The following is a 55,477-nucleotide window of genomic DNA, read 5'->3' as shown; positions in this document are numbered from 1 at the left end:
TTCTCCGAGGCGGGCGTGCCCAACGTGGCGGTCTGCATCCTTCCGGGCACCGAGCTCGCCTTCGACCATGACGTCGAGTGCGATCACGCCCTCGGCTTCTTCCCCGCCCGCAAGCTGCGCGAGCGGGTCGCCCGCTTCCGGCAGATCAACATGGACAACCCCTACGAGCACCATGACGCGCTCGAGTTCCCGAGCGGCCAGGTCGTCCTGCTGACCCGCCTGTGCGAGGGCCAGATCGCCACCGTGCTGCAGCTCCCGGCCGGCGTCACCGGGTCCGAGCAGGAGCACCACCACGACCATCCGGCGGCCACGGCCGCCCCGCCGACCGCGCCGTCGGCCGAGACGCCGACCACGCCGATCACGTCGGACCGCGCCGTGGTCTGACGCGCAGACGCCGAAGCACGTTTTACGAGACGGGGCGCCGGGATACACCGGACGCCCCGTCTTTGTTGCAACGCAAGCGAACCATCTCGGCCCTCCGACGTTTATCTCGGGAGCGTGCCGAATGCCCGGTTTTCAGTCCTTTCCTCCGTCTTCCCCTTCGACTTTCGATCAAGCGCCTCTGGCACAAGGTGGAAAAAAATTCGCGACTGCGAAAATGACTTTGCGCGTCTGCGAAACTGTGGTGTGCTGATGACCATTCCCAGCGCGGCGGCGAGCGAGCCCTCCATGTTCGTACGAGAGCATCAATTGCATGGACACGACGAGATCGTCCGCTTTCTGGAGACGATCAAGAAGAAGGGCCTCATTTCCGAGTATCTGGTGAGCTGGAACGGCCGCGACGGCCGGCTGACCCCGAAAGTGACGGTGTGGCGCCAGGACGGCACGCTGCCGGTCCATCGGGTAAAGGGGGCGATCGCCCGCAAGCTCTTCGGTCTGATTCCGGCCGAGCGCATCAACATCATCGCCGAGCATCCGCAGGTCTGATCACGACCCCTCGGTTCGGCTCGCCTTCGCGTCCGCGACGCTGCGACCGCGCGGAACCGCACCTCACACCGCCGACGCAGCAGAATCCCTTCAGGGTCGACGCGAGCCGCTCGACGAAGGTCGTACGCGCATTTCCGAATGTGAGAGCGACACGCGCGGCGGCCCGAGCAGGTCGCACCCACCGCGTTCGGCGCGCGACCCGCGCCGCGCGCGGCAGCGAGCGGTTCGTCAGCTCGCCATGCCGACCAGCACCTGGGCGACGATCTGCTCACGTCGCGCCGCCGTGCGGCACTGCTTCATGGTCGCCGAGAAGCCCTCCAGCACGCCGGTCTCGAAGGCCGTCACGACGGTCTCGTGGACGTAGCTCTTTCGGCAGATCGCCGGCGTGTTGGCGAGGCTGTCGGCGGCGGCACGGACCGCCTCCAGCACCTGCTTGCGGCGGCCGCGCGCGCTCGCGGCCGGCACCGTGCGGGCGAGCGTCTCCAGCACCATGGCAGAAGCGCAGAGCGTGCGGAAATCCTTCACCGAGATCTTCGCCCCCGCGACCTCCTGCAGGAACGCGTTGATGTCCTGACGGCGCACGATGTGGATCGCGTCGGCCGCGCCGCGATACTGGAACAGCCGGCGCCCCGGCAGCGTCAGAAGCGTGCGCAGCGCCGCGGCGAGACGCGCCGAGGTCACCGCCTTGCTCACCGCCTTGCCGCCCTTCGCCTTGAACGACAGCGCGACCGTGTCGCCCTCGATCCGGACATTGGACTTGAGGAGCGTCGCCGCCCCGCGCGTGCCGCGCTGCCTGGCATAGGCCTCGTCCCCGGCCCGGATCGCCGTGCAGGCGATCAGCTCGATCGCGCAGGCGAGCGCGAAGGCCCGGTTCGGCGTCTGCGCCGAAAGATGCCGGGTCACGGCGCGCCGCACCACCGGCAGACGTTGCACGAGACGCAGCAGCCGCTGCGCCTTGCGGCGCTCGCGCACCTTCACCCAGTCGGGATGGTAGCGGTACTGGGTCCGGCCCGCGTCGTCGCGCCCGATCGCCTGGATGTGGGCGCGCGGGTCGGCCGCGAAGCGCACGTCGGCGTAAGCGGGTGGCACGGCGAGCGAGGCGAACCGCGCGAGCGTCTCCGGATCGCGTACCGGCGTGCCGTCGGCGTCCACATAGGACCAGCCGCGACCCCGCTTCATCCGCCGAATCGACAACGACTCGGCCTCCACCAGCACGAGCCCGATCCGCCGGGTGAGACGGTCGGCACGCCGACCGCCCGGCCCGCAGGGCTTTCCGCCGGCGCACGGAGCCGGTTCAGCATCCCGACCGGGTGTCGGCGACGGCGCGGCGGAGGATTTCGGCATCGGGGATGACCTGGTTGTTGTTCTTAGCGAAAAATCAATTCCGGCCGATCCATGCTGGTTCCGGGCGACAATGCCCTCCCCGCCACGCTGCGCCCCACCCGACGGCGCGGCTCACCGCCGCGCATCCTGGAAATCCCGCGCAGGAATGCCTAGATTGAGGCATTGTGAATCGTCCCGCGCCTTCATCCTCACCGCTTGTCAGGTGACCAATGCAAGTTCCCGTCGACATCGCTTTCCACAACATCGACTCCTCGGACTGGGCGGAGACCATGATCCGCAACCGGGTCGCGGACCTCGAGCGTCTGTTCGAGCGGATCACGTCGTGCCGGGTCCGGGTCGATCAGCGTGCCAAGTCGAACGGCTCCTCGATCCCGCCCGTGGTGCGGATCGAGATCGGGATCCCGGGCCGCGCCGATCTGGTCGTCAGCCACGAGCCCGAGCATCTGCAGCGCAAGTATCAGCGGCCCGATCTGCAGAAGGCGATCAACGAGGCGTTCCGCATCGCCGAGCGCCAGCTCGTCGGCCTCAAGGAGCAGCGGCAGGGCAAGACCAAGGCGATCTACAGCGACATCCAGAACCAGAAGCTCGGGCAGGTCGCCGAGGTGCAGTCGGAGCAGGACTTCGGCTATCTCGTCACGTCGGAGGGCAGCCTGCTCTACTTCCACCGCAACAGCGTCCTGGCCGGCGACTTCGACGCGCTCGGACGCGGCGACGAACTTTACTACGTCGAGGGTGTTGGCGACACGGGTCCGGTCGCCACCAAGGTGCGGGTGAAGTCCGCCGAGTAGCCGGCGCAGGTCCTCGCACCGGCGGCAGGCCCCGGCGCGCGATCCCGTGCGCCGGTCGTCAGCCTCGGGCTTGGTCTCGAGACCGCGGTCTCGAGACCGGGCCCCTCCCCGTCGAGGACACCGCCGTGACCGAGAACATCCACCGTCCAGTCGAGAACGATCCTAAAACGGATCCCAAGACCCGCGACAAGAGTGGCCAGCAGGGCACCCACGAGCCGTGGAAGGAGCCGGGCCAGCGCTCGCAGCAGACCGGCCATCAGGACCAGGTCGCCCCGACCGGACGCCGACCGGCCGGCGGGACGAACGACTGAGCCGCCGACTGAAACCGGGCCTCCGCGGCCGGTGCGCCCATCGAAACGGCTTTTCGGCCGCGCGGTCGCACCCGCGTCGGCCGCGGGGTCGTGCATCACCGGGCCGCGCGGTGCTGCGCTGACAGACCTTCGATATCGTGATATTTGAAACAATGGCTGGGCCGCGAGAGCGGCGGCAGCCGGCGTCTCGGCCCGGGCTCGCGCACCACTGAGAACGACACCACTGAGAACGACACCTCCGCGAACGACACCGTCGCGACCGACACATTAGACCGTCGCGATATCGAACACTCGAAACCGAGCACTCGATACCGAACACCCGGTATCGAGCATCCAAGTCGAACGACGACCATCGAGACCGACACACAGGGCCACCCGAGACAGGACCACGCATGAACCTTCAGACCCCCGTCGCCCGCCGCACGCGGACGTCCTCCGCCGGCAGCGCGGTCGATCTCGGCACCATGCGGGCCAATGCCCGCGAGGCGAGCGAATTCCTGAAAGCCCTGTCGCACGAGGCCCGCCTGGTCATCCTCTGCATGCTGACCGAGGGCGAGAAGTCGGTCAGCGAGATCGAGCAGACCGTGAAGCTCCGCCAGCCGGCCGTGTCGCAGCAGCTCGCGCGACTGCGCGCCGACGACCTCGTCGAGACGCGCCGCGACGGCAAGAACGTCTACTACTCGCTGGCCCGTCCCGAGGTCCGCGAGATCATCGCGGCGCTCCACAGGTCGTTCTGCAAGCCGGCCCGTCGCGGTCGCTGATCCCGCTCCCGGTCGCGGCGTTGCCGCGCGTCGTGGCGGTCCGCCCGGGCCGGGCGGCCGCAGGTTCAGGCGAAGCGTTTCGAGACAGGAGCACGCGGTGACGCGCAAGACCATCGCGGTCGTGGGTGGCGGCCTGATGGGCCACGGCATCGCCTTCCTGTTCGCCGCCGCCGGCCATCCGGTGCGCATCTTCGAACCGACCGAGGCGGTGCGGGCGGGCCTGCCGGACCGGCTCGCCGGGCTCTGTGATCTGCTCGGGCGCGACCGCGCCGTCGTCGAAGCGATCGCGATTCACGACCGCCTGGCCCCGGCCGCCGTCGGCAGCGACGTGGTGTTCGAGGCGGCCCCCGAGAAGCTCGCGCTCAAGCGCGACCTGTTCGCCGAGCTCGAGGACCTCGTCGCGCCCGAGACGATCCTGGCGAGCAACTCCTCGGCGATCCCGAGCACCGAGATCGGTCGTCACCTGACCCATCGCGGCCGCGTCGTCGGCACCCATTTCTGGAACCCGCCGCATCTCGTCCCGCTGGTCGAGGTGATCCAGACCGAATGGACCACCGACGCGACGATCGCCGCGACCATGGATCTGCTGCGCGCCGCCGGGAAGGCGCCCGTGCATGTGCGGCGCGACATACCCGGCTTCATCGGCAACCGGCTCCAGCATGCGCTCAAGCGCGAGGCGATCGCCCTGCTCGCCGCCGGCGTCGCCGACGCCGCCACGATCGACACCGTCGTGAAGACCGGCTTCGGGGCGCGGCTCGCCGTGCTCGGGCCGCTCGAGCAATGCGACCTTGTCGGCCTCGACCTCACGCTCGACATCCAGGAGACGCTGGTCCCGCAGCTCGACCGCTCGGCCGAGCCGACCGACTTCCTCCGTGCCAAGGTGGCCGAAGGCAAGCTCGGAATGAAGACCGGCGAGGGCTTCCGCCGCTGGACGCGCGAGGAGGCCGACGCCGTGCGCGAGCGGCTGAACCGCACGCTCACGGCCCGGCGCGACGGCTAGAGTCTCACGCGGCCGGATCGTCGCGGCCGTTCCCCAGCGCACCGCCGCGGGTCGACCGGCGCGCGCCGTTGGTCGGGCGGGTCAGCGCCTCGTCGTCGTCCGCATCCGCGGTCGCGTCGAACGCCACCCCGGCTGCCGCCGACCGCTCGTCCTCGGTGATCGCGCCACCGGCGTCCAGCAGCTGCGCCCGCATCGTGCGGATGTGACGGCGGGCGGCCGCCTCGGCGGCGTCGGGATCGCGGGCCGCGATGGCGGCGACGACCGCCGCATGCTCCTCCGCGGCGCGCGCCTTGCGCGCATGATGGTCGGCCGGAATCGCCCGCACCATCCGGAACAGGTTGAGCGAGCCGCGCAGCATGGCCTGCAGGGCGGGATTGTGCGCCGCCTGCGCCAGCGCCTCGTGGAAGTCCACCAGCGCGAGGCCAGACTGCTCGTCGGTGCCGGCCGGAGCGGCGATGCAGGCCTCGAGCCGGGCGATGTCCTCGGACTCGGCCCGCTCGGCGGCGAGCCGCGCCGCCATCCCTTCCAGGGCCTCGCGGATCGCCAGCATGTCGGAGATGTCGCGCTCGTTCGGCGCCTTCACGGAGGCACCGCGACGCGGCTCGATCACCACCAGCCCGACCTGCTCCAGCCGCCGCAGCGCCTCGCGCACCGGCGAACGGCTGGTGCGGAATCGCTTGGCGATGTCGGGCTCCGACAGGCGTTGCCCACTCTTGAGCGCGCCCTGCACGATGAGGCGCTCGAGATGCATCTCGATCTGACGCGACAGCGACACCAGCGCCGGCACGTCGAAGGACAATTCTGAATCGGTCATGGCACGACCCGGCCTGGTCGACCGCCGCCACGAGGCTCGGCCCGGCGCATGCGAAGCATGGCCAGTCGCCGGCCTCGGCCGCGCGCGGTCTTTTCGGTACGACGCCCGGAAACAGTCTCGCTTTCGCCGACCACGTTTCGCCGACCACGATCTTGCCGACCAAAGTGGCGCATATGCACCCGGGCCCCCTGCAGACGCGTCCACGCCCGCTCGGCCCACGATAAAGACACCTAATTCCTCGCCTGCGCCATTAGTCCTATCACGGGGGTAGTAGAAAACCGTGGTGGAACCCAAAAACTCGTCCATCCGGGTAGGTTGGCGCGCCTGGAACCCGCCCGAACGGAGCGACGGGGCGCGATTCGGCCGATCCCGATTTGTGCTATAGGCGTCCTCGGCTCGAAAATGACCGCGCCGCATCGTGGCGGCGACGCAGTTGCGCAGACCAGGACAGCATCTCCGACATGACCTCGCCGATCGACACCGTCGTGCGTTCTCCGTCCCAGGCGTCCGGCGCCACGCGCGCCGATGCGACGCCCGTTCGCCTCGCCCACGGCCTCGCCTTCGCCGACCTCTACGACCGCGACGGCCTGGTGCGGCTCGACGCCGCTTTCGTCGCTTGGCTCGCGACGGCCGACCAGTCCCTGCACGATCGCCTGATGGTCGCCCGGGCGACGCCGGACGGCCTCGCGGCCAAGGACGAGTCCGAGCTGCTGATCGCGCTCGCCCCGCATGTCGAGGATTTCCTCGCCGACCTGTTCGGCATCGGCGCCGAGGTGCGCGCCCTGCAGGCCCGCCACCACGCGCTCGCCCCGCTCTACACCGTGAAGCGCCTGTTCGTGCAGCGCCGCGCCGCCAAGAAGTATGGCCCGGCCGCGGCCGCCGCCTTCGACGGCGACGCCCTCGCCGCGCAGGTGACGAAGGTGCTGGGCGGACCGCTCGACGAGCTCGCCTTCGCGACCTTCGTGGCGCCGATCTTCGAGACCGAGGCCGAGCACGCCGAGGTGCTGGACCTCTTCGCCCGCTACGCCGCCTGGGCGACCCACACGGCCGACGGCCAGCACCGCCATCACGGCGGCGTGCTGTTCAAGGCGCCCGGCAAGATCGACCCGATGCGGCTCGTCCCGATCGAGACCGAGGTGGTCGAGGGCGTGACGATGTTCAAGCTCTCCGACGACCACCGCCGCTTCCGCGAGGGCTTCGCCCTCACCGACTGCGGCACCGATCTGACCGGTGCGCTCGACCACGCCAACTACTGCATCTGGTGCCACAACCAGGGCAAGGATTCGTGCTCGCGCGGCCTCAAGGAGAAGGCCGGCGGCTTCCGCCGCAACGAGTTCGGGGTGCCGCTCGCCGGCTGCCCGCTCGAGGAGAAGATCTCCGAGATGAATCTCGTCAAGGCCGGCGGCCACACGGTCGGGGCGTTGGCGATCGTGACGATCGACAATCCGATGTGCGCGGCGACCGGCCACCGCATCTGCAACGACTGCATGAAGTCGTGCATCTATCAGAAGCAGGACCCGGTCGACATCCCGCAGGTCGAGACCCGCGCCCTGAAGGACGTGTTGGCGCTGCCGTGGGGCTTCGAGATCTACTCGCTCTTGACCCGCTGGAACCCGCTGAACCTGCGCCGCCCGCTGCCCAAGCCCGACACCGGCCGCAGCGTGCTGGTCGTCGGCCTCGGCCCGGCCGGCTTCACGCTGTCGCATCACCTGATGAACGACGGCCACGGCGTCGTCGCGGTCGACGGCCTCAAGATCGAGCCGCTCGACCCGTCGATCTCCGGCACCGAGATGTCGGGCGCGCGCGTGCCGTTCCGGCCGATCCGCGACCTCGCCGAACTGGAGGAGAATCTCGGCACCCGCGTGATGGCCGGCTTCGGCGGCGTCGCCGAGTACGGCATCACGGTGCGGTGGAACAAGAACTACCTCAAGCTGATCCGGCTGCTGCTGGAGCGCCGGGCGCAGTTCAAGATGTTCGGCGGCATCAGGTTCGGCGGAACGCTGACGATCGACGAGGCGTTCGGGCTCGGCTTCGATCACGTCGCGCTGTGCACGGGCGCCGGCAAGCCGACCGTCGTCGACATGAAGAACGGGCTCGCCACCGGCGTGCGTCAGGCCTCCGACTTCCTGATGGCGCTGCAGCTCACCGGCGCGGCGAAGCCGGACAGTATCGCCAACCTGCAGATCCGCCTGCCCGTCGTCGTCATCGGCGGCGGTCTGACCGCGATCGACACGGCGACCGAGGCGCTCGCCTATTACCCGCTGCAGGTCGAGAAGTTCCTGGTCCGCTACGAGGCGCTCGCGGCCGAGCGCAGCGAGGCGCAGGTGCGCGCCGCCTGGAGCGAGGCCGAGACGCTGATCGCCGACGAGTTCATCGACCACGCGCGACAGATCAGGGCGGAGCGCGAGGCCGCGGCCCGCGAGAACCGGTCGCCGCGGCTCGCCGCGCTGGTCAAGGGCTGGGGCGGTGTCACGGTCGCCTATCGCCGCCGCATGGTCGAGGCGCCGAGCTACACGCTCAATCACGAAGAGATCGCCAAAGCGATGGAGGAAGGCATCTGGTTCGCCGAGCGCCTCTCGCCGACCGAGGTGGTGCTCGACAATTACGGCCACGCGCGCGCGCTGAAGCTCGCCCGCCAGGGCGAGGTGCCGGGCGAGGCCGAGGTGACGCTGCCGGCCCGCACCATCGTGGTCGCGGCCGGCACCCAGCCCAACACGACGCTGGCCCGCGAGGACGCCGCCATGACGCTCGACGGCAAGTATTTTCGCGCCCGCGACGAGAGCGGCGCGACGGTCGCGCCGGAGCGGATCGCCAAGCCCTCCGTCACCCATGTGCTGACCGACATCCGGGCGGATGGGCGCGCCGTCAGCTTCTTCGGCGATCTCCATCCCTCTTTCGCCGGCAATGTCGTGAAGGCGATGGCCAGCGCCAAGCAGGGCTTCCCGGTCGTCGCCCGGCTGCTCGCGACGCTCGACACCGCGCCGCCGGACCGCACCGCGCTCTACCAGAAGCTCGACCGCGAACTGCGGGCCACCATTCACGCCGTCAACCGGCTCACCCCGACCATCGTCGAGGTGGTGGTGAAGGCGCCGGCGGCGGCGCGCGCCTTCGAGCCCGGCCAGTTCTACCGGCTGCAGAACTACGAGACCTTCGCGACCCGGGTCGACGGCACCGCGCTCGCCATGGAGGGCCTCGCCCTCACCGGCGCCTGGACGGACCGCGACGAAGGCCTGCTCGCGACCATCGTGCTGGAGATGGGCGGCTCGTCGGATCTGTGCGCCACGCTGCGGCCCGGCGAGCCCGTCATCCTGATGGGGCCGACCGGCGCACCGACCGAGATCGAGCCGGGCGAAACCGTGCTGCTGATCGGCGGCGGTCTCGGCAACGCCGTGCTGTTCTCGATCGGCGAGGCCGCGCGCGCCCGCGGCGGCAAGGTGCTCTACTTCGCCGGCTACAAGCAGATCCGCGACCGCTACAAGGTCGCCGAGATCGAGCGCGCCGCCGACGCGATCGTGTGGTGCTGCGACGAGGCGCCCGGCTTTTCGGCCGACCGGCCACAGGACAAGACCTTCGTCGGCAACATGGTGGCGGCGTTGGAGGCCTACGCGACCGGGGCGCTCGGCGATCAGCCGATCGACCTCGGCGACGTCGACCGCGTCGTCGCCATCGGCTCCGACGGCATGATGGCCGCGGTCGCGCGTGCCCGCCACGGCATGCTGGCCGCCCATCTCAAGCCCGGCCACAAGGCGATCGGCTCGATTAACTCGCCGATGCAGTGCATGATGAAGGAGATCTGCGCCCAGTGCCTGCAGGTCCACAAGGACCCGGCGACCGGCACCGAGACCGTCGTGTTCTCCTGCGCCAACCAGGACCAGGAGCTCGACCACGTCGACTTCGCCAATCTGAGGAGCCGCCTCTCCCAGAACGGCACCCAGGAGAAGCTCACCAAGCTGTGGATCGACCGCGCGCTACGCCAGCTCGATCTGCGCGGGCACACGGCGGGGTGAGCGAGTATTCATTACAAACGGTGCACTAAGCTGTCTTCCACACCCGCACAGCGCCGGTTCTCCCTCTCCCCGCGCGCGGGGAGAGGGTCGGGGTGAGGGGGCGCCTCGTGGATACGGAGACGCCCCCCTCACCCGGACTTCGCGCCTGCGGCGCGAAGTCCGACCTCGCCCCGCGCAGCGGGGAGAGGTGCAGAATGACCGCCCGCGCTTCTTGGCTGGATCGAGCGCGACCATGGACTGGACCGACATCGCCCTGCGCCTGACCGCGGCGACCGTGGTGGGGATGATCCTAGGGCTGAATCGCGACCTGCACGGCAAGCCGACCGGCATGCGCACGCTCGGCCTCGTCGGGCTCGGCGCCGCGCTCGCCGTGATGGCGGCGGTCGACCCGTCGATCCAGGAGCAGGACCGGCTCACCGACGTCAGCCGCGTCGTCCAGGGCATTCTCACCGGAATCGGGTTTCTGGGCGCCGGCGTGATCGTGCGCGGCTCGGGCGACGCGCGGGTGCGCGGCCTCACCACGGCGGCCTGCATCTGGGTGACGGCGAGCCTCGGCGCGACCTGCGCGGTCGCGGCCTGGACCGTGATCGCCATCGCCCTGCCCCTGTTGTTCTTCGTGCTGCTCGCCGGCGGCCCGATCGAGAAGTCGATCCGGGCGCGTTACGGGACCGGCAGGCCGGACGGCGACGCCTCGGGGCCTCCGTCGACGCCCTGACCCCGCCGAGCGCCGCGCGCGACGCCGCCCACCCGAACCGGCCGCCCACGCGAGACGGCCTGCGGTCACGTTGTCTTCCTTACGCGAAGCTCCGTAAGCGAAGCATCAACGATACGATGCTATGATGAGCAATCGAGGGGGACTGACGATGCGTACAGTCACCGACTTCTCCGGCACGGTCCACTCCGCGACGCTTCTCGGGATGGGCATCATCCTGGCCGACACGGCCCGCCGCGGGCACCACGACCTCGCGCGCGAGATCGCCGCCCACCTGGACATTCACATCCACGATCTCGCCCCGGTGGTCGACGAGCACGATCTGCGCGAGCTTCAGGCCGTGCTCGACGGGTGAGCCGGCCGTCACGGCTGCGCCGCCCGCGCCGTCACGCGGGCTGCTGCGCGGCGCCATGATCGATATTCCGTCTACTCCGTCTCGAACGCCTCCCGCTTCCGCAACGCCGCGACGACCTCGGGCCGGCTCAGCACCGACCACACCTCGCGCACCGCCTCCTCGGTCGACTCCGCGCTGCGGTCGCGGAAGCGCTCCATCACGTCGCGAAGGTCGAGAACGGCGCGGTCGACCGACGGCGGCAGCGCGAGCGTCATGGTCGGCGTGTTGAACGGCCCCTTGGGATCGAACAGCCGTCCGATCGCGTCCATGACGCGGTCGAAATCCGGCGCCTCGCTGCGCAGCGCCGCGGCGATCAGATTGTAGGCCTCGGCGAGGCGGTCGTGCAGCGCCGCCTCGTTCATTGCTGCGACCGGCTGACGAACTTGTGGAAGCGCGAGACCTTGCCGTCGGCCATCTTGTCCTGATGCAGGAAGGCGAGGTCGGCCTCGTCGAACTTCTCGAAGAACGCGTCCCACGACAGCGTCTCGAGCTTGTCGTCCTTGGGGCCGAAGTCGACCCGCAGGATCCCGGCGTGCTCGCCGCCCGTCTCGGTGCCCTCGACGGTCGCCGGATGGCCGCCGCGCTCCTCCACCCATTTGCGGATGGCGTCGTGATCGGTCGTGACCTTGCCTTGTGACATCGGCTCCTCCTCGCGTCCTCGCTCCGGCATTGGCAGTCCGCCTTCGGTGCGGAAACCGCCGGGCGCCGTCGCGTGTTCCACGTCGGGCGGCGCGATCCCCGACCGCCGAGGGAGCCCGACGCGGGAGCCGGGATGAACGACACGACTGCCGCGGACGCCGCCGCCGCCGATCCGTGGACGGCGGCGATGCGGCGCGGCGACTTCGCCGCCGCCTGGGCGATCAGCGACCAAGTGATGGCGGCACGGCGCGCACGCGGCGAGACCTCGTGGCACCGGCCGCGGCACGAGCAGTTCGTCTGGACCGGCGCACCGCTCGCCGGACGACGCGTGCTGGTCCGCTGCTACCACGGTCTCGGCGACACGCTGCAGTTCGTGCGCTTCACGGCCCCGCTGCGGCGGATCGCGGCGCATGTCACCCTCTGGGTCCAGCCGGCGCTGCTGCCGCTCGTCGTCACGGCCCCGGGCGTCGACGCCGTGCTGCCGCTGCACGACGGCACCCCCGAGGTCGCCTACGACGTCGACATCGAGATCATGGAGCTCGCCCACGCGCTGCGTGCGACACCCGACAATTTGGGGCCGGTGCCGTATCTGTTTCCGGAGCGGGCGCCGCGCTTTCCGGACGCGGCGATACGACCAGATCAACAGCACGGCGGTCGTTCACCCTCTCCCCGCACGCGGGGAGAGGGTGGCTCGCCGCGCAGCGGCGAGACGGGTGAGGGGGCGCCTCCGTATCCACGAGACGCCCCCTCACCCGACATTCGCGCACGAGGCGCGAATGTCGACCTCTCCCCGCGCGCGGGGAGAGGTCTTCGGGGGACCGTGCCATCTCGCATCGGCTTCGTCTGGAAGGCCGGCGGCTGGGACCCGGGCCGCTCGATCCCGACCGAACTGATGAAAGATCTGTTCCAGCGGCTCATGTCGCGCGGCGTCACGCCCTGTATTCTCCAGCGTGGGCTCTCCGCGAGCGAGCTGACTGCGTTACCGGCGACCGACATCGGCAGCGACGACGTCCTGATCACGGCGCGCCGGATGCGATCACTCGACCTGATCGTCTCGGTCGACACCATGCCGGCACATCTCGCCGGTGCGCTCGGCCTGCCCTGCGTGACGCTGCTGAAGAACGACTGCGACTGGCGCTGGAGCACGGAGCGCGATGACACACCGTGGTACCCGAGCATGCGGCTCCTGCGCAGGCGCGCGGGCGAGGACTGGCAGCACGTCCTCGATCGCCTCGCAGTCATCCTGATCACGGCCGTCCCCATCGCAGCCACCCCGATCACGACCGTGGCGAGCTCGGCTCACGGATCCGGGAACCATCGTTCCGAGCAGACGTTGGCGAAACGTACATAGGTTCGCCCACACCGCCGTCGGCGGCGGCGGACCGAGGGGGACCTCATGACCCGGACGTTCCGATGACGAGTGCCGCCTCCGCAAGTGCAGCGTCGCGGCGCGTCCGTGTCGGCATCGTTGGGGTGGGCAACTGTGCCTCCGCGCTGGTGCAGGGCCTCTTCCATTACCGCGACGCCCACGAGAACGAGCCCGTCCCCGGGCTGATGCACGCCGACCTCGGCGGCTATCGGGTGCGCGACATCGAGATCTCCGCCGCCTTCGACGTCAACGCCGGAAAGGTCGGCCGTGACGTCGCCGAGGCGATCCTGGCGCCGCCGAACAACACCATCCGGTTCGCCCGCGTGCCGACGCTCGGGGTGAACGTGATGCGCGGCCGCACGCTCGACGGCATCGGCCGCTGGCTCACCGATGACGTCCCCGAGTCGCCCGAGCCCGACGTGGACGTGACAGAGGCACTGAAGCAGACCGGCACCGACGTGCTGGTCTCGTACCTACCGGTCGGCTCCCAGAGAGCGACCGAGTACTACGCCGAATGCGCGCTCGATGCCGGCTGCGCCTTCGTCAACTGCATTCCGGCCTTCATCGCCTCCAACGACAACTGGCGCCGCCGCTTCGCGGCGAGGGGCGTGCCGCTGATCGGCGACGACATCAAGAGCCAGGTCGGCGCCACCATCGTGCATCGCGTTCTGGCGCATCTGTTCGGCCAGCGCGGCGTGCGGCTCGATCGCACCTATCAGCTCAATTTCGGCGGCAATGCCGACTTCAAGAACATGCTGGAGCGCGAGCGGCTCGACTCCAAGAAGATTTCCAAGACGCGCGCCGTGTCGAGCCAGCTCGACGTGCCGCTCGCCCCCGACGACATCCACATCGGCCCGAGCGACCACGTGCCCTGGCTCGAGGACCGCAAATGGGCGCATATCCGCATGGAGGGCGCCGGTTTCGGCGGCACGCCGCTCAATCTGGAGCTGAAGCTCGAGGTGTGGGACTCGCCGAACTCCGCCGGCGTCGTGATCGACGCGGTACGCTGCGCCAAGCTGGCGCTCGACCGCGGCATCGGCGGCGCCCTCGAAGGCCCGTCGAGCTGGTTCATGAAGTCGCCGCCCGTGCAGTTCACCGATCACGAGGCGCGCCGGCGCCTCGACGCGTTCATCGACGGAGAGGACTGAGCATTCGGGACAGCGCCGCGATGACCACCACCTTCTTCCTGGTCCGCCACGCCCCGCACGGGCTTCAGGACCGCGTGCTGGTCGGCCGCACGCCGCGCATCGGCCTGTCCGACGAGGGCCGGCGCCAGGCTGCCGCCCTCGCCGTCCGCCTGTCCACCGAGGCGCTGACGAGCGTCCATGCGAGCCCGCGCGAGCGCGCGCAGCAGACCGCGAACCCGATCGCCGAGGCCGCCCGCGTGGTGGTGACGATCTCGCCCGACCTCGACGAGATCGACTTCGGCATTTGGACCGGCCGCGGCGTCGTGGAGATGGCCGACGACCCGACGTGGCGGCGATGGAACGAGAATCGCGAGCACGCGCGGGCCCCTGACGGCGAGAGCATGCAGGAGGTGCAGCAGCGCGCGGTGGGGCTGCTCGATCGGCTGGCCAGGACGCATCCCGACGGCCGGATCGCCGCGGTGAGCCACGGCGACGTGATCCGGGCGGCGCTGCTCCATTATCTCGGCATGAGGCTCGATGCCTACGACCGGCTCGAAGTGAGCCCGGCGAGCGTCTCGACCCTGGTGGTCGGCGCGTGGGGCGCCAGGCTCCTCTCGCTGAACGAACAGGTCAAGACATGAAGATCGTGGTGTTCGGGCTCACCGTGTCGTCGACCTGGGGCAACGGCCACGCGACGCTGTGGCGCGGGCTGATCGCCGCGCTCGCGGCGCGCGGCCACCACACCACCTTCTTCGAGCGCGACGTCCCCTATTACGCGGCGAACCGCGATCTCGCCGCGCTGCCGGACGGCGACCTGATCATCTATCGCGAGCTCCCGGAGATTCGCGCCCGAATCGACGCGGCGCTGGCGGATGCCGACGTGGCGATCGTCACGTCCTACTGTCCGGACGGGCCGACAGCCGCCGCCATGGTGCTGGACGCCGCCCGGCCAGTCCGCGTCTTCTACGACCTCGACACCCCCGTGACGCTCGCGACGCTGCGCGACGGCGACACCGTCGCGTATCTTCCCGCGGGCGGGCTCGCCGGCTTCGACCTGGTGCTCAGCTACACGGGCGGCCGGGCGCTGGACGAGCTGATCACGCGGCTTCACGCCCGGCGCGCCGCACCGCTCTACGGCCATGTCGATCCGCGCGTGCATCATCGCGTGCCGCCCGTCGCCCACTACATCGCGGACCTCTCCTATCTCGGCACCTATGCGAGCGACCGCCAGCCGGCCCTGGAGACGCTCCTCGTGCAGCCGGCGACGCGCCGGCGCGACCGGCGCTTCGTCATCGGCGGCGCCCAGTATCCGAAGGAGTTTCCCTGGAGCGACAACATCTGGTTCGTGCGCCACCTGCCGCCGGCCGAGCACCCCGCCTTCTTCTCCTCGTCGCGCCTGACCCTGAACATCACCCGCAGAGCGATGGCCGAGATGGGCTGGTGCCCGTCCGGCCGGTTGTTCGAGGCGGCCGCCTGCGGCACCGCCATCGTCACGGACGACTGGGAGGGGCTGGAGACGTTCTTCTCGCCCGGCACCGAGGTGCTGATCGCGCGTCAGTCCGAGGACATCGACGCGGCGCTCGCGCTGTCGGACATGGAGATCGCCCGGCTCGGACGCGCGGCGCGTGACCGGGTGCTCGACGCCCACACGGCCGCGCACCGCGCCGTCGCCTTCGAGCATCTGATCGAGGCGGCCGCCGCGCCGGGCATCGCCCCGGTCGAAGGGATCGCGCCGGCGCCCGCCGATCCCGTTCCGTCCCGCGCCGTGGAGGCCTGATCATGTGGGGCATCGTGCCGGCCGCCGGCCGCGGCAGCCGCATCCAGCCACTCGCCTTCTCCAAGGAACTGCTGCCGGTCGGCAGCCGCCCGACCGAGACCGGCGAGCGGCCCTGCGCGGTGAGCGAGTATCTCGTGGAGCGCATGATCCTCGGTGGCGCGACGAAGATCTGCTTCGTCATCTCGCCCGGCAAGTCGGACATCATGGAATACTACGGCGCCGCCTATGGCGCGGCCGACATCGCCTACATGGTTCAGCCGCGCCCGGTCGGGCTGTGCGACGCGATCTTCCGCCCCGCCCCGCTGATCGCCGCGGACGAGCACGTGGTGGTCGGCCTGCCCGACACCGTGTGGTTTCCGGCCGATGCGCTCGCCGCGCTGCCGGACGACGCGCTCTCCTTCCTGCTGTTCCCGGTCGACCGGCCCGAGCTGTTCGACGCGGTCGAGCTCGACGGCGCCGACCGGGTCACCGCCATCCGCGTAAAGCAGAAGGACGTGCGGTCGCGCTGGATCTGGGGCGCCTTCAAGATGCCGGGCCGGGTGTTCCACTCGCTCGCCGCGCTGTGGCGACGGCCCGGTCGTGGCGACGAGTATGTCGGCACGCTCGTGAACGCCTGGCTCGCCGAGGGCGGCCGCGCGATCGGCGTGAGGGCGGGCACGGCCTATGTCGACGTCGGCACCGTGCACGGCTATCGGGCCGCGGTCGGTCTCCTCGGTGACGGCATCGCCCCCGGTCAGACGATGCTGCCGGCCGGCGCCGCCGTGCATCCCGCCGATCCGCGCGAGGTGCTCCTGCCATGACCCCGACCGCAACAAGCGCCATGCGCAGCGCCGCGCCGCGCCTATCTCGCGACGACATCGCAGCACGCGCAAGAGCGCTCGGCCCGTGGTTCCACAATCTCGATCTCCACGGCGTGCGCACCGCGCCGGACCACTTCCTCGGCGACTATCCAGCCGTGAAGTGGAGGAACTTCGCGCCAGCGGTTCCGGCCGACCTCGGCGGCAAGAGCGTCCTCGACATCGGCTGCAACGGCGGCTTCTACTCGATCGAGATGAAGCGCCGCGGCGCCGCCCGGGTGCTCGGCATCGACTCCGACGAGGACTATCTGGCGCAGGCGCGCTTCGCCGCCGAGGTGCTGGATGCCGACATCGAGTTCCGCCGGCTGTCGGTCTACGAGGTCGGTGCGATCGGCGAGACCTTCGATCTCGTGATCTTCATGGGCGTGCTCTATCACCTGCGCCACCCGCTGCTGGCGCTCGACCTGATCCGGACCCATGTCGCACGTGACCTGCTGCTCTTTCAGTCGATGCAGCGCGGCAGCGACGACGTGCTCGCGCCGGCTGCGGACTACGACTTCTGGCAGGCCGATCAGTTCGACGAACCGGGCTGGCCGAAGCTGCATTTCATCGAGAACCGCTACGCCGGCGACCCGACCAACTGGTGGGTGCCGAACCGCGCCTGCGTCGAGGCGATGCTGCGCAGCGCGGGCTTCGCGATCACGGCGCATCCCGAGCCGGAGGTCTATCTGTGCCGCTGCGCCACCCCCGACGCGGGCGCCGTGGCGCATCTCCCGCACCTCGCAGCCCGGATGCCGTCATGATCGAAGCCGCGATGATCTGGAACGAGCCCAACAACAAGTCGCATTGGGATCCGGAGATCGACCCGGACTGGTCGCGCTTCGCCGAGATGGCGATCCTGGCCGGCAAGGCGATCGCCGCGGTCGATCCCACATTGCCGCGCGTGCTCGGCGGCATCTCGCCGATCGACCCGACCTTCATCGCCAATCTCGCCGGTCGCGGCGTGCTGGATCACGTCGACGTCGTCGCCGTGCACGGCTTCCCGCTCGACTGGAACCTGTGGAGCATTCACGACTGGCCGAGCAAGATCGACGAGATCCGCACCGTCACGTCGCTGCCGATCTGGGTGTCGGAAGTCGGCGTGTCGACCTTCGGGGCCGAGGAGGTGCAGGTGTTCGGCGTGAACCGCACGGCCGAGCTTCTGGTCGGCAAGGCGCCGCGCATCCACTGGTACAGCCTCTACGATCTCCCGCGCGCCTGGCCGGCGACGACGCGCCACAAGGAGGCCGAGGGCTCGTCCTACTACCGGCACTTCGACATGGGGCTGCTGCGCGAGGACGGCACGCCCAAGCTGGCGCTCGAGCATTTCGCCCGCCACACGCCGGCGCTCGGCCTGTGCCAGTGGTTTCATTATCAGGACCACCGGCTGGACGAGGCGGTGGCCTGGATGAAGCGGCTCGGCGTCACCTATCTGCGCACCGGCCTGTCGTGGGCCGACAGCTTCCGCCCCGACGCGCTCGGCTGGTTCGACCGCCAGATGGAGGCGCTCACCGACTTCGACGTGACCGTCACTTTCTGCTTCACGCCGGAGCATCTCGGGCTCGCCCCGCATCACACCAGCGCGCCGCGCGATCCGGGCGCCTTCGCCGACTTCTGCGCCGCCATGATCGAGCGCTACGCAGCGCATCGCGCGCCGCCGCGGCCCGTCCTCACCGCCTGCCCGGCCTGATCCCGGCGGCGCCCGCGCTGACGCCGCGCCCATCCCTCGCCGTCCGCGCCGGCGAGTGCGCTCCCCGCCGCGCTCGTCGATCCGCCACGACGCGACGTTCCTGCCGCAGCGGCCGAACGGCCGATCGGTTATAAGGGACCTCGCAACGCCGCCGGTTTCGGGGAGATCATGGCCCGCGCGTTCGTCCTGGTTCTCGATTCGGTCGGCATCGGCGGCGCGCCGGACGCGGCCCGCTACGGCGATGCCGGGGCCGACACGATCGGCCACATCGCCGAGGCCTGCGCGCGCGGCGCGGCGGATCGCGACGGCGTGCGCGCCGGATCGTTGATGCTGCCCAATCTCGTCCGGCTCGGCCTAGGCGAAGCGTGCCGGCTGGCGACCGGCCGCGTCCCGCCCGGGCTCGCCGCCGACGCGCCGCCGATCGGCGGCTTCGGCTGCGCGACCGAGACCTCGCGCGGCAAGGACACGCCGTCCGGCCACTGGGAGATCGCCGGCTGCCCGGTGACGTTCGACTGGGGCTACTTCCCGAACACCGTCCAGAGCTTTCCGCCGGACCTGATCGCGGCCCTCTGTGGGGAGGCGCACATCCCCGGCATCCTCGGCGACCGTCACGCCTCGGGCACCGAGATCATCGCGACGCTCGGCGAGGAGCACATCCGCTCCGGCAAGCCGATCTGCTACACCTCGGCCGACAGCGTGTTTCAGATCGCCGCCCACGAGGAGGCGTTCGGGCTCGCGCGGCTCTACGAGGTCTGCCGCGTCGCGCGTCGGCTGGTCGACACGCTGACCATCGGCCGGGTGATCGCCCGACCGTTCACCGGCACCTCGGCGAGCGACTTCGTGCGGACCGGCAACCGCAAGGACTTCGCCGTGCCGCCGCCGGGGCCGACGATCCTCGACGCCGCGGCCGCAGCGGACCGCGACGTGATCACGATCGGCAAGATCGGCGACATCTTCGCCCACCGCGGGACCGGGCGCGAATGGCCGGCGACCGGCAATGCCGCCCTGTTCGACCGCACCCTCGACGGCGCCGACGCGCTCGCCGACGGCGGGCTCCTGTTCGCCAACTTCATCGATTTCGACAGCCTTTACGGGCATCGTCGCGACGTCGCCGGCTACGCGGCCGCGCTGGAGGCGTTCGACCGTCGCCTGCCGGCACTGCTCGCGCGGCTGCGCACCGACGATCTCGTCGTGATCACGGCCGACCACGGCTGCGACCCGACCTGGCCCGGCACAGATCACACTCGCGAGCAGGTGCCGGTGCTGACGTATGGACCCGCGCCCGCACCGCTGGGGGCGCTGCCAACCTACGCGGCCATCGCGGCTCTGGTGATCAAACACATCGATGTATGTCCGCTGACCGACCCTCACGCGTGAGATGTCAGCAGCGTACCGATTCGGTGCCGCCACACCTTCGTGCAGGAACAATGATCCGGACGTCGCGTTCGCCCACCGTCAGGTCGACGAAAGGGAGAGACGATGGCGCGGCGTGTGCTGGTGACCGGCGGGGCGGGATTCATCGGGTCCCATGTGACGGACCTCCTGCTCGAGCGTGGTGATCAGGTTCGAGTTCTCGACACTCTCGACCCGCAGGTGCACGGCCCCGAGGTGCGCGACGCCGGACGGCCCCGCCATCTCTCGCCCGACGCCGAGTTGATCGTCGGCGACGTCCGCGATGCTGAAATCGTGTCGAAGCTATTGGCCGATACCGACGTCGTGATCCATCTGGCCGCCGCCGTCGGCGTCGGCCAGAGCATGTACGAGATCGTCTCCTACACGGACACCAACGACCGCGGCACCGCGGTGCTGATGGAGGAGCTGCTTCGCCGGCCGGTCGAGCGGCTGGTCGTCGCCTCGTCGATGAGCGTCTACGGCGAGGGTCTCGCGCGGCGGCCGGACGGTGCGCTGGTCGAGCCCGCGGACCGCAGCGTCGAGCAGCTCCGTCGCGGCCGCTGGGAGCCCGAGGATCACGACGGCACGGCCCTCGAAGCGGTGCCGACGCCGGAGACCAAGCATCCCGCCCTCAATTCGATCTATGCGCTCAACAAGTACGTCCAGGAGCGGATGGCGCTGATCACCGGTCGCGCCTACGGCATTCCCACCGTCGCGCTGCGCTTCTTCAACGTGTTCGGGCCGCACCAGGCGCTGTCGAATCCCTACACGGGCGTGCTGGCGATCTTCGCGGCGCGGCTCCTCAACCGGCGGCCGCCGCTGGTGTTCGAGGACGGCGCGCAGCGGCGCGACTTCGTCCATGTGCGCGACGTCGCGCGCGCCTGCCTGCTCGCGCTGACCACCGAGACCGGGATCGGAGAGGTGTTCAATGTCGGCTCCGGCCACAGCCGCACCATCACGTCGGTCGCGCACGACCTCGCCGCCGTGATGAGCGCGAGCGATCTCGCCCCCCACATCACGGGCAAGTTCCGCACCGGCGACATCCGCCACTGCTTCGCCGACCTGAGCAAGAGCCGCGACCGCCTCGGTTACGCCCCGCAGGTCGATTTCCAGGCGGGCCTGACCGAGCTCGCCGAGTGGCTGGCGACCGAGATCGCGGTCGACCAGGTCGAGCACGCGACCGCCGAGCTCGAGCGCCGCGGACTGGTGGCGTGATGCGGGTGGCGCTCGTCAACCCGCCCTGGCGCTACGACGGCAGCATCTATTTCGGCTGCCGGGCGCCGCACCTGCCGATCGAGCTCGGTTGCGCGGCGCAGCTTCTCGACGCCGCGGGGCACGAGACCACCATCGTCGACGCGCATCTGTTCGGATTGTCTCTTTCCGAACTCTCCGATCGGGTCCGCGCCATGGCGCCCGACATGATCGTGATCACGACGGCGCCGACCTATCTGTTCTGGCGCTGCGCCCCGCCCGAGCTGCGCGTGCCGCAGGAGACGGCGCGGGTGCTGCGCGATCTCGCGCCGCTTCTCGTCGCGATCGGGCCGCACGGCTCGACGACGCCGCGCGCCGCGCTGGCCAAGCTCGCCGTCGATGTCGTGGTGATGGGAGAGGCCGAAGAGACGCTCGTTCGCCTCGCCGCCGGCGAGCGCGACGGCGTGCCGGGGCTCTGTTATCACGAGGACGGTGCGATCCGGGTCCAGGGCGGTCCGCAGGCGGCGCGCTTCGTCGACATGGCGCCGCTGGCCTGGCCCGACGCCTTCATCGCCCGCCACCGGCATCATCACCACCGTTTCGATACCGAGCCCTCCGGCCCCGGTGCCGAGGTCGAGGCGTCGCGCGGCTGTCCCTACAACTGCACGTTCTGCGCCAAGGAGAACTTCCGTAACGGCTACCGCCGCCGCCCGGCCGCCCCGGTGTTGGAGGAAGTGTCGCGTCTCCAACGGCAGGGCGTCGAGTACATCTACTTCATCGACGAGATCTTCCTGCCCAATCCCGAGCTTCTGGAAGGACTCGTCGGCCGCGGTCTGACGTTCGGCGTCCAGACTCGCATCGACCTGTGGAAGCCCGACCAGCTCGCGCTGCTCGGCCGCGCCGGTTGCGTCTCGGTCGAGGCCGGCGTCGAGAGCCTTTCGCCGGAGGGCCGCGACGCGCTGGCGAAGAAATGCCGGCTCACGACCGACGAGCTCGCCGAGCGGCTTCTCGCCGCCAAGCGTCACATCCCGTTCGTCCAGGCCAACCTGATCGAGGTGCCGCAGGACGACGACGAGACCGTGCAGCGCTGGCGTGACACCATGCGGGCCGCCGGCGTATGGGCGAACGATCCCGTGCCGCTGTTCCCCTACCCCGGCGCGCCGGACTACCGAAAGATGTGGGGCGAACCCGACGACGACGCCTGGGAGCGCGCGCACGCCTGGTACCTCGCTCAGTTCGCGGGCTTCAGCGACATCCAGGAGGAGCGCCCGAAGCCGCTCCACGAACTGGAGTGCTGCGCATGACGCCGCCGCGCCGCCGCGTGCTGATGACCGCCGATGCGGTCGGCGGCGTGTGGACCTATGCGACCACCCTAGCCGCGGCCCTCGCCGGACGTGGTCACACGGTTCTGCTGGTGACGCTCGGCCCCGAGCCGGGTCCCGCGCAACGCGCGGCGCTGTCGGCGACCGACGGTGTAGAGCTGGTGACGACGGATCTCTCCCTCGAATGGATGGACCCGGAGGGGCACGACCTTCCCCGTGCGCGCGACGTTCTCGGATCGATCGCCGAAGAGTGGGCGCCCGACATCGTCCAGCTCGGCGGCTTTCGCGAGGCGACGATCCGGTTCGGCGTGCCGGCCCTCGTGGTCGCGCATTCCTGCGTGCGCTCGTGGTGGCGGGCCTGCCGCGGCGGCGAGCCCGACGCGCCGCGCTGGCGGCCCTATCTCGACAATGTCGCGGCCGGCCTCGCGGCCGCCGATGCGTGGGCGGCGCCGACCCGCGCGTTCCGCGATCTGATCACGTCGCTCTATGCGCCGCTGCGCGACGGCGCCGTGATCCCGAACGGCATCGCCATGCCCGACCCACCGTCGCGCCGCGCCCGCCGCCCCGTCGTGCTCGCCGCCGGCCGTCTGTGGGACGAGGCGAAGGGGATCGACACGCTGCTCGCGGCCGCCCCCACCCTGCCCTGGGCGGTGCGCATCGCCGGGGCCACGACGGCGCCGGACGGCGGGCCCACACTCGCGGCACCGGACACCGTGACGCTGCTGGGGATGCTGGATCAGGCGTCCCTGCACGCCGAGATGCAGGCCGCCGAAATCTTCGTCGCGCCGGCGCGGTACGAGCCGTTCGGCCTGACCATCGCCGAAGCGGCCGCCTGCGGCGCCGTGCTGGTGCTGTCCGACATCCCGACGCTGCGCGAGCTGTGGGACGGCGCCGCCGCGTTCGTGCCGACCGATGCGCCGTCCGCGCTCGCCGCCGCCGTGACGGCGCTGGCCGCCGAACCGGCGCGGCGGGGCGCGTTGCGACGGGCGGCGCAGGCACGCGCCGCGACCTACACGGTGGACGCGATGACCGACCGCATCGAGAGCCTCCACCAGACGCTGATCGCGGGCGATGCGCGCCGCACGGCCATTGCGGCCTCGCTGACGCCGGAGGCCGTGGCATGAAGGTGGTGATCTTCTGTCACTCGCTCGAATCCTGCTGGAACCACGGCAACGCCCACTTCCTGCGTGGCATCGCGCGCGAGCTGCTGCGCGCCGGCCACGCGGTCGACGTTCACGAGCCGGCCGACGGGTGGAGCCGCACCAACGCGCTCGCCGACGGCGGCCCGGCAGCGCTCGCGCCGGCCGACCGGCTCGTGCCGGGCGTTGGGCTCCATCGCTACGATGCCGCCGGCCCCGATCTTGATCGCGCGCTCGACGGCGCCGACCTCGTCCTGGCGCACGAGTGGAACGAGCCCCGCCTGATCGCCGCGCTGGGCGCGCGCCGTGCCGCCGACTGCCGCTTCCTGTTGTTCTTCCACGACACGCATCACCGCGCCGTCACGGCGCCGGACGAGATCGGACGGTTCGATCTCGACGGCTACGACGGCGTCCTCGCTTTCGGCGAGGTTCTGCGCGAGGTCTATCTGAAGCGCGGCTGGGGCCGCCGGGTCTTCACCTGGCACGAGGCCGCCGACACGGCGCTGTTCCGGCCACTCGCTCGTGAAACGGACCGCGATCTCGTCTTCATCGGCAATTACGGCGACGGCGAACGCGACGTGGAACTCAAGACCTACCTGATGGAGCCGATAGCGACGCTCGGGCTTTCGGCGCGCGTGCACGGCGTACGCTGGCCCGAAGCGGCGCGCGCAGAGCTCGTCGCACGGGGCATCGATTATGCCGGATGGCTCCCCAACCACCGCGCGCCCGAGGCTTTCGCCCGCGCCCGCGTCACCGTGCATGTGCCGCGCCGGCCTTATGCCGAGGCGCTGCGCGGCATCCCGACCATCAGGATGTTCGAGGCGCTGGCCTGCGGCATCCCGCTCGTCAGCGCGCCCTGGGACGAAGCCGAAGGTCTCTTTCCCGACGGCAGCTATCTGAAGGTGCGCGACCGCGACGGCATGACGGCGGCACTCGCCACCGTGCTGCGCGACCAGGACCAGGCCGAAAGCCTCGCCCGCACCGGGCTCGCCGCGATCCGCGCGCGCCACACCTGCGCCCATCGCGTCGCCGCGCTCCTCGACATCGTCGCCTCGGTTCGAGGAGACCGCATGCCCGCCGCGTCCGCCCGTCCCGCCGCGCCGATCCTCGGCGCGCCCGCCGAAACCGCACCCGCCAGGATCGCCGTGTCATGAGATTGCGTTTCTTCGGATCGAGCCTCGTCTCCTCCTACTGGAACGGGGCCGCCACCTACTATCGCGGGCTCCTGAAGGCCCTCGCCGCGCACGGCGTCGACGTCGTCTTCTACGAGCCCGACGCCTATCAGCGCCAGCAGCACCGCGACATCGTCGATCCGCCCTGGGCGCGCGTCGTCGTCTACCCGGCGACCGCGGACGGCTGGCGGCGAGCGCTCGACGAGGCGGCGCACGACGCCGATCTGCTGGTCAAGGCGAGCGGCGTCGGCGTGTTCGACCGCGAGCTGGAGATCGCCGTGCCGGACGCGGTGCGCCCCGGCGCCGCCTGCGCCTGGTGGGACGTCGACGCGCCGGCGACGCTCGACGCCGTCGCGGCAAACCCCGACGATCATCTGCGCGGCGCCGTGCCGCGCTACGATCTCGTCTTCACCTACGGCGGCGGCGACCCGGTCGTTCAGGCCTACATGGCGCTCGGCGCCCGCGCCTGCGTGCCGATCTACAACGCGGTCGATCCCGACACCCACCACCCGGTCGCGGCACGCGACGAATGGCGCTGCGATCTCGGCTTTCTCGGCAACCGTCTGCCGGACCGCGAGGCCCGCGTCGAAGACTTCTTCCTCGATGCCGCGGCGCGGCTGCCGGCGAAGAGCTTCCTGCTCGGCGGCGCCGGCTGGGAGGACAAGCCTGTGTCGGCGAACGTGCGCCGCCTCGGTCACGTCGGCAGCGTCGATCACAACGCCTTCTTCTGCTCATCGCTCGCCACCCTCAACGTCAACCGCGCCAGCATGGCACGCTACGGCTTCTCGCCGCCCACCCGCGTGTTCGAGGCGGCCGGCGCCGGCGCCTGCCTGATCACCGACCGCTGGGAGGGCATCGATCGGTTCCTCGAGCCGGAGCGCGAGATCCTCGTCGCCGACTCGGGGGCCGAGGTCGCCGCGCTGCTCGACGGGCTCGACGAGACGCGGGCGAAGAGCATCGGCGCCGCCGGACGCGAGCGCGTGCTCGCCGAGCACACCTACGCGCACCGCGCCCGCACCGTGCTGGACCGGCTCGGCGTTCCGGTGCGGCCGTTGTCGCTCGGGCGGGAGGCCGCGGAATGACGCTCGACATCGTCGTCCTCGGCCTCTCGATCACGTCGTCCTGGGGCAACGGCCACGCCACCACGTATCGGGCGCTGATCAAGGCGCTGGCCGAACGGGGCCACCGCGTGACCTTCCTGGAACGCGACGTCGCGTGGTACCGCGAGCATCGGGATCTGCACCGGCCCGCGTGGTGCCGGGTGGAGCTGTACGACTCGCTCGCCGAGCTGCCGCGCCGGCACGGCGGCCTGGTGCGCGACGCCGACCTCGTGATTCTCGGCTCCTTCGTGCCGGACGGCGTCGCCATCGCCGACTGGCTGACCACCGAGGCCCGCGGCATCACGGCCTTCTACGACATCGACACGCCCGTGACCCTGCGGCGCCTCGAGCAGGGCGGCACCGACTACATCGCGCCGGCACTGGTGCCGCGTTTCGATCTCTACCTGTCGTTCACGGGCGGCCCGGTGCTGGAGCTGATCGAGGAGACCTGGGGGGCGCGCGCGGCGCGGCCGCTCTACTGCGCCGTCGATCCCGAGCTGCACATGCCGCACGACGTCGTTCCGCATCTCGCGCTCGGCTATGTCGGCACCTACAGTCCGGACCGCCAGCCGACGCTCGACCGGCTGCTGGTCGAGCCGGCGCGGCGCCTGCCGGCACAGCGCTTCGCGGTCGCCGGGCCGCAATATCCGGACGCGCTCGACTGGCCCGCGAACGTCGCCCGCATCGATCACCTGCCGCCGCAGGAGCACGCCCGCTTCTACTGCGGCCAGCGCTTCACCCTCAACGTCACCCGGGCCGACATGATCGCGGCCGGCTGGTCGCCGAGCGTGCGGCTGTTCGAGGCCGGGGCCTGCGGCGTGCCGGTCATCTCGGATCGCTGGGCCGGGCTCGACGCGTTCTACACGCCGGGCTCCGAGATCCTGATCGCCGACACGACCGCGGAGGCCATGGCGATCCTGCGCGACATGCCGGAGGAGCGCCGGCGCGATATCGCGGCGGCGGCACGCAGACGGACGCTCGCCTGTCACACGGCGCGCGAGCGCGCCCGCGCGCTCGAGGATCACCACGCCGAAGCGCGGGCCGCACGGGTGCGCAGCGGCGCGTCGAGAACGGTCGGCGCGGTGGCCTGACGACGTGATCAGGAACTCTCGTCGCCCGCATGGGGTTTGTACATCGAGATCCCTCCGGCCCGGCCAGCCTCGGGCCACCGACGCGATCCTCGGCCGAGACGACGCAGGACCCGACAGACGCGAGACCAAAAAAGGAGAGCGCGCGTGCCCCCGAGCGGAAGCCTGAACATCGTCGTGACCGGCGGAGCCGGATTCATCGGCTCACACCTGTGCGACCGGCTCGTCCACAAGGGCCACGCCGTGACCTGCGTGGACAATCTGTACACGGGCCGGTTCGACAACGTCCGGCCGCTCTCCAACCACCGCAACTTCCGCTTCGTCAAGGCGGACGTGCGCGAGCCGCTCGCCATCGAGGGCCCGGTCGATCGCATCTACAATCTCGCCTGCCCGGCCTCCCCGCCGCATTATCAGCGCGATCCGATCGGCACCGTAAAGACCTGCGTGCTCGGCGCCATCCATGCGCTGGAGCTCGCCCGCACCACCGGCGCCCGCATCCTCCAGGCCTCGACCAGCGAGGTCTACGGCGATCCCGACATCCATCCGCAGCCGGAGAGCTACCGCGGCGCCGTCAACCCGGTCGGTCCGCGCGCCTGCTACGACGAGGGCAAGCGCTGCGCCGAAGCGCTGTTCTTCGATTATCGGCGCGTCCACGGCGTGTCCGTGAAGGTCGCCCGCATCTTCAACACCTACGGCCCGCGCATGCTGGAGAACGACGGGCGGGTGATCTCCAACTTCGTCGTGCAGGCGCTGCGCAACCAGCCGATCACGCTCTACGGCGACGGCTCGCAGACCCGCTCCTTCTGCTACGTCGAGGATCTGCTCGACGGGCTCGAGCTGCTGATGGAGAGCGACGACACGGTCACCGGGCCGTTAAACCTCGGCAATCCGCGCGAGGTCACGGTGAAGGAGATCGCCGACATGGTGCTGGCGCAGACCGGCTCGCGCTCGCGCCTCGCCTATCATCCTCTCCCCCAGGACGATCCGCGTCGGCGCAAGCCGGAGATCACGGCCGCTGCGAGTGCACTCGGGTGGCAGCCGCGCATCGCGCTGGAGGACGGGCTGCGGTCGACCATCGACTATTTCGCCTTGAAGGTGGCGACGCCGACCGCGACGGCGAAGCATGCCGATTCGAACGCTGTGATCGACGTCACAGCACGGCCGAGCCGCAAGCGGCGCACCGCCCTGTCGACCGTGGGCGGCTCCGCCTGAACGATTCGCGCCTCGGCGGTGCGCCGGCATCCGCTTTCGGAACGCCATGCGACACGGCGGATCGGGGGCTTCCGAACCGCTGTCCAGAACACCGGACGGAGGCCGTGTTCTGACAAATTGACAAACACCTGTCTTCTATGAGAGCTGGGACAATCCGGGTCGCGACCTCGGACTGTTTCGTGACGAGCCGGCTCGGGACCGTGTTGGATCGCTGGACCTTCCTGTTTTCAGACGCGCCACGTCCCGCGGCCCCGGTTCGCGCAACGAGACATGCCGGCGGAGATCGCAACCCGAGCTTCGCGCGGCGGAGAATGCCGATCCCGTCGGCCTCGCCCGTCAGGGCAATCGATGTCGGGCCGTCGGATCGTGAGGATCGGGCGCGCTGCCGGCCGGGAGGCGACCCATGAAGGAACCCTCGCTGGACGTCTGCATGGACGCGGCGCAATTCGATTATGTCCGCGTGCTCTGCGCCGAGGAGGCCGTCAACGTGCTGGCCCAGTGCGGCGAGCGCGGCGTGGTCATGGCGGGCGGGCAGTCGCTGATTCCGCAGATGAGCCTGCGCTCGACGGTCCCGCACGTGCTCGTCGATCTCGGCCAGGCCACCGAGCTGCGCATGATCGAGGCGCACGGCGACACGGTCATGGTCGGGGCCATGGTGACCCATGCGATGATCGAGGACGGGCTGGTGCCCGACCCGGTCGCCGGCATGCTGCCCTATGTGGCGCACGGCATCGCCCACCGCGACGTCCGCAACCGCGGCACGCTCGGCGGCACCGCGTGCTGGGCCGACCCCTGCGCCGACTGGCCGACCGCCCTCGTCGCGCTCGACGCCACCATGGTGACGCTGTCGCCGGAGGGCGAGCGCCGCATCCCGATCACCCGCTTCTATCCGGAGGCGTTCACCAACGCGCTCGGCGCCGCCGAGATCGTCACGTCGATCAGCCTGCCGCGGTCGTCGAAGCGGGCCCGCTGGGGCTACTACAAGGTCACCCGGACGGTCAGCGAATCGGCCGATGCGATCGCCGCCGTGATCTCGGATCCGGAGCGCGGCGTCAGCCGCGTCGTGCTCGGCGGCCTGAAGTCCCCGCCCCTGATCCTGACCGAAGTGTCGAAGGATTTCGCCGAGCGCCCCCCGGACCTCGGCAGCATGCGGCTCGAGGCCTGCGAGGAGATGATCGCCGACCTCCCCGCCCTCGCCGACGCCAATCTCCACAACTACGCCTTCGCGCTCAGCCGCGCGCTCCGCAGCGCCTTCGGCGCCTGATCCGGCCGCAGCCCGCCGTCACGCCGTCGCCGGGGCCTGCCGGCGTGACGGAACGGCCTCTCCGGCGACGGGTTTCCCCGGGACAGGGAGACCCCGCATGGACCGTGACGAGACGCGCGCGAGACCGCCCGGAAAGGGCTTCGCCGATCAGGGCCAGGTGAGCGATGCCGACCGGCCTCTGCTGGAGACGCCCGGCGGCCGCTCGGCCGAACGCGATCCGGCCGATCGCACCGACGTCGACGACGAGACCCGCCGGCAGGACGTCGGCGCTGTGCCGCGCAGCGCCGTGACGGGCGCGCACCAGCCCGGAACCGGCGCCGACGAGACCGCGGACGGGCTGAGCGAGACCGAGGAGGCGACGCGTCGCGCCGCCGAGGACATCGCCACCGGCCCCGGCGAGGAGGACCGCGACGACGACACGCCGGTGTTCGAGCGCGGCGGCCTGCCGAAGGCGTGACGGATCGGGCGCAAGCCCTTTGGAGCGGCGCCCGACTCAGTTGGCGCAGTTGGCGCGGAGCTGGCCGGCGGCGGCGGAGACGCCGCGCAAATCGAAGCTGAGCTCGCGCTCGCCACCGCTCGTGCGCACCTGCAGGGCGAAGCTGCGGGCGGTGCGGAAGCGCTCCAGCAGCGCCGCCGGGTCGGGCGGCGCGTAGGCGTTGCCGAGAATGCGCCAGCGCTCCGGGCTCGCCACCTGATCGAGCAGGACCGTCACGTCGACGTCGCCGACCGGCTCCGAGTCGGGCGGCCAGTCGAGGTCGAGGGCGAGCAGCTCGAGCGTGCCCTGGCGGCACTCCATGAGCAGCCCGGCGCGGCCGGGCTGTGCCATCGGCGTGCCGCGGCGCGTGAAGGAAAGGCCGTGCCCGACCAGCGTGGGGCGCTCGGCGTCCGGCCGCGGCACGGCCGCGAGCGGCATCGGCATGCGCACCACGAAGCCCGTCGTGATGGTCGTCTGTTGCGCCCGCGCGGCGCCGGCGAGCGGCGCCAGCACGGCGATCAGAAACAGGGTCGATACGCGGCACAGGGTCACTCGGCACAGGGTCACGCCGGGCACCTCCGGGTCTGCAGATCGGCCGATGCGGGTGCCGGAGCGCGAATCCGTCGAGGACAATCGATCATTGACGGAGTCTTAATGGCTTCGCGGCGATGGGCCAACGCTGTCGACCGTATCATGCGCGCATTCCCGCCCAGACTATGGCGACGAGCGGACACAATTCCGGCCGATCCACAGAGGCGAACCGTGTTGCGCGAATCGAAACGGCCGGGACTGGCCCGGCCGTTCGTCGTTCTTCGCGCGCGCGGAAGACGCCCGCGTTGGGGTCGTCAGTGCTGCGCGGCCGCGGCCGCGGCCAGGACGGTGCCCGGCTCGACCTTCACGCCCGGGCCCATCGTCGAGGAGATGGCGATCCGGTTGATGTACTGGCCCTTGGCGCCGGCCGGCTTCGCCCGCGACACCGCGTCGGCGAACGCCTTGATGTTCTCGACCAGCTTGTCGGCCTCGAACGACGCCTTGCCGACGCCGGCGTGCACGATACCGGCCTTCTCGACGCGGAACTCGACCGAGCCGCCCTTGGCGCCGGCGACGGCGCCCTTGACGTCCATGGTGACGGTGCCGACCTTCGGGTTCGGCATCATGCCGCGCGGGCCGAGCACCTTGCCGAGGCGACCGACCAGCGGCATCAGGTCCGGGGTGGCGATGCAGCGATCGAAGTCGATGTTGCCGCCCTGGACGCGCTCGACCAGATCCTCGGCGCCGACCACGTCGGCGCCCGCCGCGCGGGCCTCGTCGGCCTTGGCGCCGCGCGCGAACACGGCGACGCGGAGCGTGCGGCCGGTGCCGTTCGGCAGGGTGACGACGCCACGCACCATCTGGTCGGCGTGACGCGGATCGACACCGAGATTCATGGCGATCTCGATCGTCTCGTCGAACTTGGCGGTGGCCCGCGCCTTGACCAGGCTCACGGCCTCGGTGAGCGAGTAGAGCTTGTTGCGGTCGATGCCCTCGCGGGAGGCGACCACGCGCTTTCCATGTTCAGCCATCGGATCAGCCCTTCACGCTCAGGCCCATGGACCGGGCGGAGCCCTCGATCATGCGCATCGCCGACTCGATGTTGTCGGTGTTGAAGTCCTTCATCTTCTTCTCGGCGATCTCGCGCACCTGGGCCTGGGTGATTGAGCCCACGAAGTCGCGGCCGGTCGCCTTGGCACCCGACTGGATGCCGGCCGCCTTCTTGAGGAAGTACGACACCGGCGGGGTGCGCATCTCGAACGTGAAGGAGCGGTCGGCATAGATGGTGATGACGACCGGGATCGGCGATCCCTTCTCCATCTGCTGGCTCTGGGCGTTGAACGCCTTGCAGAACTCCATGATGTTGAGGCCGCGCTGACCGAGCGCGGGGCCGATCGGCGGAGACGGATTGGCCGCTCCCGCCGGCACCTGAAGCTTCAGGTATCCTGTGATTTTCTTCGCCATGGCAAAGTCCTTCGCGCCGGCACCGCCGGCTCGCAGGGTTCGTGGTGCGGATCAAGGGCGGTCGGCGAACCGTCCCTCCTCCCACGTATCGACACCGCCGTCGGCGCGGGGCCGGCGACGGGGTGGCGGTTCTCTATCCCGGGACCGGGTCGGAGACAAGGGGGCCGGCCTCCGACGGCGCCGCCTCCGCCTTTGAGTTCGCCGCGCGCTCGGCCAGATAGGCGTCGCCCCACGCCTTCAGGGCCAGGATCACGGTGCGCAGGCTCTCGCCCCGCGTGGACAACCGGTACTCCACCCGGGGCGGCACCTCGGCATAGACGGTTCGGACGATCAGCCCGGTCTCCTCCAGCTCGCGGAGCTGGCGGGTGAGAACCCGCTGGGTGACGCCGGGCAGCTTGCGGCGCAGCGCGTTGAAGCGCAGGCAGCCGTCGAGCAGGTGATAGAGGACGACGCCCTTCCACTTGCCGTCGATCAGATCGAGCGTCGCCTCCACGGGGCAGCCGGGACCGCAGTCGTACGTCCGGGACGGCTTCGGCACGGTATCCTCCCGGTCCCTTAGAGCTCGAAAAGTGCATTCTTGCGTTCTTGGGACGTAGCGACAAGCTCAACGCGTGCAGAGCGGGCTCGTCGAGACCGCTCCCTGAGACCCCGCCTCCTGGAGAGACCTCATGCGTGCCGTCGGCTTCACCCGCTCGCTGCCCATCGACGACCCCGAATCGCTGATCGACCTGACCCTCGAACGGCCGGAGCCGACCGGACGCGACCTCCTGGTCGAGGTGAAGGCCGTGTCGGTGAACCCGGTCGACACCAAAATGAGGAAGCGGACCGAAACCACTGGAACGCCCGTCGTTCTCGGCTACGACGCCGCCGGCGTGGTGGCGGCGGCCGGGCCGGACGTCACGTTGTTCCGGCCAGGCGACGAGGTCTTCTACGCCGGCTCGATCGCCCGTCCCGGGACCAATGCCGAGTTCCACCTGGTCGACGAACGGATCGTCGGCCGCAAGCCGAGACGGCTGGGCTTCGCGGCCGCCGCGGCGCTGCCGCTGACGGCCATCACGGCCTGGGAGATGATGTTCGACCGTCTGGGCATTCCGCGCAGCCGGGGCGGCAGCGACGGAGGCCCCGCCCTGCTGCTGATCGGCGGCGCCGGGGGCGTCGGCTCGATCGCCATCCAGCTCGCCCGCGCCCTCACCGACGTCACCGTCATCGCCACCGCCTCGCGCCCCGAGACCGCCGATTGGGTCCGCGGACTCGGCGCCCACCATGTCGTGGATCATTCCCAGCCGATGGCGCCGCAGCTCGCCGCCATCGGGCATGCCACCGTGCCCTATATCTTCTCCACCACGAGCACCGACCAGCACTTCGACACGATCGCCGACGTGATCGCGCCGCAGGGCAGATTCGGCCTGATCGACGACCCGGGACCGATCGACGTGCGCAAGCTGAAACGCAAATGCGCCTCGCTGCACTGGGAGCTGATGTTCACCCGACCGCTGTTCGGGACACCGGACATGATCGAGCAGCATCGGCTGCTCGACGCGGTGGCCGATCTGGTCGATGCCGGTCGCGTCGCGACCACGGCGACCGAGACGCTCGGGCGCATCGACGCGGCGACGCTGCGTCGCGCCCATGCCCTGATCGAGAGCGGCCGCACCCGCGGCAAGCTGGTCCTTGAAGGATTTTAAGGCCTTAGCAGGGCCTTCGGAACCACCGTCGCAGAAGCCCAACAGCAAAACGGCCGGGGCGAGCCCCGGCCGTTCGACGAATTTCGATGGTTAACAGGACGTTACGGTCAGACCTTCTCGACCTGCCCGAACTCCAGCTCGACCGGCGTGGCGCGACCGAAGATCGACACCGCGACCTTGATGCGCGAGCGGGCGTCGTCGACCTCCTCGACCACGCCGTTGAACGAGGCGAACGGCCCGTCGGAGACCCGCACCTGCTCGCCGATTTCGAACGAGACGGTCGGCTTCGGCCGCTCGATCCCCTCCTGCACCTGGTGCAGGATGCGGCCGGCCTCGGCCTCGGAGATCGGCATCGGCTTGTTGTCGCTGCCGAGGAAGCCGGTGACCTTCGGGGTGTTCTTGATGAGGTGGTAGGCCTCGTCGGTGAGGTCCATCTTCACCAGCACGTAGCCCGGGAAGAACTTGCGCTCCGAATCGACCTTGCGGCCGCGGCGCACCTCCTGGACCTTCTCCTTGGGCACCAGGATCTCGTCGAACAGGTGTTCGAGATGGCGCTGGCGCGCCTGCTCGCGGATCGACTCGGCGACCTTGTTCTCGAAATTCGAATAGGCGTGAACGATGTACCAGCGCTTGCTCATGTCCATCATCCGCCGCGTCAGCGTCCGATCCCGAGCACGAGCGTCACGCCGAACCGGATGACCTGATCGGCTAGCAGGAAGAAGATGGCGGCGCTCGCCGACATCACGAACACCATCAAGGTGGTGATCGCGGTCTCCCGCCGGGTCGGCCAGGTGACCTTCTCGGTCTCCGAGCGGACCTCCTGCAAGAACTTGAACGGGCTAACCTTCGCCATCGCCTCTTCCGATCGTCCCAAAATGCGTGAAAAGCCGCGCGGGCGACGGCCGGATCGCCGTCAGCTCCCTCTCCTCACGGACTCTCTGCGGCGAGAGCCGCCCCCAGGCCGGGCTGTGCGATCGGCGACGCTCAGACCAGGCTGGAGTTGAGGGATTCCAGACGCCAGGAGGCTCGGATCGCAATCGAAATCGGGGCGGTCCCTGCAGACTCGTCCGAAACTTCGAACGTCTAGGTCGGCTCGTTTTACACGTTCGGGCGGAGCCGTCAACAGAACCCGGCCGATCCGGGCCCGCCTGGGCGCGATTTTCTCCGGGAAATTCAAGGCTCGAAGAACAGTCGAACGTCGCCGATCACACCCACTCGGGCGCCTCGCCCGACCCCCGAACGCCGACGGCTCGCCCGGAGGGCGAGCCGTCGGAATTTCGGTCCTTCCGGCCATGTGGCGGGCTTGCGCCGCACCCGGCCCCGGCCCTTCAGCGGGCGTCGCTCTGGAATCCGGCCGAGTCCGCGCTGACCGTCACCTTGCGGCCGCGGTTGAGCGCGCGCAGGCGGTTCACCCAATCCTCCGGGTACAGCAGGTTCGAGCTCGGCACCTCGAGCCCCATGTACTGGGCGATGTCGGAGATGAACGCGACGCAGTTGATGGTCGCGGCGTTCCACACCAGCGTGGTGGCCTGCTTGCGCTTGATGTAGGCGAACACCTTCTGGGCCTCGGCGTCCGTCAGGTACACCCGGTAGCTCGCGGTCAGGTACTGCTCGTCGAGATCGCCGTAGCTCTTGCCGGTCTCGGCCGGCACCGGGAGGATGTGCCCGAGGATGTACGGAATGACGCTGTCGGTCGCCGGATGGAGGCCGGCCACCTCGACGGCGCGCTGCCCCGACTTGCCGTACCAGATGAAGGCGTGACCGTAGCTCGCCGCGGTGCGGGCGCGGAAATCGACATAGTAGCGGCCACCGGACTTGGCGGCCGGCTTGGGCGGGCGCGGCGCGGCGACGTCGCCGTCCACCTGCCCGACGGCGGAGACCCGCGTCAGCGGGGTTCCCTGCGCCTTGGCGGCATCGATCGCGATGCCGGTCGACAGGACGACCGCGGACAGGCCGGCGACGATCGCGACGAGACGTTTGCGATTGAAAAGGTCGAACATCGAGGCCTCCTGGCTCGCGGCACCGGGTGCTGCGGGACCGCAGGTCGAGCTCGTCGACCAGCGGTCCCGGGTCTTGCAGCGGAGTGTCTTGCAGCGGTCGGTCATGACCGGCCGAGAAGAGCGAGCCGGCCGAGCGATCGGCCGGCCCGAGACCTGTCTCAGTACTTCGCGACGACCGGGCCCTTGCCGATCGGAGCCTTGCCGATCGGCGACTTGCCGATCGGAGCCTTGCCGATCGGAGCCTTGCCGACGGCGGCGACCGGCGGCGGCGGCTGGCGGACCGGCATGTCGGCGGCGAACGCCGAGCCGACCAAGGCGAGACTGGCGGATGCGATGACTGCGAGTTTCAACATGTGAGCCCCCGTGATCTTTCCCCATGTACCCACGTATCCGTGAGCTGCCGAAGGGTCGTGCAAGACATCGGGCGGCGCAACCATCGATAGCCCGAAAAGGCCCTTCGGGGAGCGCATTCCGAAAGTATTGTTGCACCGAAGACACGCTTCCCGGGCACGGCTAGCCCTGAGCACGCGCGTGCTAGTTGCACGACGAACGGTTCGAAGGACGCCGGGGAAGCCCATGATAACGAGTGAGGAAACCCGTTCGACCGAGGCGTGTGAGCCCGGCTCCCGCGCGTAGCCTGACGGCTCGAAGGACGGAGGGGACCTGTCGACGCTTGGGGACAATTCGGCGACGGTTCCGGCCGGAGCGGCGGGGCTTCGACGATTCGGTCTGCGAGACAGCGCCTAGCGTCAGGTGGACATCGCCGCCAGGGCGCCGACCGGCGGTCAGTAGACCAGCGGGATGACGCGCCGGGTGCGCGCCATGTAGGCACGGTACTGGTCGCCGAACGCATCCAGCATCATCCGCTCCTCGCTGCCGACGCGCCCGAAGAAGAGAATGCCGAAGCCGACCAGCCCGGCCGGACCGGCGATCAGGTTGGGCAGCAGGAGGGCCTGCGCGAGCGCCCACAGCCAGAAGGCCGTGTACATCGGGTGGCGGACCCAGCGATAGATTCCGTCGGTCACCAGCGTGTGGCGGTCGCGGACGTCGAGGCTGATCGACCAGTTGCGGCCGAGTGCCTTGTGGGAGAGCCGGAACATCACCAGGGCGGCGATGGTCACGAGGACGCCCAAGGCCGCGAGACCAGGCTGGAACGGGTAGTCGGCGAAGCGCGGCATGCCGGTCGCGACATACAGGATCGGAAGCAGCCCGAGGCCGGTCAGCGAGACGCTCAGAAGGAGGTTTTCTCGCAGACCGCGGCGGCTTGACGCGACCGGCGTCCGCCGGGCGCGCCGCGCATACGGGTAGCGAATGATGAACCAGCCGACGACGAGCGCGCCGTAGGCGAGCTTCGCGAGAAGCAGCGTCATCGCGCCAACATCATCTCCGAGCCGGCCACATCGGCCGCGGCGTTCGCCGGCGCTCTCTCGATCAACGATCCGTCGGTCGCGAACGCCGAGGCCGGACCATCCGGCAGGCAGGCCGTCTCTCGCACGGCGAGCGGTCCGCAGGCCAGCATGAAATAGTCGTAGGCGGTGCGCCGATCATTGCCGCGGACGAACTGGCAGTGCAGGCGGAAGAACCGCCCCCAGATGCGCCGGTAATAGGCCGGGTCCAGCATCCGGCTGATTCGCACCACGCGCACCAGCGGCCGCCCGCTCGGCACCAGCCCCGCATCGCCGACCGGGTCGGTCTTGTAGAAGTTCATCACGTCGCTCAGCGCCTGATACTCGACCCAGAAGGGTCCGTCCGCGACCGAGACCCGGGCGAGCGCCGCGCGGAAGCGGACGGCCCGGCCGTGCAGCGCGATCTTGAGGACGGACGAGCCGACCGTGACCAGCCCCACGGGTGGTCCAGTGCGCCCGAGATCGGGCGCCAGCGCCAGCGCACGGTCGATCGCGTCGATGGCGAGCACCGCGCCGAGGCTGTGGCCGAGCACGACGATCTCGTCGAACTCGCCGTCGCGCGTCGCGGCAACGAGGTCGGCCGCGAGGCGGTCGAGCCGGTCCGCCAGGACTTGCGGCGGAACCCGGACATAGGCGCTCGCGAAGGTCCAGTCGTCGAATGCCAGCGGAAGCTTGAACCACCGGCCCGGCCCGTACAGCAGCGCGCCGAAGACGGCCGCGCCGAGAAGCACGCCGGCGAGAGCCGAATCGGTCGCGCGGCCCAGCGCCGCCCCGCCGAAGCCGGCCGCGACGGCGAAGGCGAGGACGGTGAGGGGCGGGTATAGGAAGAACAGAGCGTAGCGCCAGGCGGTCCGGAGATAGCGGTGGAGGGCACCGCCGGCCACGAAGTCGAGGCACGCGAGCATCCCGCGGCCCATGCGCTTCCACCACGGGGCGGCCGCATACGCGTCCAGCAGATCGTCCCAGCGGAAGAGCCGGACCCGGGTCGTCACCCGCCAGTTTCGCCCGGTGGTCTCGACCGTCCAGTCGGCACCGTCCGGCCGGTGCTCAGGCTCGGTCATCACCGTGAGGACCGACCAGGCTCGCCGAAAGCGTCCCGTCTCGCGGGCGAAACGCCGATAGACCCGCTCCGGAGGCTCCGGATCGAATCCGCCGATATGGACGAACAGCCGACGCGCGACGCGGCCAGCCGGCGCCTCGCGGTTCGCCGCCTGTGCGTCGCGGTCAGCGTCACGTCCCCGAAGCATTGCGGCTTCTACGGCCATCGCCCCGCCCCGACTTCAAGGTTGATCCGGCACGGTCTCCCGCAAAGGCAACCGCCCACAATACCCTGAGTTGACTAGACCGCGTTTAGCACAACCCCCCCAAAATCTCGCACCTCGTTCGGAAGGAAAAAATTACCACTTTGTTTGCAACGGCATAGCCCAAGCGGACGAGCCGTCCACGCGGATGTGCCGGCGCAGCGTAAGCCGAAAGACCCAGAAATATTACACGACTCGATGCCCCGAGACGACCGTCGCGGACCACGAGCCCAGGGTCCAGGGCCGCGCAGGCTCCCGTCCCGCGTGACGCGATCGGACGTCGCTGTCGGGCGAGCGGAGGCGACCGGGCGATCGCTGTCGGGACGGTGTCAGCGTCGGGACGGTGTCAGGACGATACGGCTGTCGGGAGGGCGGTCGCCGGCTCTCGCTGGCAGGAGTGGAGGGACTCGAACCCCCAACCCCCGGTTTTGGAGACCGGTGCTCTGACCAATTGAGCTACACTCCTCCGGACGAGGACGCGGCAGCCCGTAACCGGGTCGCCACGGGCTCTAGATGCATGATCCCCGCCCCCTTGGCAAGGCCGACACGGCGGACCGCAAGGGAATCTGGTCGTCCGCGGAGCCGCCGACGCGGCTGCGCCGGCGCCGGGCGGCGACGGCCCGGCGCCACGGCGACTCAGGCCGGCGGCAGACCGGCGAGCCGCTCGATCTCGGCCGCGATGACCTCGGCATGGCGATGGTGGGCCATGTGGCCGGCCGCCGGGATGCGCACGAGGCGGCCATGCGGCAGCACCTTGGCCAGCACCTCGCCGTGCAGGGCGGCCGGCACGATCGGATCGGCCTCGGCGACGACCACGACGGTCGGCACCGTGACGTCGGGATAGCGCGGCGCGACCGCGACGAGGTGGTCGCGGAGATCTGAATACTCCGTCATGCTGTTGCGGAACCGCCGCGGGGTGAGCGCCAGCGCCAGCGCCGTGCGGGCGGCGTAGTCGCGCCTCGGCGGCTCCGGCCGGAACAGCCGCGTCACCAGCCGGTCCATCATCGGCAGGGTCGCGGGCAGCAGCACGGTCCAGATCAGCGGGCCGACGAACAGCACCTCGGCGACCCGCTGAAACCAGGGCAGCCCGCCGGGGCGCGGATGCGTGGTCGGGTTGATCAGCACGAGGCCCTTCACGGCGCCGGGCTCGTCGAGGGCGTAGCGCAGCGCGATCAGGCCGCCGAGCGAATGGCCGACGACGATCAGCGGGCCCGCCCCCACCGTCTCCACGGCGGTGCGAATCAGCGCCACCTGATGGCCGGGGTCGGAGACCTCCGGACCGCCCTCCCCCGACCAGCCCTGCCCCGGACGGTCCGGCAGCAGGACGCGCAGGCGGCGGGCGAGCCGGTCGCCGAGCGCGACCCGCATGTCGGTGTGCTGGACATTGGCGCCGTGCAGCAGCAGCACGGCCGGCGGGGCGCCGGCCGAAGGGACGTCGGTCGGGGCTGGCGCCTCCGGCTTCAGGTCGACGAGGTGGATGCGGGCCGGGCCGGTGTCGATCAGGCGGCCGACCGGCGGGTTCTCCTTCTCGATGGTGCGGCCGAGCCGCCAGGTGAGCAGCGCCGACGCCGCGAGAACGACGACGGCGAAGAGCAGCAGGGAACCGACGACCAGCATTGCGACCACGCTTCGACCAGAGGCCCGGCGAAGGTATCGGGCGCGGCCGGCCTCGCGCAAGCGCGCCGCCTCACCCGGCCGGAACGCACTCCCGATGCAGCACGGCAGGCGCGCGGGAGAACGTGCGGCGGCCGCGCTTCCAGCCGGCGAGCGGCACGGCGAGCTCGGCGATCGCGCCGGCCGGATCCTGCGCGTCGAGCACAACGAGGTCGGCCGGGTTGCCGACCGCGATGCCGTAGTCGGCAAGGTTCATCAGCCGCGCCGGCGCCGCGGTGATCAGGTCGAGGCAGGTCTCCAGCTCGGCGGCGCGGCCGAGCTGGGCGACGTTGGCGTACAGGTTCGCGATCCGCACCATCGAGCAGTCGCCGAACGGCGTGAACGGGTTGAGCACGTTGTTGGTGGCGATCGAGCAGGTGACGCCCTGCGCCGCCAGGCGATGAGCGGGCGTCACGCCGCGCGGCACATCGTGGTCGTGGCCGCGGCCCATGAGAAACAGGTCGGTCGCCGGCAGCACGGTCAGCGCCACGCCCGCATCGGCGAGCTTTCGGGCCGCCGCCGCCCGCGCCGCCTCCGGCATGGCCGAGAGCTTGGTCACGTGGCCGATGGCGACGCGCCCGCCCCAGCCGAAGCGGTCGGTCTGGCGGCACACCTCGTCGAGATGAGTCCAGGTCGGATCGAGATCGAAGTCGAGATGGAAGTCGACGTCGAGATCGTAGCGTTTGGCGATCGCGAAGATGCGGGCGATCTGGCCGTGCGGGTCCGCGTCCGTGTAGGGGCAGCCGCCGATCGTGTCGGCCCCCTCCTCGCAGCATTGGACCAGAAGCTCCTCGGCCCCCGGATCGTTGAGCAGCCCCTCCTGCGGAAAGACGCAGACGTCGAGATCGATCGCGTAGGCATAGTCGCGCTTCAGCCGACGGATCGCCCGAAAGCTCGTCAGCCCGATGCGCGGGTCGACCTCGACATGGGTGCGCATGCGGGTCGTGCCCTGCAGGATCGCCTTCTCCAGGGTCCGTTTCGCGCGGGTGTAGACGTCGTCCTCGGTGAAGTCCCGCTTGGCCGCCGCCACCTGGGCGATCGCCTCGGCGAGCGTGCCCTGCTCGCTCCGGCAGCGGTCGAGGATGCAGGACTTGTCGAGATGGATGTGGGTCTCGACGAAGCCGGCGACCGCGAGCCGCCCGCCGAGGTCCTCCACGGGCGCGTCCGCCGCAATGCGCGACTCGATCGCGACGATGCGGCCGTCCGCGACGCCGAGGTCGCACGGCGCCTCACGGCCGACGAGGCGGACGTTCTTGAAGACGAGATCGAGGGGCATTGTTTCGAGGGTCCGGAAACGCGACAAATTCTGAGTCGTCATGCCCGGCGTTGTGCCGGGCATCCACGTCTCGAGCGGCGAGGCTCTGTCGTGGATGGCCGGGACAAGCCCGGCCATGACAGCGGAGAGGATCGAAACAACATCACAAGCTCACTCCGCCGCGTGGCCGAGATACGCCGCCTCGATGGCGGGGTCGCCGCGCAGGGCCGCGGCCGTGTCGGCCCGCACCACGCGGCCTGACTCGAGCACATAGGCGCGGTCGGCGACGTCGAGGGCGAGCTGCGCCATCTGGTCGACCAGCAGGATGGTGACGCCCTCGTCGCGCAGCCGCGCGAGCACGTCGAACAGTCCCTCGATGACGGCCGGCGCGAGGCCGAGCGAGGGCTCGTCGAGCATCAGCGTGCGGGGGCGCGCCATCAGGCCGCGGACGATTGCCAGCATCTGCTGCTCGCCGCCGGAGAGAAGCCCGGCCGGATTGTCGATGCGTTCGCGCAATCGCGGGAACAGGTCGAGCAGACGCTCTGCGTCGGCCTCGATCTCCCGATCGCTGCGCGTGTGGGCGCCGAGCAGAATGTTGTCGCGCACCGAGAGGTCCGGAAACACCTGCCGGCCCTCCGGCACCAGCACCAAACGCGAAGCGGCGATCTCGGGCGCGTCGAGATGGTCGATGCGCAGATCGTTGAACACGACCTCGCCGTCGACCGGCCGCAGCAGGCCGGCGAGCGCCCGCATGGTGGTCGACTTGCCGGCCCCGTTGGCCCCGATCAGCGCCACGGTCTCGCCCGGGCGGACGTCGAGGTCGACGTTCTCCAGCACGGGGGCCGCGCCGTAGCCGGCGGTCAGCCGCATCACGGTGAGGATCGCGTCGACGGGCGCCTCCCAGGGCGCGGTGCGGCCGCGCCCGGCCGTAGCCTCGCCGCCCAGATAGGCCTTGATCACCTTCGGGTCGCGACGGATCTCGGCGGGCGTGCCGGTGGCGATCGGCACGCCGGCGTCGAGCACCACGATGGTGTCGGAGATGCCCATCACGAGCTGCATGTCGTGCTCGACCAGGATCACGGCGATGCCGAGATCGGCGATCCGGCGCAACAGCACGGCGAGCGTGTCCTTGTCGGCCCGCATCAGGCCGGCGGCCGGCTCGTCGAGCAGCAGCACGCGCGGCCGCATGGCGAGCGCCCGGGCGATCTCGACCAGGCGGCGGTCGACATGGGCGAGATCGGCGGCCGGCGTCGCCAGCGCGCCGCGATAGCCGACGAAGGCCAGCAGCGCCTCGGCGGCCGTCTCGTCGTCCGGCCCGGCGAAGCGGCCGAGGAGGCCGCCGAGCTTGCCGCGGCGGAGCGCGACCAGAATGTTGTCGCGCACCGAGAGGGAGCCGAACAGCCGCGTCGTCTGATAGGTGCGGGCGATGCCGGCACGCGCCACCGTGTGGCTCGCCGCGCCGGCGAGGTCGCGATCGCCGAGCCGGACGGCGCCGGAATCGGGGCGATAGAAGCCGCCGATCATGTTCAGCACCGTCGTCTTGCCGGCGCCGTTCGGCCCGATGATCGCGGTCACGCGCCCGGGCTCGGCCGTGACGGCGACGTTGGTCGCGGCCTTGATGCCGCCGAAGGCGAGCGTCAGCCCTTCGACCCGCAGGGCCTGCGGCTCCGCCGGCGTGAGCAGCGCGGCGAGATCGGTGCCGGTCGCGTCGGCCGTGCGCGGATCGATGCGCCGCCAGAACCGCGACACCGTGCCGATGACGCCGGACGGCGCGAGCCACAGCACGGCGAGCAGCAGCGCGCCGAAGAACAGGAGCCGGTACTCGGCGAGGCCCGACAGGAGCTCGGGCAGCACGACGCTGATCGCGGCGCCGATGACCGGGCCAAACACGGCGCCAGCGCCGCCGACCACGACGGCGAGCAGGAACAGGATCGACTGCGAGAACGGAAACGAGTCCGGCGCGACGAACATCATCAGCGGCGCGAACAGCCCGCCGGCCACCCCAGCGAAGCCGGCCGACAGCATGAAGGCCGCCGCCTTGACGATCACCGGATCGAGGCCGATCGAGCGGGCCGCGATCTCGGCGTCGCGCACCGCGACCATGCTCTTGCCCCACGCGCTCCGCGCGATGCGGTGATAGAGCCACAGCGCCACGCCCGCCAAGAGAACCGCGAGCGCCGCCATCTCGCGCTCGGTGAAGACGAGCGAGCCGATCGAAGGCGGCGGCAGACCCATCAGGCCATTGGCGCCGCCGGTCAGCGCCCGCCACTCGATGGTGCCGTGCTGGACGATGAAGGCGAACGCGATGGTGAGCATCGCGAGCGTCGGCCCTGCGACCCGCAGCGCCGGCAGCGACAACAGGAGGCCGACGACGGCGGCGATCAGCCCGGCGGCCGGCAGCGCGAGCCAGAAGTCGACGCCGGCGAGCGTGAGGATCGCCACCGCATAGGCGCCGATCGCGTAGAAGCCGACATGCCCGAGCGACACCTGACCGGTGAGCCCGAGCAGAATGTTGAGCCCGACGCAGACGACGACGGTGAGCGCGACGAGCGCCAGCACGAAGGGCGCATACCCTTCGGCGAGCAGCGCGAAGGCGAGCGCGCCCGCGGTGAGCAGCGCGATGGCGACCGGGGTCGCGTAGGATTTGGCGAGGCCGGTCATCACACCTTGCTCACGGCGGCGCGGCCGAGGAGGCCGTGGGGCATCAAAGCGAGCGCGGCGATCACCACCGAGAAGACGACGATCTGGGTGTAGGTCGAGCCGAGATAGGCCGTCACCAGCGCCTCGGTGAGGCCGTAGATCAGGCCGGCCAGCATCACGCCCCAGGCCGAGCCGATGCCCCCCAGGATCGCCACCGCGAAGGCCTTGATGCCGAACAGCGTGCCCATCTCGGACTGCACGCTGAACAGGGGCGCGATCAGCAGGCCGGCGAGACCGGCGAGCGCGGTCGAGAGCATGAAGGCGACGGCGACGACGCGGCGCACGTCGATGCCCATCAGCCGCGCCGCGTCCGGGTTCTGCACGACGGCGAGCAGCGCTTTTCCGCGCCGGGTCTTCCTCAACGCGAGATGTAGCAGCACCGCGATGCCGAGGCCGACGACCGGGATGACGAGCTGCAGCGGGTAGACGCCGGCACCGAAGATCTCGACCGGCTTGACGGCGAGGGACGAGGGAAAGCTGCGCGGCTCCTTGCCGAACGTGAACAGCACGGCGTTGTCGAGCACGATGCCGCCTGCCACGGTCGCCATCAGCCAGGCGTCGGAGCGGCGGTCGACGAAGGGGCGCACCAGCACACGCTCGATCACGAGCCCAAAGGCGGCGCACAGGAACAGCGCGAGGATCGCGGCCGGCACCCACGGCCAGCCGAGTTTGACCGCGAACACGTAGCCCAGCACGGCGCCGAGCATCATGGCCGAGCCCTGCGCGAAGTTGACCGTGCTCGACACCACGTAGGTGACGTGGAAGCCGAGCGCGATCAGCCCGTACATGCTGCCGAGCCCGAGCCCGGAGACGATCGACGAAATCAGCAGCATCTCGTTCTCCCCGGGGGTCAGCCCCGATCTCCGCCGTCCGTCACCTCTCCCCGCACGCGGGGAGAGGTCGACGTTCGCGCGATGAGCGCGGACGTCGGGTGAGGGGGCGCCGCCGCGAGCCTGAGCGCCCGCGAGTCTCTGCGCCGGGGAAACGCCCCCTCATCCGTCTCGCCGCTGCGCGGCGAGACACCTTCTCCCCGCGTGCGGGGAGAAGGAACACGCGGCGCCCGCCCACGGGCCGACCCGCGCCTCACTTCAGCGGGACGATCTCGTCACCCTTGAACTGGGTGAAGATGTAGTCCGACGCGGCGAGTGCGTCGTGGTTCTGCTTGGTGAACGGCGTCTTGTAGGTCTTGATCAGGCCGTCATACGAGTCGATCGCGTAGAGGGCGTCGCGCACCTTGGTGCCGTCGGTCGAGCCCGCTTTTGTGATGGCGAGGCCGACCAGATGGACGGCGTCGTAGGCGTTGGCGATGCCGACCGCCGGCGTCACGTCGGCGAGCGACTTGACGGCCGGGTACTTGGCCTTGAGCGCCGCCAGCACGGCGGCCGCCTTGGGGGCGTCGTTGCCCGAGAACGTGAAGGTCTGGATGAAGTGCACCTTGTCGGCGCTCGCCCCGGCCAGCTCGCCGAAGCGGCCGCCGGCCGGGCCCCAATGCGAGACGATCGGCACCGACCAGCCCATGCGGTCGAGCGACTTCACCACCTGCGCCGAGGGCGCCACGTTGGCGACCAGGAACAGCACGTCGGCGCCGGCCTGCTTCAGGCGGGTGAGCTGCGGCACCACGTCGACGTCGTTGGTCTCGAACTTCTCGACGCCGGCGAACGGGATGCCCTTGGCCTCGAGCGCGGCCTTGAGGCCCTTCTCGTTCGACTCGCCCCAGGGATTGTTGATCAGGATCATGCCCGGCTTCTTGGCGCCGTACTTCTTCACGGCGTAGTCGACGAGCGCGACGTCGACCAGCTCGTCGACGGCGGAGACGCGGAACACGTAGTTGTCGGGCGCGCCGTTCTTGGTGATCGGCGTGCCGGCCGCCCATACGCCCATGAACGGCACCTTGGACTGGTTGGCGAACGGCACGATGGCGATCGACACCGGCGTGTCGAGCCCGCCGAAGAACGCCGCCACCTTCTCGCGCTGCACGAGCTCGCGCGCCGCCACGACGCCCTTGGCCGGGTTGCTCTCGTCGTCGCGCACGACCAGCTCGACCTTCTTGCCCAGCAGCCCGCCCTTGGCGTTCATCTCGTCGATGGCGAGCGTGAGGCCGCGCACGATGGCTTCGCCGGACTTCGCCGACTGGCCCGACATCGCGGCGACGAGACCGAGCTTGATGGTCTCCTGCGCCTGCGCGGGCGCGGCGACCAGACCGGCGAGTGTGCCGGCGAACAGCGCGGTCGCGCCGGCGAGGGCGAGCCGCCGGGTCGGGCGGGCGAACGACATCCTGGGCAGGACGATCCTGGACATGGGCGTACCTCACGGGGGTGGGTGGACCGCCGCCCTCCTCGCAAGCCGCATGCCAGCCGCGATCTCCGCGATTCGCTCCGAAACGCCCCCGCGAAGGCCTCGGAAACGCCTATCCGGTGGGCAAGCGCATCGCCGCCGCGCTCAAATCGCATGCAAAAGTGTATACAATCATGATCCCGTTCGCATACGATCCCAGGCGAACCGGGCCGCGGCCCGGCTGGCCGGGAAAATGCATTCCAAAGGTCCCGACTGTGCCCGACCACGCCCCCGATCCTCGATCCGAACGAACGCCGGAGGACCCCATGCCCGTCGTCACGCCCGCTCCCGCCCCGCTCGACAGCCCGTCCGAGACGCAGGCCGCCGCCGCCATCGTCGAGGCGTTCCTGGAGGCCTCGATGGTGCCGGACCCGGTCAAGGCCGCGACCTTCATCGCCGACGACCTGGTGATCACGTTCACGGGCGGGCGAAAATTCTCGCATCCGCGCGAGAGCGCCGCCTTCAACGCCGGCCGCTACAAGTGGGTGAAGAAGCGCATGCTGCGCACCGACGTGGTGCCGGGCGCCGGCGAGACCATCTGCTACAATCTCGGCCATCTCTACGGCGAATGGCCGGACGGCACGCCGTTCGAGGGCAACCGCTACATCGACCGCTTCGTCGTCAAGAACGGCAAGATCGTCCAGATGGACGTGTGGAACGACTCGGCCGAGCGCCTGCTGACCAAGAACGGCATCGTGGCGTAGCCCGCGCTACGGCGAGAGTCGCGCTGCCTCTCGATCGTCGTCATGGCCGGGCCCGTCCCGGCCATCCACGCCTTCTGCGCGACCGCCGTCGTGAAGCCGTGGATGCCCGCGACGAGCGCGGGCATGACGAAGCAGAATGCGAGGCCACGCCCTCCTCACCTCTTCCGCCCATCCCTCACCGCTTCCGCCCGCCGCGCGCCCGCTTCGCGCCCGGCGCGGCGTCCTCGGCGTAGGGGGCGAGAATCGCCCCGATGTCGCGCTCCTTGGCGGGGCGCGGGACGATCAGGGCGCGGTCCATCACGGCGCCGAGATGCTGGTCCATGACGGCGATGGCGGCCGCAGCGTCGCCCTTCGCCAGCGCCGCGATGACGGCGCGGTGCTCGCTCACGGCGCATTCGGAGGAGTGCGGGCGCGCATAGAGGGCGAGGATCAAGCCGCAGCGCAGCGCCACCTCGGAGAGGTAGCGGACCAGCACGGCGCTGCCCGTCATCTCGGCGAGCACGATGTGGAACTCGGTGGCGAGCCGGATCGAGCGCCGCTCGTCGGTGCCGCGGGCGGCCTCCTCCTCGGCGACATGGGCGTCGAGTGCGGCGACCTGGGCCGGCGTCAGACGGCCGGCGAGCCGGGTGACGACGAGGCGCTCGATCCCGAGCCGGATGTCGAACAGGTCGCCGGCCTGGTCCCAGCCGGGCGTCGCGACCGCGGCGCCGCGATTGCGGCGCAGCTCGACCAGCCCCTCGGCGGCGAGCCGGCCGAGCGCATGGCGCACGATGGTGCGGCTCGCCCCGAAGCGCTCGCCGATGGCGTCCTCGGGCAGCTTGGCGCCGGGCTCCAGCGCCTGCTCGATGATGGCGTGCCGCAGCGCCCGGTAGATCGCCTCGGCCCGGTCGCCCGGCCGCTTGGCCGGCTTTGTGTCAGCGTCCTTCGCCATGCTGTGCTTCGCCACGCTCTCGCTCCGCCGTGCCGGCTCGTCGGAGCACATCGCGTGCCAGTCGGAGCTTCACTCTGCCGGCGGCACGATCACCTCGCCGGCGGCACGACCAGCGGAGCGCCGCAGTTGCGGCGGCCCTGCGCGGCGCAGTCGTCGGCGCGGCGCTGCTCCAGCATCGCCTCGACCAGCCAGTAGCCGGCCGCGATCACGGCGAGGAAGAAGATCACCAGCATGATGTTGGTGGTCCGACGGCTGCCCTCGTCCTCGTCGTCGTCGTCGTGGGGCGGCGGTGCGATCATGCGCGGACATCCCGCGCGCCGTCGGCGCGGCCCGGATGGACGGCCGCGAGATCGGCGAACGCCGGTCCCGGCCGTCGCTGCGCTCCGGCCGGGCTACGCATATCGTCCGGCCACGCTCACCCGCCCATCGTCTCCTTCACGGCGGCGACCAGCTGCTTGAGCGTGAAGGGCTTGGCCAGGAAGGCGAACTGCCCGCCCTCGGGCAGGTTCTTGGCGAACGCCTCCTCGGCATAGCCGGAGACGAAGATGATCTTCAGCTCCGGGTCGCGCTTGCGCAGCTCCTTGAGGAGCGTCGGGCCGTCCATCTCGGGCATCACCACGTCGGAGACGACTAGGTCGACCTTCTGGCCGGCATCGATCAGCTCGAGCGCCTCCTGGCCGTTGCCGGCCTCGCACACCGTGTAACCGCGCGACGTGAGACCGCGCGCGTTGAGGCCGCGCAGGCCCTCCTCGTCCTCCACCAGCAGGATGGTGCCCTGCCCGGTGTGGTCGGCGGCGCGCGCCTGCTCGGGCGTCGCCGCCTGGGCCGGCGCCAGCGAGGCGGCGGCCGCCTCGGTCTCCTCGAGGGTCGGCACATGGCGCGGCAGGTAGATGCGGAACGTGGTGCCGCGCCCGATCTCCGACTCGACGAAGACGTAGCCGCCGGTCTGCTTGATGATGCCGTACACCGTCGAGAGCCCGAGCCCGGTGCCCTTGCCGACCTCCTTGGTGGAGAAGAACGGCTCGAAGATGCGGTCGATGATCTCGGGCGGGATGCCCGAGCCGGTGTCCGACACCTCAATCAGCACGTACTCGCCGGGCGGCATGCCCTTGTGGGCGGCGCGCCGCGTCTCGTCCTCGCCGGCGTTGCGGGTGCGCAGCGTGAGGCGGCCGCCGTCCGGCATGGCGTCGCGCGCGTTCACGGCGAGGTTCACGATCACCTGCTCGAACTGCGAGAGGTCCGCCTTCACGGGCCACAGGTCGCGGCCGTGACGCACGTCGAGCGCCACCTTCTCGCCGATCAGCCGGCGCAGCAGCATCGAGATGTCGGACAGCGCCTCGGAGAGGTCGAGCACCTGCGGCCGCAGCGTCTGGCGGCGCGAGAACGCCAGGAGCTGCCGCACCAGCGCGGCCGCCCGGTTGGCGTTCTGCTTGATCTGCATGATGTCCTGGAAGGACGGGTCGGTCGGCCGGTGGGCGTTGAGCAGGAAGTCGGTGGCCATCATGATGGCCGACAGCACGTTGTTGAAGTCGTGCGCGATGCCGCCGGCGAGCTTGCCGACCGAGTCCATCTTCTGCGCCTGGTCGACCTGCTTCTGCAGGGCGCGCTGCTCGGTGGTCTCCAGCGCGTAGACGATGGCGGCCTCCTGGTCGCCCTCCTCCTCCACGGCGGTCGCCCAGAAGCGCGCCCACCGCTCGCCCGCGCCGGCGAGCGCGGCCTCGACGGGCGGAATGTCGCCCTGCCCGCGCGCCGCCTTGGCGATCGCCGTCTCCAGCGCCAGCCGGTCGCGCTCGGCCACCACGTCGAGGATCGAGCGGCCCTCCGGGCGGCCGTCGCCCGGCGCGAGATCCTGGAAGAGCTTGGCGAGCAGGCCGTTGGTGCGGGCGATGCGGCCGGCCCGGTCGACGGTCGCGATCGACATCGGCGTGTTGATGAAGAACCGCATGAACCGCACTTCGGCGGCGCGCTGCGGGTCGGTGCCCTCGCTGCGGGCGCGGTTGAGCACCAGGGTGCGGGACGCGCCCGGCACGCCGTCCGCCCCGAACGCCACCTTGTGGTAGAGCCTCACCGGGAGGCTCTTGCCGCTGCGGGTCTTGAGGTCGAGGTCGACGACGTCGGTCTTCACCTCGCCGGGATGCGAGGCGCTGGCGGTCAGGAGCGCGGCGCCGTTGGCCGGCACGATGTCCTCGAGCTGCAGGCCCCCGGAGCCGACCTCGGCGAGGTCGTAGTCGAGCCATTCGGCGAGCGTCGCGTTGATGTAGCCGACCGCGCCGCTGCCATCGATCGAGAAGAATCCGGCCGGCGCGTGGTCGAGATAGTCGATGGCGTGCTGCAGCTCTTGGAAGACGTTCTCCTGGCGCTCGCGCTCGCGCGACACGTCGGCGACCGTCCACACGGTGAGGCGCGCGTCGGCGCCGGTGCGGCCGAGCGGCCGGACCCGCATCTGCAGCCAGCGGGCGGGCTCGCCGGGCACGCCCGCGACCCGCACCTCCTCCTGCAGGCGGCGCCCCTCGCGGGCCGCCTTGAGGAGCCGGTAGACGGCCTCCGACACGTCGGGATCGCCGATGAACACCCGCTCGACCGGCCGCACGTCGGACAGATCGGTGGCGTCGACGAGCTGGCAGTAGGCCGGGTTGGCGTAGACCACCCGGCCATTGGCGTCGGTGACCACGATGCCGTCGAAGGCGTCGTCGAGCACCCGGCGGAACATCGGGTTCGCCTCGGCGCCGCCGGCGAAGCGCAGGATGCCGGTCGCGGTGGCGAGCAGCGAGAACACGCCGATCATGCCGAGCAGGGCGAGCAGGCCGAGCACATAGGGCTCGGCGTCGGGCCGACCGAGGAACAGGAGACCGGCGGCCGCGGCGATCAGCGCGAGCGCGATGACCAGCACGAACCGGATGCTTCCTCGCCGCTCGCCGCCCGGGAACACGTCCAAGCCTCCGTTGAAGCCTCCGCCGGCCGGGCTCCCGCCGGCCGCGCCTGCGTCGGACGAGCCGTCCCTGGAAAAGCCTCCGCCGGGCGCGCCGCCTCCCCTGCTCAGGTCATGCGTCGTCATCGATATCGGCTCCGTCGCCCGACCGCGCGAATCAATCTGTGCCCGAGTCCCCCGCTTCGAACAAGGGCGCCGGGCGCGCCCCGGCCGGCGGCGGCGGCCTTGCGGGAACGGCCCGCAGCGGCGCGCCGCGCCCCTTCGCGGCGGGCGCGATCGCCTAGCGCCACGCCTTCTTCAGCCGCATGACGTAGCCGACCACCTCGGCGACGGCCTTGTAGTGCTCGGGCGGGACCTCGCGGTCGATCTCGACGGTCGCATGGAGGGCGCGGGCGAGCGGCGGATTCTCGACGATCGGCACCCCGGCCTCGGTCGCGACCTCGCGAATCTTGAGCGCGATGCGGTCCGTGCCCTTGGCGAGGCAGACCGGCGCGTTCATGCCGCGCTCGTACTTGAGGGCGACGGCGTAATGGGTCGGGTTGGTGATCACCACGGTGGCGCCCGGCACCGCCGCCATCATGCGCTTGCGCATGCGGCCGATCCGGAGCTGCCGGATCTTGGCCTTGATCTTGGGGTCGCCTTCGGTCTCCTTGTACTCGTCCTTGATCTCCTTCAGCGACATCTTCTGGCGCTGGTACCACTGCTGGTACTGGAACAGGTAGTCGGCGCCGGCGATCACGGCCATGATGGCGACCACGGCGCCGAGCAGCTTCAGCATCAGCGACATCGAGACCGGCAGGATCGCGGTCGGGTCGGTCGACACCAGCGCCTCGAGCAGGTTGCGCTCGGGCCACAGCAGCATCACGAGCACGGTGCCGACCAGGCCGAGCTTGAGCAGGCCCTTGACGAAGTTGGCCAGCGCCTGCGCCGAGAACAGCCGCTTGAAGCCCGCCATCGGCGAGATCTTGGAGAGCTTCGGGGTCAGCGTCTCGGTCGTCCACACGAGCCGGTGCTGGAGGGCGTTGCCGGCCAGCGCCGCGACCGCGATCAGGAGGAACGGCAGACCGATCGCCGCGAGCACCTCGACCGTGATCACCTCGGTCAGCCGGACCAGGACGTGGCCGTCGGTGTGGATCGCCCCGGACTTGGCGATCAGCCCCTTCATGACGGCGGTCAGCGCCGTGCTCGACGAGCCGCCGAACATGGCGAGCGCCAGCGTGCCGCCGCCGATGACGAACCAGGTCGACACCTCCTGGCTCTTGACGACGTCGCCATGCTCGAGCGCTTGATCGAGGCGTCGTTGTGTCGGGTCTTCTGTCTTGTCCGACTTGTCCTGGTCTTCGGCCATGGCTGAGCAGCGTCCTCAGCCACGCGGCGCGATGTCGTGCATCACGCCCTCGAAGAACCCCAGGAACGTCGCCATCATGGCGGCGATGACGAACGCGAAGATCAGCAGGCCGGCGAAGATCGACAGCGGCATCGCGACGAAGAACACCTGCATCTGCGGCATCAGCCGCGACAGCACGCCGAGCCCGACATTGAACAGGATGCCGAAGACGAGGAACGGCGCCGAGATCTGGACCCCGATCAGGAACGCGCCGCCGACCAGCTTGGCGGCCAGCGCCGCCATGTCGCCGGTCGCCGGCACCTCGCCGGGGCGGAACAGCACGTAGCTGTCGGCCAGCGCCGCGATCGCGAGGTGGTGGGTGTCGGTGGCGAAGATCAGCACGATGCCGAGCAGGGTGAGGAAGTTCGCGACGATGACGCCCTGCTGGCCCTGGGTCGGGTCGATGGTCGAGACGAAGCCGAAGCCGAGCTGCTGGGCGACGATCGAGCCGGTGACCTGCAGGGCCGAGATGCACAGCCGCGCCGTCATGCCAAGCAGGAAACCGACGGCGAGCTCGCTGAACAGCATCCGGATCACCGGGCCGAAGCTCCTCAGGTCGATCTGGTAGGCGTCGCGATAGAGCGGCATCACCACGGCGGCGAGCACCAGGGCCGCGGTCAGCCGCATGCGCACCGGAACGCTGCGCTCGCCGAAGCCCGGCAGCAGCATGATCATGGTGCCGGTGCGGGCGAACATGAGCATGAAGGCGACCGCGAGCGGAGGCAGGAACGAGAGGTCGATGCGCATCCCCGCCCCTCCTGGGCGTGCCTATCAGGCGCCGTCGCCGCCGGGCGCCGGGCCCCGGGCCCCGGGCCCCGCCGGCTCGCGCCGGCCGGCTCAGCCGCCCGAGATCCGCGTCGCCAGCCGCATCATGTGGCCGTAGAGCTGATCCGCCATGAACGGCAGCGCGAGAATCATCGCGGCGAACATGGCGAGTATCTTCGGAACGAAGACGAGTGTCGCCTCCTGAATCTGGGTCAGTGCCTGGAACAGCGAGACCACCACGCCGATCACCAGGCCGACCAGCATCAGCGGGCTCGCCACCAGGACGAGCGTAATGATCGAGTCGCGCGCGACGTCGACGACCTCCGGTCCGGTCATGCCGCTCCCCCTTCGCGTCCCGCTCGCACCACGTCCCGTCCCCCTGCGCCCCGCCGCATGGTCAGATCGTCATCCGCATGATCTCTTCGTAGGCCTGGATGACCTTGTCGCGCACCGACACGAGGCTCGCGATCGCGGTCTCGGTCTCGGCGACCGCCGTGACCACGTCGACGATGTTGGCCTTGCCGTTGGCGAGCGCGTGGCTGTTCACGTCCGCCTTGTGGCCGGCCGCGGCGACGTCCTGCACGGCGTCGCGCAGCATCGCGCCGAAGTCGCCCGGCTTGCCGCCGGCGAGGTCGCCGATGGTCTTGCTCAGCCCGGCGCCCGGCGTGCCGAGACGTGCCGTGGTCGCGTAGGCGTTTGCGGCGATGCCCGGAATGGCCATCTGTCTTCCCCTCTGGTTCAGGCGCGCAGGATGTCGAGCGTGCGCTGGATCATCCGGCGGGTGGCGCCGATCACGTTCACGTTGGCCTCGTAGGAGCGCTGGGCCTCGCGCATGTCGGTCATCTCGACGATCGAGTTGACGTTCGGGTAGCGCACGTTGCCGTTGGCGTCGGCCAACGGGTGGCCGGGCTCGTGCTTGGTGCGGAAGTTGCTCTGGTCGGGACGGGTCGGGCCGAGCTGGACCGTGCGGGCGTCGAGCTCACGGTCGAGTTCGGACCGGAAGGTCGGGATGCGCCGCCGGTAGGGATCGGCACCGGGCTTCTGCGCCGTCGAATCGGCGTTGGCGATGTTCTCCGACAGCACCTTCATCCGGCCGGCCTGGGCCCGCAGGCCGGACGCCGCGATGGAGAGCGATTTGACGAAATCCATGGCATCACCTCACTCGTCACGGTCCACGGACGTCACGATCAGCCCTTGCCGACCGCGGCCTTAAGCAGCGCGAGGCTGCGGGAATAGAGCTGCGTCGCCGCCTGGTAGTCCATCTGGTTGCTCGCCACCTTGAGCATCTCGTCCTCGAGGTGGACGGCATTGCCGCCGGGCCGGACCGCGAACTTCTCGGGCTTGTCGCGGAAATGCGTGGTGCCCGGCAGCGCCGCGATGTGGCCCGGCGCGGTCTGGGCGAGCCGGAACGGCGGCGGCGGCGCGCGATCGAACGACAGGGTCTCGAGGTCGCGCGGCCGGAATTTCGGCGTGTCGGCGTTCGACACGTTCTCGGCGAGCAGCCGCTGGCGCTCCTGGTGCCATTGCATCTTGGTGCGCAGCATCGAGAAGATCGGGATGTCGGAGATCGCCATGGTCGCCTGCCGTCGGGAGGACACCTGAGTCCACCACCCGGCAAACATTGCCGGGCTTATGGTTAACGACCCGTTAATCCCGCGCGGCGCCATCGGATCGCCACGTTCTGCCGGTCCGGAAAACCGAAGAAGATGCGTATCGGGTGGGCTCCCCTGCGCTTTCGTGTTAAGGAATCGTCGACATCCGGGGCGGCAGCTTTTGCCGTCTTCGTTAACGCTTCGACGAATCGGCTCGGCACGCGCGGCAAGGAGCGGAGAAAGGATTAACGGCCATGGTCGGCGACATGCCGCTTCCCGCGAAGTTCTTCATCGCCTTCGTGATCGTGCTCGCCTTGATCGGCGGCGTCGCGTGGCTGGTGCGGCGGTTCGGCGCCGGCGGGCTCGGCGCCGCCTCGGCGCGCGGCCGCCAGGCCCGGCTCGGCGTGATCGAGGCGACCGCAGTGGACAGCCGGCGGCGCCTCGTGCTGGTCCGCCGCGACAATGTCGAGCACCTGATCATGCTGGGCGGCCCGACCGACGTGGTGGTCGAGGCCAACATCGTCCGCGGCCAGCCGGCCGCGCCGATGCGCGAGGCCTCGCCGCCGCGGATGGAGCCGGCCGGCCGACCGACACCGGAGAACGGTTTGTGGGCACCGGCCGCTCCGGTCGCGCCCGAGCCGCCGTTCCGCGGCACCCGTGGTGCCATGATCCCGCCGATCGCCGAGGAGCTGCCGCTGCAGCCGCAGGCGGAGCCGGGCCGCCGCGAGACGGTCGACCGCCTCGCCGGGCTGGCCGCCGAGCTCGCCCGCACCGCCCCGCCGCCGATCGTCGAGCCGCGCCTGCCGGAGCCGCGCGTCCTCGACCCGCGGATGCCGGACCCGCGGACGAGCGAGCCGCGCGCCCCGGAAGCCCGGATGCCGGAGACCCGGATGGCCGAACCCCGGATGGCCGAACCCCGGATGCCGGAACCGCGGATGCCGGAGGCTCGCATGCCCGAGATGCGGGGTCCCGAGCCCCGTATGGCGGAG

The 55,477-nt window shown here is 70.4% G+C and carries 57 protein-coding genes and 1 tRNA gene (1 of these 58 cut by a window edge); 29 read left to right on the top strand and 29 right to left on the bottom strand.

The window, feature by feature from the left end; genetic code table 11:
* On the top strand, positions 1-384 hold the 3' portion of the coding sequence (locus tag CCR97_RS05925) for a hypothetical protein (protein ID WP_244670291.1). The gene continues 96 nt to the left of window position 1, outside the view; 384 of the gene's 480 nt are visible here — the last part of the coding sequence; its start codon lies beyond the left edge, outside the window; the stop codon is at positions 382-384.
* A gap of 243 nt (positions 385-627) precedes the next feature.
* A complete protein-coding gene (locus tag CCR97_RS05920) occupies positions 628-927 on the top strand; it encodes a hypothetical protein (protein WP_146618723.1) in 300 nt (99 codons plus the stop codon).
* Between the two features lie 228 nt (positions 928-1,155).
* Here CCR97_RS05920 and CCR97_RS05915 read toward each other — a convergent pair whose 3' ends face one another.
* Entirely contained in the window at positions 1,156-2,106 is a 951-nt protein-coding gene (locus CCR97_RS05915) for a DNA topoisomerase IB (RefSeq protein WP_244670290.1), read from the bottom strand.
* A gap of 374 nt (positions 2,107-2,480) precedes the next feature.
* Here CCR97_RS05915 and CCR97_RS05910 point away from each other — a divergent pair, with 374 nt between their 5' ends.
* From CCR97_RS05910 to CCR97_RS05895, 4 genes are all read left to right on the top strand, one after another.
* Complete coding sequence (locus CCR97_RS05910) at positions 2,481-3,059, top strand: HPF/RaiA family ribosome-associated protein (RefSeq protein WP_111356900.1); 579 nt, start codon at positions 2,481-2,483, stop codon at positions 3,057-3,059.
* A gap of 125 nt (positions 3,060-3,184) precedes the next feature.
* Complete coding sequence (locus CCR97_RS05905) at positions 3,185-3,370, top strand: hypothetical protein (RefSeq protein ID WP_111356901.1); 186 nt, start codon at positions 3,185-3,187, stop codon at positions 3,368-3,370.
* Positions 3,371-3,762: 392 nt separating this feature from the next.
* Entirely contained in the window at positions 3,763-4,131 is a 369-nt protein-coding gene (locus CCR97_RS05900; RefSeq protein WP_111356902.1) for an ArsR/SmtB family transcription factor, read from the top strand.
* A gap of 97 nt (positions 4,132-4,228) precedes the next feature.
* On the top strand, positions 4,229-5,131 hold the full coding sequence (locus CCR97_RS05895; RefSeq protein ID WP_111356903.1) for a 3-hydroxyacyl-CoA dehydrogenase family protein: 903 nt from the start codon (positions 4,229-4,231) through the stop codon (positions 5,129-5,131).
* A gap of 4 nt (positions 5,132-5,135) precedes the next feature.
* Here the strand turns inward: CCR97_RS05895 and CCR97_RS05890 are convergent, their stop codons facing one another.
* Complete coding sequence (locus CCR97_RS05890) at positions 5,136-5,945, bottom strand: GntR family transcriptional regulator (protein ID WP_170145794.1); 810 nt, start codon at positions 5,943-5,945, stop codon at positions 5,136-5,138.
* Positions 5,946-6,406: 461 nt separating this feature from the next.
* On the opposite strand from CCR97_RS05890, the gene CCR97_RS05885 reads away from it, so the two are divergent.
* The 3 genes from CCR97_RS05885 (at position 6,407) to CCR97_RS05875 (ending at position 11,019) form a co-directional block, all read left to right on the top strand.
* Positions 6,407-9,952, top strand: coding sequence for an FAD-dependent oxidoreductase (locus tag CCR97_RS05885; protein WP_111356905.1), 3,546 nt, complete (start codon positions 6,407-6,409; stop codon positions 9,950-9,952).
* A 232-nt stretch (positions 9,953-10,184) separates the two neighbouring features.
* Entirely contained in the window at positions 10,185-10,667 is a 483-nt protein-coding gene (locus CCR97_RS05880) for an MgtC/SapB family protein (protein ID WP_111360465.1), read from the top strand.
* A 148-nt stretch (positions 10,668-10,815) separates the two neighbouring features.
* On the top strand, positions 10,816-11,019 hold the full coding sequence (locus CCR97_RS05875) for a hypothetical protein (protein WP_146618965.1): 204 nt from the start codon (positions 10,816-10,818) through the stop codon (positions 11,017-11,019).
* Between the two features lie 71 nt (positions 11,020-11,090).
* Here CCR97_RS05875 and CCR97_RS05870 read toward each other — a convergent pair whose 3' ends face one another.
* Together CCR97_RS05870 and CCR97_RS05865 are read right to left on the bottom strand one after the other, a co-directional pair.
* A complete protein-coding gene (locus CCR97_RS05870) occupies positions 11,091-11,420 on the bottom strand; it encodes a hypothetical protein (protein WP_111360467.1) in 330 nt (109 codons plus the stop codon).
* Positions 11,417-11,698: a hypothetical protein gene (locus tag CCR97_RS05865; protein WP_111360468.1), complete on the bottom strand. Its 282-nt coding sequence runs from the start codon at positions 11,696-11,698 to the stop codon at positions 11,417-11,419. Before CCR97_RS05865 ends, CCR97_RS05870 begins: the two co-directional genes overlap by 4 nt.
* A gap of 132 nt (positions 11,699-11,830) precedes the next feature.
* Here CCR97_RS05865 and CCR97_RS05860 point away from each other — a divergent pair, with 132 nt between their 5' ends.
* From CCR97_RS05860 to CCR97_RS05780, 17 genes are all read left to right on the top strand, one after another.
* Positions 11,831-13,048 (top strand): glycosyltransferase family 9 protein, encoded by a 1,218-nt coding sequence (locus CCR97_RS05860; RefSeq protein WP_201159370.1) that lies wholly within the window; start codon positions 11,831-11,833, stop codon positions 13,046-13,048.
* A 62-nt stretch (positions 13,049-13,110) separates the two neighbouring features.
* On the top strand, positions 13,111-14,214 hold the full coding sequence (locus tag CCR97_RS05855; RefSeq protein ID WP_111355531.1) for an inositol-3-phosphate synthase: 1,104 nt from the start codon (positions 13,111-13,113) through the stop codon (positions 14,212-14,214).
* 20 nt (positions 14,215-14,234) lie between these two features.
* Complete coding sequence (locus CCR97_RS05850; protein ID WP_111355530.1) at positions 14,235-14,834, top strand: histidine phosphatase family protein; 600 nt, start codon at positions 14,235-14,237, stop codon at positions 14,832-14,834.
* Positions 14,831-15,970: a CgeB family protein gene (locus tag CCR97_RS05845; RefSeq protein ID WP_201159369.1), complete on the top strand. Its 1,140-nt coding sequence runs from the start codon at positions 14,831-14,833 to the stop codon at positions 15,968-15,970. Before CCR97_RS05850 ends, CCR97_RS05845 begins: the two co-directional genes overlap by 4 nt.
* A 2-nt stretch (positions 15,971-15,972) precedes the next feature.
* Positions 15,973-16,770 carry a sugar phosphate nucleotidyltransferase gene (locus tag CCR97_RS05840; RefSeq protein WP_111355528.1) on the top strand — a complete coding sequence of 266 codons (798 nt, stop codon included), beginning with the start codon at positions 15,973-15,975 and terminating at the stop codon, positions 16,768-16,770.
* On the top strand, positions 16,767-17,570 hold the full coding sequence (locus CCR97_RS05835) for a TIGR04290 family methyltransferase (RefSeq protein ID WP_420826062.1): 804 nt from the start codon (positions 16,767-16,769) through the stop codon (positions 17,568-17,570). Before CCR97_RS05840 ends, CCR97_RS05835 begins: the two co-directional genes overlap by 4 nt.
* On the top strand, positions 17,567-18,496 hold the full coding sequence (locus CCR97_RS05830; RefSeq protein WP_111355526.1) for a glycoside hydrolase 5 family protein: 930 nt from the start codon (positions 17,567-17,569) through the stop codon (positions 18,494-18,496). The genes CCR97_RS05835 and CCR97_RS05830 overlap by 4 nt, the downstream gene beginning before the upstream one ends.
* A 168-nt stretch (positions 18,497-18,664) precedes the next feature.
* Positions 18,665-19,873 carry a phosphopentomutase gene (locus CCR97_RS05825; protein WP_111355525.1) on the top strand — a complete coding sequence of 403 codons (1,209 nt, stop codon included), beginning with the start codon at positions 18,665-18,667 and terminating at the stop codon, positions 19,871-19,873.
* Between the two features lie 102 nt (positions 19,874-19,975).
* Entirely contained in the window at positions 19,976-21,103 is a 1,128-nt protein-coding gene (locus CCR97_RS05820) for an NAD-dependent epimerase/dehydratase family protein (protein WP_111355524.1), read from the top strand.
* Complete coding sequence (locus tag CCR97_RS05815) at positions 21,103-22,383, top strand: TIGR04295 family B12-binding domain-containing radical SAM protein (RefSeq protein WP_111355523.1); 1,281 nt, start codon at positions 21,103-21,105, stop codon at positions 22,381-22,383. Before CCR97_RS05820 ends, CCR97_RS05815 begins: the two co-directional genes overlap by 1 nt.
* Positions 22,380-23,525, top strand: coding sequence for a glycosyltransferase family 4 protein (locus CCR97_RS05810; RefSeq protein ID WP_146618646.1), 1,146 nt, complete (start codon positions 22,380-22,382; stop codon positions 23,523-23,525). Before CCR97_RS05815 ends, CCR97_RS05810 begins: the two co-directional genes overlap by 4 nt.
* On the top strand, positions 23,522-24,694 hold the full coding sequence (locus tag CCR97_RS05805) for a CgeB family protein (protein ID WP_111355521.1): 1,173 nt from the start codon (positions 23,522-23,524) through the stop codon (positions 24,692-24,694). The genes CCR97_RS05810 and CCR97_RS05805 overlap by 4 nt, the downstream gene beginning before the upstream one ends.
* Positions 24,691-25,794 (top strand): CgeB family protein, encoded by a 1,104-nt coding sequence (locus CCR97_RS05800; protein ID WP_111355520.1) that lies wholly within the window; start codon positions 24,691-24,693, stop codon positions 25,792-25,794. Before CCR97_RS05805 ends, CCR97_RS05800 begins: the two co-directional genes overlap by 4 nt.
* The gene (locus CCR97_RS05795; protein WP_111355519.1) at positions 25,791-26,903 is read left to right on the top strand and encodes a CgeB family protein; all 1,113 of its coding nucleotides are present in this window, start codon (positions 25,791-25,793) and stop codon (positions 26,901-26,903) included. Before CCR97_RS05800 ends, CCR97_RS05795 begins: the two co-directional genes overlap by 4 nt.
* Before the next feature lie 144 nt (positions 26,904-27,047).
* Positions 27,048-28,112: a UDP-glucuronic acid decarboxylase family protein gene (locus CCR97_RS05790; protein ID WP_111355518.1), complete on the top strand. Its 1,065-nt coding sequence runs from the start codon at positions 27,048-27,050 to the stop codon at positions 28,110-28,112.
* A gap of 403 nt (positions 28,113-28,515) precedes the next feature.
* The gene (locus tag CCR97_RS05785) at positions 28,516-29,376 is read left to right on the top strand and encodes an FAD binding domain-containing protein (RefSeq protein WP_111355517.1); all 861 of its coding nucleotides are present in this window, start codon (positions 28,516-28,518) and stop codon (positions 29,374-29,376) included.
* A gap of 97 nt (positions 29,377-29,473) precedes the next feature.
* On the top strand, positions 29,474-29,833 hold the full coding sequence (locus CCR97_RS05780; protein ID WP_111355516.1) for a hypothetical protein: 360 nt from the start codon (positions 29,474-29,476) through the stop codon (positions 29,831-29,833).
* Positions 29,834-29,869: 36 nt separating this feature from the next.
* Here the strand turns inward: CCR97_RS05780 and CCR97_RS05775 are convergent, their stop codons facing one another.
* The 4 genes from CCR97_RS05775 to CCR97_RS05760 all read right to left on the bottom strand — a co-directional run bounded on the left by CCR97_RS05775 (position 29,870) and on the right by CCR97_RS05760 (position 32,384).
* Positions 29,870-30,418 (bottom strand): hypothetical protein, encoded by a 549-nt coding sequence (locus CCR97_RS05775; RefSeq protein WP_146618645.1) that lies wholly within the window; start codon positions 30,416-30,418, stop codon positions 29,870-29,872.
* A gap of 278 nt (positions 30,419-30,696) precedes the next feature.
* On the bottom strand, positions 30,697-31,413 hold the full coding sequence (rplA, locus tag CCR97_RS05770; RefSeq protein ID WP_201159368.1) for a 50S ribosomal protein L1: 717 nt from the start codon (positions 31,411-31,413) through the stop codon (positions 30,697-30,699).
* Between the two features lie 4 nt (positions 31,414-31,417).
* A complete protein-coding gene (gene rplK / locus CCR97_RS05765) occupies positions 31,418-31,846 on the bottom strand; it encodes a 50S ribosomal protein L11 (RefSeq protein WP_111355514.1) in 429 nt (142 codons plus the stop codon).
* Positions 31,847-31,979: 133 nt separating this feature from the next.
* A complete protein-coding gene (locus tag CCR97_RS05760; protein WP_111355513.1) occupies positions 31,980-32,384 on the bottom strand; it encodes a winged helix-turn-helix transcriptional regulator in 405 nt (134 codons plus the stop codon).
* Between the two features lie 130 nt (positions 32,385-32,514).
* On the opposite strand from CCR97_RS05760, the gene CCR97_RS05755 reads away from it, so the two are divergent.
* On the top strand, positions 32,515-33,531 hold the full coding sequence (locus CCR97_RS05755) for a zinc-binding alcohol dehydrogenase family protein (protein ID WP_111355512.1): 1,017 nt from the start codon (positions 32,515-32,517) through the stop codon (positions 33,529-33,531).
* A 107-nt stretch (positions 33,532-33,638) separates the two neighbouring features.
* On the opposite strand, the gene nusG is transcribed toward CCR97_RS05755, so the two are convergent.
* From nusG to CCR97_RS05695, 12 genes are all read right to left on the bottom strand, one after another.
* Complete coding sequence (gene nusG / locus CCR97_RS05750; protein ID WP_111355535.1) at positions 33,639-34,169, bottom strand: transcription termination/antitermination protein NusG; 531 nt, start codon at positions 34,167-34,169, stop codon at positions 33,639-33,641.
* A gap of 17 nt (positions 34,170-34,186) precedes the next feature.
* On the bottom strand, positions 34,187-34,384 hold the full coding sequence (gene secE, locus CCR97_RS05745) for a preprotein translocase subunit SecE (protein ID WP_111355511.1): 198 nt from the start codon (positions 34,382-34,384) through the stop codon (positions 34,187-34,189).
* A gap of 475 nt (positions 34,385-34,859) precedes the next feature.
* A complete protein-coding gene (locus CCR97_RS05740) occupies positions 34,860-35,531 on the bottom strand; it encodes a hypothetical protein (RefSeq protein WP_111355534.1) in 672 nt (223 codons plus the stop codon).
* A 158-nt stretch (positions 35,532-35,689) separates the two neighbouring features.
* Positions 35,690-35,884 (bottom strand): hypothetical protein, encoded by a 195-nt coding sequence (locus tag CCR97_RS05735; RefSeq protein WP_111355510.1) that lies wholly within the window; start codon positions 35,882-35,884, stop codon positions 35,690-35,692.
* A 432-nt stretch (positions 35,885-36,316) separates the two neighbouring features.
* A complete protein-coding gene (locus CCR97_RS05730) occupies positions 36,317-36,901 on the bottom strand; it encodes a protein-S-isoprenylcysteine O-methyltransferase (RefSeq protein ID WP_111355509.1) in 585 nt (194 codons plus the stop codon).
* Positions 36,898-37,998 carry a hypothetical protein gene (locus CCR97_RS05725; protein ID WP_146618644.1) on the bottom strand — a complete coding sequence of 367 codons (1,101 nt, stop codon included), beginning with the start codon at positions 37,996-37,998 and terminating at the stop codon, positions 36,898-36,900. Before CCR97_RS05725 ends, CCR97_RS05730 begins: the two co-directional genes overlap by 4 nt.
* Positions 37,999-38,627: 629 nt before the next feature.
* Positions 38,628-38,704, bottom strand: a tRNA-Trp gene (locus CCR97_RS05720).
* Positions 38,705-38,874: 170 nt separating this feature from the next.
* Positions 38,875-39,855: an alpha/beta fold hydrolase gene (locus CCR97_RS05715; RefSeq protein ID WP_111355507.1), complete on the bottom strand. Its 981-nt coding sequence runs from the start codon at positions 39,853-39,855 to the stop codon at positions 38,875-38,877.
* A 70-nt stretch (positions 39,856-39,925) separates the two neighbouring features.
* Complete coding sequence (locus CCR97_RS05710; protein WP_111355506.1) at positions 39,926-41,167, bottom strand: amidohydrolase family protein; 1,242 nt, start codon at positions 41,165-41,167, stop codon at positions 39,926-39,928.
* 150 nt (positions 41,168-41,317) lie between these two features.
* Complete coding sequence (locus tag CCR97_RS05705; RefSeq protein WP_111355505.1) at positions 41,318-43,807, bottom strand: branched-chain amino acid ABC transporter ATP-binding protein/permease; 2,490 nt, start codon at positions 43,805-43,807, stop codon at positions 41,318-41,320.
* The gene (locus CCR97_RS05700; protein WP_111355533.1) at positions 43,807-44,676 is read right to left on the bottom strand and encodes a branched-chain amino acid ABC transporter permease; all 870 of its coding nucleotides are present in this window, start codon (positions 44,674-44,676) and stop codon (positions 43,807-43,809) included. Before CCR97_RS05700 ends, CCR97_RS05705 begins: the two co-directional genes overlap by 1 nt.
* A 253-nt stretch (positions 44,677-44,929) precedes the next feature.
* Complete coding sequence (locus tag CCR97_RS05695; RefSeq protein ID WP_244670289.1) at positions 44,930-46,144, bottom strand: ABC transporter substrate-binding protein; 1,215 nt, start codon at positions 46,142-46,144, stop codon at positions 44,930-44,932.
* 302 nt (positions 46,145-46,446) lie between these two features.
* Here CCR97_RS05695 and CCR97_RS05690 point away from each other — a divergent pair, with 302 nt between their 5' ends.
* The gene (locus CCR97_RS05690; protein WP_111358108.1) at positions 46,447-46,884 is read left to right on the top strand and encodes a nuclear transport factor 2-like protein; all 438 of its coding nucleotides are present in this window, start codon (positions 46,447-46,449) and stop codon (positions 46,882-46,884) included.
* Between the two features lie 175 nt (positions 46,885-47,059).
* Here the strand turns inward: CCR97_RS05690 and CCR97_RS05685 are convergent, their stop codons facing one another.
* The 9 genes from CCR97_RS05685 to flgB all read right to left on the bottom strand — a co-directional run bounded on the left by CCR97_RS05685 (position 47,060) and on the right by flgB (position 54,470).
* On the bottom strand, positions 47,060-47,815 hold the full coding sequence (locus tag CCR97_RS05685; RefSeq protein WP_111358117.1) for a GntR family transcriptional regulator: 756 nt from the start codon (positions 47,813-47,815) through the stop codon (positions 47,060-47,062).
* A gap of 89 nt (positions 47,816-47,904) precedes the next feature.
* A complete protein-coding gene (locus CCR97_RS05680) occupies positions 47,905-48,114 on the bottom strand; it encodes a hypothetical protein (RefSeq protein ID WP_111358109.1) in 210 nt (69 codons plus the stop codon).
* Between the two features lie 116 nt (positions 48,115-48,230).
* Positions 48,231-50,744: a cell cycle histidine kinase CckA gene (cckA, locus tag CCR97_RS05675; protein WP_245428971.1), complete on the bottom strand. Its 2,514-nt coding sequence runs from the start codon at positions 50,742-50,744 to the stop codon at positions 48,231-48,233.
* A gap of 280 nt (positions 50,745-51,024) precedes the next feature.
* Entirely contained in the window at positions 51,025-52,092 is a 1,068-nt protein-coding gene (gene flhB, locus CCR97_RS05670) for a flagellar biosynthesis protein FlhB (RefSeq protein WP_111358111.1), read from the bottom strand.
* A 15-nt stretch (positions 52,093-52,107) separates the two neighbouring features.
* Positions 52,108-52,878: a flagellar biosynthetic protein FliR gene (gene fliR / locus CCR97_RS05665; protein WP_111358112.1), complete on the bottom strand. Its 771-nt coding sequence runs from the start codon at positions 52,876-52,878 to the stop codon at positions 52,108-52,110.
* A gap of 90 nt (positions 52,879-52,968) precedes the next feature.
* Positions 52,969-53,232: a flagellar biosynthesis protein FliQ gene (gene fliQ / locus CCR97_RS05660; RefSeq protein ID WP_111358113.1), complete on the bottom strand. Its 264-nt coding sequence runs from the start codon at positions 53,230-53,232 to the stop codon at positions 52,969-52,971.
* 61 nt (positions 53,233-53,293) lie between these two features.
* On the bottom strand, positions 53,294-53,617 hold the full coding sequence (gene fliE / locus CCR97_RS05655; RefSeq protein ID WP_111358114.1) for a flagellar hook-basal body complex protein FliE: 324 nt from the start codon (positions 53,615-53,617) through the stop codon (positions 53,294-53,296).
* A 17-nt stretch (positions 53,618-53,634) separates the two neighbouring features.
* The gene (flgC, locus tag CCR97_RS05650) at positions 53,635-54,045 is read right to left on the bottom strand and encodes a flagellar basal body rod protein FlgC (protein ID WP_111358115.1); all 411 of its coding nucleotides are present in this window, start codon (positions 54,043-54,045) and stop codon (positions 53,635-53,637) included.
* Positions 54,046-54,083: 38 nt separating this feature from the next.
* Positions 54,084-54,470 carry a flagellar basal body rod protein FlgB gene (gene flgB / locus CCR97_RS05645; protein ID WP_111358116.1) on the bottom strand — a complete coding sequence of 129 codons (387 nt, stop codon included), beginning with the start codon at positions 54,468-54,470 and terminating at the stop codon, positions 54,084-54,086.
* Between the two features lie 272 nt (positions 54,471-54,742).
* Between flgB and CCR97_RS05640 the strand changes: the two genes are divergently transcribed.
* The coding region (locus CCR97_RS05640) for a flagellar biosynthetic protein FliO (protein ID WP_244670287.1) at positions 54,743-55,477 on the top strand (735 nt) is incomplete at its 3' end.

This window comes from Rhodoplanes elegans, from assembly GCF_016653355.1.
GTDB lineage: Bacteria > Pseudomonadota > Alphaproteobacteria > Rhizobiales > Xanthobacteraceae > Rhodoplanes > Rhodoplanes elegans.
The sequence above is the reverse complement of the archived record's forward strand: the minus strand, read 5'-3'. Positions and strand labels throughout refer to the sequence as shown.

Excerpts from the sequence above, each read along its gene's own strand:
- CCR97_RS05730 (WP_111355509.1), bottom strand. The coding sequence starts at position 36,901 with ATGACGCTGCTTCTCGCGAAGCTCGCCTACGGCGCGCTCGTCGTCGGC.
- flhB (WP_111358111.1), bottom strand. The coding sequence starts at position 52,092 with ATGGCCGAAGACCAGGACAAGTCGGACAAGACAGAAGACCCGACACAA.
- CCR97_RS05840 (WP_111355528.1), top strand. The coding sequence starts at position 15,973 with ATGTGGGGCATCGTGCCGGCCGCCGGCCGCGGCAGCCGCATCCAGCCA.
- CCR97_RS05785 (WP_111355517.1), top strand. The coding sequence starts at position 28,516 with ATGAAGGAACCCTCGCTGGACGTCTGCATGGACGCGGCGCAATTCGAT.
- CCR97_RS05810 (WP_146618646.1), top strand. The coding sequence starts at position 22,380 with ATGACGCCGCCGCGCCGCCGCGTGCTGATGACCGCCGATGCGGTCGGC.
- CCR97_RS05910 (WP_111356900.1), top strand. The coding sequence starts at position 2,481 with ATGCAAGTTCCCGTCGACATCGCTTTCCACAACATCGACTCCTCGGAC.
- CCR97_RS05820 (WP_111355524.1), top strand. The coding sequence starts at position 19,976 with ATGGCGCGGCGTGTGCTGGTGACCGGCGGGGCGGGATTCATCGGGTCC.
- CCR97_RS05890 (WP_170145794.1), bottom strand. The coding sequence starts at position 5,945 with ATGACCGATTCAGAATTGTCCTTCGACGTGCCGGCGCTGGTGTCGCTG.
- CCR97_RS05875 (WP_146618965.1), top strand. The coding sequence starts at position 10,816 with ATGCGTACAGTCACCGACTTCTCCGGCACGGTCCACTCCGCGACGCTT.
- CCR97_RS05705 (WP_111355505.1), bottom strand. The coding sequence starts at position 43,807 with ATGACCGGCCTCGCCAAATCCTACGCGACCCCGGTCGCCATCGCGCTG.
- flgC (WP_111358115.1), bottom strand. The coding sequence starts at position 54,045 with ATGGATTTCGTCAAATCGCTCTCCATCGCGGCGTCCGGCCTGCGGGCC.
- CCR97_RS05900 (WP_111356902.1), top strand. The coding sequence starts at position 3,763 with ATGAACCTTCAGACCCCCGTCGCCCGCCGCACGCGGACGTCCTCCGCC.
- CCR97_RS05870 (WP_111360467.1), bottom strand. The coding sequence starts at position 11,420 with ATGAACGAGGCGGCGCTGCACGACCGCCTCGCCGAGGCCTACAATCTG.
- CCR97_RS05805 (WP_111355521.1), top strand. The coding sequence starts at position 23,522 with ATGAAGGTGGTGATCTTCTGTCACTCGCTCGAATCCTGCTGGAACCAC.
- CCR97_RS05865 (WP_111360468.1), bottom strand. The coding sequence starts at position 11,698 with ATGTCACAAGGCAAGGTCACGACCGATCACGACGCCATCCGCAAATGG.
- CCR97_RS05830 (WP_111355526.1), top strand. The coding sequence starts at position 17,567 with ATGATCGAAGCCGCGATGATCTGGAACGAGCCCAACAACAAGTCGCAT.
- rplA (WP_201159368.1), bottom strand. The coding sequence starts at position 31,413 with ATGGCTGAACATGGAAAGCGCGTGGTCGCCTCCCGCGAGGGCATCGAC.
- CCR97_RS05850 (WP_111355530.1), top strand. The coding sequence starts at position 14,235 with ATGACCACCACCTTCTTCCTGGTCCGCCACGCCCCGCACGGGCTTCAG.
- CCR97_RS05780 (WP_111355516.1), top strand. The coding sequence starts at position 29,474 with ATGGACCGTGACGAGACGCGCGCGAGACCGCCCGGAAAGGGCTTCGCC.
- nusG (WP_111355535.1), bottom strand. The coding sequence starts at position 34,169 with ATGAGCAAGCGCTGGTACATCGTTCACGCCTATTCGAATTTCGAGAAC.
- CCR97_RS05915 (WP_244670290.1), bottom strand. The coding sequence starts at position 2,106 with ATGAAGCGGGGTCGCGGCTGGTCCTATGTGGACGCCGACGGCACGCCG.
- CCR97_RS05680 (WP_111358109.1), bottom strand. The coding sequence starts at position 48,114 with ATGATCGCACCGCCGCCCCACGACGACGACGACGAGGACGAGGGCAGC.
- CCR97_RS05845 (WP_201159369.1), top strand. The coding sequence starts at position 14,831 with ATGAAGATCGTGGTGTTCGGGCTCACCGTGTCGTCGACCTGGGGCAAC.
- CCR97_RS05800 (WP_111355520.1), top strand. The coding sequence starts at position 24,691 with ATGAGATTGCGTTTCTTCGGATCGAGCCTCGTCTCCTCCTACTGGAAC.
- CCR97_RS05725 (WP_146618644.1), bottom strand. The coding sequence starts at position 37,998 with ATGACCGAGCCTGAGCACCGGCCGGACGGTGCCGACTGGACGGTCGAG.
- CCR97_RS05690 (WP_111358108.1), top strand. The coding sequence starts at position 46,447 with ATGCCCGTCGTCACGCCCGCTCCCGCCCCGCTCGACAGCCCGTCCGAG.
- CCR97_RS05685 (WP_111358117.1), bottom strand. The coding sequence starts at position 47,815 with ATGGCGAAGGACGCTGACACAAAGCCGGCCAAGCGGCCGGGCGACCGG.
- CCR97_RS05855 (WP_111355531.1), top strand. The coding sequence starts at position 13,111 with ATGACGAGTGCCGCCTCCGCAAGTGCAGCGTCGCGGCGCGTCCGTGTC.
- fliR (WP_111358112.1), bottom strand. The coding sequence starts at position 52,878 with ATGCGCATCGACCTCTCGTTCCTGCCTCCGCTCGCGGTCGCCTTCATG.
- CCR97_RS05860 (WP_201159370.1), top strand. The coding sequence starts at position 11,831 with ATGAACGACACGACTGCCGCGGACGCCGCCGCCGCCGATCCGTGGACG.
- fliE (WP_111358114.1), bottom strand. The coding sequence starts at position 53,617 with ATGGCCATTCCGGGCATCGCCGCAAACGCCTACGCGACCACGGCACGT.
- CCR97_RS05825 (WP_111355525.1), top strand. The coding sequence starts at position 18,665 with ATGGCCCGCGCGTTCGTCCTGGTTCTCGATTCGGTCGGCATCGGCGGC.
- CCR97_RS05740 (WP_111355534.1), bottom strand. The coding sequence starts at position 35,531 with ATGTTCGACCTTTTCAATCGCAAACGTCTCGTCGCGATCGTCGCCGGC.
- CCR97_RS05815 (WP_111355523.1), top strand. The coding sequence starts at position 21,103 with ATGCGGGTGGCGCTCGTCAACCCGCCCTGGCGCTACGACGGCAGCATC.
- CCR97_RS05795 (WP_111355519.1), top strand. The coding sequence starts at position 25,791 with ATGACGCTCGACATCGTCGTCCTCGGCCTCTCGATCACGTCGTCCTGG.
- CCR97_RS05835 (WP_420826062.1), top strand. The coding sequence starts at position 16,767 with ATGACCCCGACCGCAACAAGCGCCATGCGCAGCGCCGCGCCGCGCCTA.
- CCR97_RS05715 (WP_111355507.1), bottom strand. The coding sequence starts at position 39,855 with ATGCTGGTCGTCGGTTCCCTGCTGCTCTTCGCCGTCGTCGTTCTCGCG.
- CCR97_RS05710 (WP_111355506.1), bottom strand. The coding sequence starts at position 41,167 with ATGCCCCTCGATCTCGTCTTCAAGAACGTCCGCCTCGTCGGCCGTGAG.
- CCR97_RS05695 (WP_244670289.1), bottom strand. The coding sequence starts at position 46,144 with ATGTCCAGGATCGTCCTGCCCAGGATGTCGTTCGCCCGCCCGACCCGG.
- rplK (WP_111355514.1), bottom strand. The coding sequence starts at position 31,846 with ATGGCGAAGAAAATCACAGGATACCTGAAGCTTCAGGTGCCGGCGGGA.
- CCR97_RS05885 (WP_111356905.1), top strand. The coding sequence starts at position 6,407 with ATGACCTCGCCGATCGACACCGTCGTGCGTTCTCCGTCCCAGGCGTCC.
- flgB (WP_111358116.1), bottom strand. The coding sequence starts at position 54,470 with ATGGCGATCTCCGACATCCCGATCTTCTCGATGCTGCGCACCAAGATG.
- fliQ (WP_111358113.1), bottom strand. The coding sequence starts at position 53,232 with ATGACCGGACCGGAGGTCGTCGACGTCGCGCGCGACTCGATCATTACG.
- CCR97_RS05735 (WP_111355510.1), bottom strand. The coding sequence starts at position 35,884 with ATGTTGAAACTCGCAGTCATCGCATCCGCCAGTCTCGCCTTGGTCGGC.
- secE (WP_111355511.1), bottom strand. The coding sequence starts at position 34,384 with ATGGCGAAGGTTAGCCCGTTCAAGTTCTTGCAGGAGGTCCGCTCGGAG.
- CCR97_RS05880 (WP_111360465.1), top strand. The coding sequence starts at position 10,185 with ATGGACTGGACCGACATCGCCCTGCGCCTGACCGCGGCGACCGTGGTG.
- CCR97_RS05755 (WP_111355512.1), top strand. The coding sequence starts at position 32,515 with ATGCGTGCCGTCGGCTTCACCCGCTCGCTGCCCATCGACGACCCCGAA.